The organism is Nostoc sp. JL31 (genome assembly GCF_017114965.1).
Lineage (GTDB): Bacteria > Cyanobacteriota > Cyanobacteriia > Cyanobacteriales > Nostocaceae > Nostoc > Nostoc punctiforme_A.
In genome coordinates this window covers 1-57,671 of sequence record NZ_JABXKO010000015.1, presented here as the reverse complement: position 1 = coordinate 57,671, position 57,671 = coordinate 1, and the positions used below count along the sequence as shown (strand labels likewise).

Annotated in this window: 46 protein-coding genes and 2 pseudogenes; 24 read left to right on the top strand and 24 right to left on the bottom strand. The window is 41.1% G+C overall.

What is annotated here, in order from left to right; genetic code table 11:
• Positions 1 to 254 precede the first annotated feature (254 nt).
• From HWQ43_RS02505 to HWQ43_RS02455, 11 genes are all read right to left on the bottom strand, one after another.
• Positions 255 to 1,121, bottom strand: a complete 867-nt coding sequence (locus HWQ43_RS02505; RefSeq protein WP_292729795.1) for an NAD(P)-dependent oxidoreductase — start codon at positions 1,119 to 1,121, stop codon at positions 255 to 257.
• A 412-nt stretch (positions 1,122 to 1,533) separates the two neighbouring features.
• Positions 1,534 to 2,742 (bottom strand): class I SAM-dependent methyltransferase, encoded by a 1,209-nt coding sequence (locus HWQ43_RS02500; RefSeq protein ID WP_292729792.1) that lies wholly within the window; start codon positions 2,740 to 2,742, stop codon positions 1,534 to 1,536.
• Between the two features lie 93 nt (positions 2,743 to 2,835).
• Complete coding sequence (locus HWQ43_RS02495; RefSeq protein WP_292729789.1) at positions 2,836 to 3,030, bottom strand: hypothetical protein; 195 nt, start codon at positions 3,028 to 3,030, stop codon at positions 2,836 to 2,838.
• The gene (locus tag HWQ43_RS02490) at positions 3,017 to 3,190 is read right to left on the bottom strand and encodes a hypothetical protein (RefSeq protein ID WP_292729787.1); all 174 of its coding nucleotides are present in this window, start codon (positions 3,188 to 3,190) and stop codon (positions 3,017 to 3,019) included. The genes HWQ43_RS02495 and HWQ43_RS02490 overlap by 14 nt, the downstream gene beginning before the upstream one ends.
• A 6-nt stretch (positions 3,191 to 3,196) precedes the next feature.
• Positions 3,197 to 3,529 (bottom strand): DUF433 domain-containing protein, encoded by a 333-nt coding sequence (locus HWQ43_RS02485; RefSeq protein ID WP_114085290.1) that lies wholly within the window; start codon positions 3,527 to 3,529, stop codon positions 3,197 to 3,199.
• A 231-nt stretch (positions 3,530 to 3,760) separates the two neighbouring features.
• Positions 3,761 to 4,150, bottom strand: coding sequence for a VOC family protein (locus HWQ43_RS02480; RefSeq protein ID WP_292729782.1), 390 nt, complete (start codon positions 4,148 to 4,150; stop codon positions 3,761 to 3,763).
• A 143-nt stretch (positions 4,151 to 4,293) separates the two neighbouring features.
• A complete protein-coding gene (locus HWQ43_RS02475; RefSeq protein ID WP_292729779.1) occupies positions 4,294 to 4,830 on the bottom strand; it encodes a GAF domain-containing protein in 537 nt (178 codons plus the stop codon).
• Positions 4,831 to 5,395: 565 nt separating this feature from the next.
• Positions 5,396 to 6,175, bottom strand: coding sequence for a hypothetical protein (locus HWQ43_RS02470; protein WP_292729777.1), 780 nt, complete (start codon positions 6,173 to 6,175; stop codon positions 5,396 to 5,398).
• Positions 6,150 to 6,563: a hypothetical protein gene (locus tag HWQ43_RS02465; RefSeq protein WP_292729774.1), complete on the bottom strand. Its 414-nt coding sequence runs from the start codon at positions 6,561 to 6,563 to the stop codon at positions 6,150 to 6,152. The genes HWQ43_RS02470 and HWQ43_RS02465 overlap by 26 nt, the downstream gene beginning before the upstream one ends.
• A 746-nt stretch (positions 6,564 to 7,309) precedes the next feature.
• On the bottom strand, positions 7,310 to 8,494 hold the full coding sequence (locus tag HWQ43_RS02460) for an NAD(P)H-quinone oxidoreductase subunit H (RefSeq protein ID WP_181928560.1): 1,185 nt from the start codon (positions 8,492 to 8,494) through the stop codon (positions 7,310 to 7,312).
• Positions 8,495 to 8,894: 400 nt separating this feature from the next.
• Positions 8,895 to 9,710 carry an ester cyclase gene (locus HWQ43_RS02455; RefSeq protein ID WP_292729771.1) on the bottom strand — a complete coding sequence of 272 codons (816 nt, stop codon included), beginning with the start codon at positions 9,708 to 9,710 and terminating at the stop codon, positions 8,895 to 8,897.
• 468 nt (positions 9,711 to 10,178) lie between these two features.
• Between HWQ43_RS02455 and HWQ43_RS02450 the strand changes: the two genes are divergently transcribed.
• The 3 genes from HWQ43_RS02450 to rsmH all read left to right on the top strand — a co-directional run bounded on the left by HWQ43_RS02450 (position 10,179) and on the right by rsmH (position 15,050).
• Entirely contained in the window at positions 10,179 to 10,874 is a 696-nt protein-coding gene (locus HWQ43_RS02450; RefSeq protein ID WP_292729768.1) for an NB-ARC domain-containing protein, read from the top strand.
• Positions 10,855 to 13,911, top strand: a complete 3,057-nt coding sequence (locus tag HWQ43_RS02445) for a WD40 repeat domain-containing protein (protein WP_292729765.1) — start codon at positions 10,855 to 10,857, stop codon at positions 13,909 to 13,911. Before HWQ43_RS02450 ends, HWQ43_RS02445 begins: the two co-directional genes overlap by 20 nt.
• 254 nt (positions 13,912 to 14,165) lie before the next feature.
• Complete coding sequence (gene rsmH / locus HWQ43_RS02440; protein WP_292729763.1) at positions 14,166 to 15,050, top strand: 16S rRNA (cytosine(1402)-N(4))-methyltransferase RsmH; 885 nt, start codon at positions 14,166 to 14,168, stop codon at positions 15,048 to 15,050.
• Between the two features lie 3 nt (positions 15,051 to 15,053).
• On the opposite strand, the gene HWQ43_RS02435 is transcribed toward rsmH, so the two are convergent.
• Entirely contained in the window at positions 15,054 to 15,278 is a 225-nt protein-coding gene (locus HWQ43_RS02435) for a hypothetical protein (RefSeq protein ID WP_292729760.1), read from the bottom strand.
• A 268-nt stretch (positions 15,279 to 15,546) separates the two neighbouring features.
• On the opposite strand from HWQ43_RS02435, the gene HWQ43_RS02430 reads away from it, so the two are divergent.
• The 3 genes from HWQ43_RS02430 (at position 15,547) to HWQ43_RS02420 (ending at position 17,494) form a co-directional block, all read left to right on the top strand.
• Positions 15,547 to 16,200, top strand: a complete 654-nt coding sequence (locus HWQ43_RS02430; protein ID WP_292729758.1) for a MotA/TolQ/ExbB proton channel family protein — start codon at positions 15,547 to 15,549, stop codon at positions 16,198 to 16,200.
• Positions 16,201 to 16,347: 147 nt separating this feature from the next.
• On the top strand, positions 16,348 to 16,554 hold the full coding sequence (locus HWQ43_RS02425) for a glycogen debranching protein (RefSeq protein WP_292729756.1): 207 nt from the start codon (positions 16,348 to 16,350) through the stop codon (positions 16,552 to 16,554).
• Positions 16,555 to 16,936: 382 nt separating this feature from the next.
• Entirely contained in the window at positions 16,937 to 17,494 is a 558-nt protein-coding gene (locus tag HWQ43_RS02420; protein WP_292729753.1) for a methylmalonic aciduria and homocystinuria type D protein, read from the top strand.
• A 342-nt stretch (positions 17,495 to 17,836) separates the two neighbouring features.
• Here the strand turns inward: HWQ43_RS02420 and HWQ43_RS02415 are convergent, their stop codons facing one another.
• Positions 17,837 to 18,685, bottom strand: coding sequence for a M28 family peptidase (locus HWQ43_RS02415; RefSeq protein ID WP_292729751.1), 849 nt, complete (start codon positions 18,683 to 18,685; stop codon positions 17,837 to 17,839).
• Positions 18,686 to 19,003: 318 nt separating this feature from the next.
• On the opposite strand from HWQ43_RS02415, the gene dnaK reads away from it, so the two are divergent.
• From dnaK to HWQ43_RS02395, 4 genes are all read left to right on the top strand, one after another.
• Complete coding sequence (gene dnaK, locus HWQ43_RS02410) at positions 19,004 to 21,085, top strand: molecular chaperone DnaK (RefSeq protein WP_292729748.1); 2,082 nt, start codon at positions 19,004 to 19,006, stop codon at positions 21,083 to 21,085.
• A 128-nt stretch (positions 21,086 to 21,213) separates the two neighbouring features.
• Positions 21,214 to 22,209: a J domain-containing protein gene (locus HWQ43_RS02405; RefSeq protein WP_292729745.1), complete on the top strand. Its 996-nt coding sequence runs from the start codon at positions 21,214 to 21,216 to the stop codon at positions 22,207 to 22,209.
• 376 nt (positions 22,210 to 22,585) lie between these two features.
• Positions 22,586 to 28,960, top strand: coding sequence for a PAS domain S-box protein (locus tag HWQ43_RS02400; protein WP_292729742.1), 6,375 nt, complete (start codon positions 22,586 to 22,588; stop codon positions 28,958 to 28,960).
• A gap of 1 nt (position 28,961) precedes the next feature.
• On the top strand, positions 28,962 to 29,966 hold the full coding sequence (locus HWQ43_RS02395; protein WP_292729739.1) for a response regulator: 1,005 nt from the start codon (positions 28,962 to 28,964) through the stop codon (positions 29,964 to 29,966).
• A 125-nt stretch (positions 29,967 to 30,091) separates the two neighbouring features.
• Here the strand turns inward: HWQ43_RS02395 and HWQ43_RS02390 are convergent.
• Positions 30,092 to 30,313: pseudogene (locus tag HWQ43_RS02390) on the bottom strand (type II toxin-antitoxin system prevent-host-death family antitoxin); the annotation flags it as partial.
• A 139-nt stretch (positions 30,314 to 30,452) separates the two neighbouring features.
• On the opposite strand from HWQ43_RS02390, the gene HWQ43_RS02385 reads away from it, so the two are divergent.
• Both HWQ43_RS02385 and HWQ43_RS02380 read left to right on the top strand, forming a co-directional pair.
• Positions 30,453 to 30,977, top strand: a complete 525-nt coding sequence (locus HWQ43_RS02385) for a J domain-containing protein (RefSeq protein WP_292729824.1) — start codon at positions 30,453 to 30,455, stop codon at positions 30,975 to 30,977.
• 31 nt (positions 30,978 to 31,008) lie between these two features.
• A complete protein-coding gene (locus tag HWQ43_RS02380) occupies positions 31,009 to 31,281 on the top strand; it encodes a DUF3143 domain-containing protein (protein ID WP_292729736.1) in 273 nt (90 codons plus the stop codon).
• 70 nt (positions 31,282 to 31,351) lie between these two features.
• On the opposite strand, the gene HWQ43_RS02375 is transcribed toward HWQ43_RS02380, so the two are convergent.
• The 7 genes from HWQ43_RS02375 to HWQ43_RS02345 all read right to left on the bottom strand — a co-directional run bounded on the left by HWQ43_RS02375 (position 31,352) and on the right by HWQ43_RS02345 (position 38,239).
• The gene (locus tag HWQ43_RS02375; protein WP_292729733.1) at positions 31,352 to 32,470 is read right to left on the bottom strand and encodes a glycosyltransferase; all 1,119 of its coding nucleotides are present in this window, start codon (positions 32,468 to 32,470) and stop codon (positions 31,352 to 31,354) included.
• A gap of 303 nt (positions 32,471 to 32,773) precedes the next feature.
• Positions 32,774 to 32,920: a hypothetical protein gene (locus HWQ43_RS02370; RefSeq protein WP_292729730.1), complete on the bottom strand. Its 147-nt coding sequence runs from the start codon at positions 32,918 to 32,920 to the stop codon at positions 32,774 to 32,776.
• A gap of 205 nt (positions 32,921 to 33,125) precedes the next feature.
• A complete protein-coding gene (locus HWQ43_RS02365; protein WP_292729727.1) occupies positions 33,126 to 34,022 on the bottom strand; it encodes a bestrophin family protein in 897 nt (298 codons plus the stop codon).
• Between the two features lie 90 nt (positions 34,023 to 34,112).
• The gene (locus HWQ43_RS02360) at positions 34,113 to 34,520 is read right to left on the bottom strand and encodes a VOC family protein (protein ID WP_292729724.1); all 408 of its coding nucleotides are present in this window, start codon (positions 34,518 to 34,520) and stop codon (positions 34,113 to 34,115) included.
• Positions 34,521 to 35,216: 696 nt separating this feature from the next.
• Entirely contained in the window at positions 35,217 to 36,128 is a 912-nt protein-coding gene (locus tag HWQ43_RS02355; RefSeq protein WP_292729720.1) for an SIMPL domain-containing protein, read from the bottom strand.
• Positions 36,129 to 36,268: 140 nt separating this feature from the next.
• Positions 36,269 to 36,643 carry a hypothetical protein gene (locus tag HWQ43_RS02350; protein WP_292729718.1) on the bottom strand — a complete coding sequence of 125 codons (375 nt, stop codon included), beginning with the start codon at positions 36,641 to 36,643 and terminating at the stop codon, positions 36,269 to 36,271.
• 531 nt (positions 36,644 to 37,174) lie between these two features.
• Entirely contained in the window at positions 37,175 to 38,239 is a 1,065-nt protein-coding gene (locus HWQ43_RS02345) for an NAD(P)/FAD-dependent oxidoreductase (protein ID WP_292729715.1), read from the bottom strand.
• 133 nt (positions 38,240 to 38,372) lie between these two features.
• Here HWQ43_RS02345 and HWQ43_RS02340 point away from each other — a divergent pair, with 133 nt between their 5' ends.
• From HWQ43_RS02340 to HWQ43_RS02330, 3 genes are all read left to right on the top strand, one after another.
• A complete protein-coding gene (locus HWQ43_RS02340; RefSeq protein WP_292729712.1) occupies positions 38,373 to 39,215 on the top strand; it encodes a YaaW family protein in 843 nt (280 codons plus the stop codon).
• Positions 39,197 to 40,585, top strand: coding sequence for an O-antigen ligase family protein (locus HWQ43_RS02335; protein WP_292729709.1), 1,389 nt, complete (start codon positions 39,197 to 39,199; stop codon positions 40,583 to 40,585). Before HWQ43_RS02340 ends, HWQ43_RS02335 begins: the two co-directional genes overlap by 19 nt.
• 281 nt (positions 40,586 to 40,866) lie before the next feature.
• Complete coding sequence (locus tag HWQ43_RS02330; RefSeq protein WP_366932768.1) at positions 40,867 to 41,379, top strand: hypothetical protein; 513 nt, start codon at positions 40,867 to 40,869, stop codon at positions 41,377 to 41,379.
• Positions 41,380 to 41,670: 291 nt separating this feature from the next.
• Here the strand turns inward: HWQ43_RS02330 and HWQ43_RS02325 are convergent, their stop codons facing one another.
• Complete coding sequence (locus HWQ43_RS02325; RefSeq protein ID WP_292729707.1) at positions 41,671 to 41,847, bottom strand: hypothetical protein; 177 nt, start codon at positions 41,845 to 41,847, stop codon at positions 41,671 to 41,673.
• Between the two features lie 374 nt (positions 41,848 to 42,221).
• On the opposite strand from HWQ43_RS02325, the gene HWQ43_RS02320 reads away from it, so the two are divergent.
• The 3 genes from HWQ43_RS02320 to HWQ43_RS02310 all read left to right on the top strand — a co-directional run bounded on the left by HWQ43_RS02320 (position 42,222) and on the right by HWQ43_RS02310 (position 45,872).
• Positions 42,222 to 42,743, top strand: a complete 522-nt coding sequence (locus HWQ43_RS02320) for a Ycf51 family protein (RefSeq protein WP_292729703.1) — start codon at positions 42,222 to 42,224, stop codon at positions 42,741 to 42,743.
• A gap of 709 nt (positions 42,744 to 43,452) precedes the next feature.
• Positions 43,453 to 44,643: an iron-containing alcohol dehydrogenase family protein gene (locus HWQ43_RS02315; protein WP_292729700.1), complete on the top strand. Its 1,191-nt coding sequence runs from the start codon at positions 43,453 to 43,455 to the stop codon at positions 44,641 to 44,643.
• A complete protein-coding gene (locus HWQ43_RS02310; RefSeq protein ID WP_292729698.1) occupies positions 44,640 to 45,872 on the top strand; it encodes an aspartate aminotransferase in 1,233 nt (410 codons plus the stop codon). The genes HWQ43_RS02315 and HWQ43_RS02310 overlap by 4 nt, the downstream gene beginning before the upstream one ends.
• 342 nt (positions 45,873 to 46,214) lie before the next feature.
• On the opposite strand, the gene HWQ43_RS02305 is transcribed toward HWQ43_RS02310, so the two are convergent.
• Entirely contained in the window at positions 46,215 to 46,625 is a 411-nt protein-coding gene (locus HWQ43_RS02305) for a hypothetical protein (RefSeq protein WP_292729821.1), read from the bottom strand.
• A gap of 196 nt (positions 46,626 to 46,821) precedes the next feature.
• Between HWQ43_RS02305 and ppsA the strand changes: the two genes are divergently transcribed.
• A complete protein-coding gene (gene ppsA, locus HWQ43_RS02300) occupies positions 46,822 to 49,320 on the top strand; it encodes a phosphoenolpyruvate synthase (RefSeq protein WP_292729695.1) in 2,499 nt (832 codons plus the stop codon).
• A 73-nt stretch (positions 49,321 to 49,393) separates the two neighbouring features.
• On the opposite strand, the gene HWQ43_RS02295 is transcribed toward ppsA, so the two are convergent.
• On the bottom strand, positions 49,394 to 49,519 hold the full coding sequence (locus HWQ43_RS02295) for a hypothetical protein (RefSeq protein ID WP_292729693.1): 126 nt from the start codon (positions 49,517 to 49,519) through the stop codon (positions 49,394 to 49,396).
• 5 nt (positions 49,520 to 49,524) lie between these two features.
• Here HWQ43_RS02295 and HWQ43_RS02290 point away from each other — a divergent pair, with 5 nt between their 5' ends.
• The 5 genes and pseudogenes from HWQ43_RS02290 to HWQ43_RS02270 all read left to right on the top strand — a co-directional run bounded on the left by HWQ43_RS02290 (position 49,525) and on the right by HWQ43_RS02270 (position 57,486).
• Entirely contained in the window at positions 49,525 to 51,075 is a 1,551-nt protein-coding gene (locus tag HWQ43_RS02290; protein WP_292729690.1) for a phospholipid carrier-dependent glycosyltransferase, read from the top strand.
• Positions 51,076 to 51,702: 627 nt separating this feature from the next.
• A complete protein-coding gene (locus tag HWQ43_RS02285) occupies positions 51,703 to 52,428 on the top strand; it encodes a helix-turn-helix domain-containing protein (RefSeq protein ID WP_292729686.1) in 726 nt (241 codons plus the stop codon).
• Positions 52,322 to 55,051, top strand: a complete 2,730-nt coding sequence (locus tag HWQ43_RS02280) for a peptidase domain-containing ABC transporter (RefSeq protein ID WP_292729683.1) — start codon at positions 52,322 to 52,324, stop codon at positions 55,049 to 55,051. The genes HWQ43_RS02285 and HWQ43_RS02280 overlap by 107 nt, the downstream gene beginning before the upstream one ends.
• 65 nt (positions 55,052 to 55,116) lie before the next feature.
• Positions 55,117 to 56,636 (top strand): annotated as a pseudogene (locus tag HWQ43_RS02275) (HlyD family efflux transporter periplasmic adaptor subunit).
• Between the two features lie 115 nt (positions 56,637 to 56,751).
• On the top strand, positions 56,752 to 57,486 hold the full coding sequence (locus tag HWQ43_RS02270; protein WP_292729680.1) for a peptidylprolyl isomerase: 735 nt from the start codon (positions 56,752 to 56,754) through the stop codon (positions 57,484 to 57,486).
• Positions 57,487 to 57,671: the final 185 nt, after the last annotated feature.

The following is a 57,671-nucleotide window of genomic DNA, read 5'->3' as shown; positions in this document are numbered from 1 at the left end:
ATATTAGCGAAGCCCAACATGACCAAGGTATTTGTTGGGCTTTGCTCGTCAAACGCCATTTGACGTGAGAAGAAACTGCTGTTAGAAATGCTACACGAATAAGTCGGCGAAACTAACAACAATTCCTTCTTTCCAAGGAAGACGCTGGGTGTAGCTTGCTTCTGGACAGGGGTATAAGTCAGGAAACCTGACGTTAGTGCCTAACTCCCCACTACCTTCAGATGTGAGATGAGCTTAAACTCTTTATTCCTCCATCACTCTCCCCATTCTTTAATTACAGAAAATAGTGATGAGTAATCATCATCGGCAAATGACATTTTCACGGCTGTTTGCAAGATTTGCCGCACACCTTTAATACTGCTGAGATCCAAACTTCGAGATTTCGCTTCTGAGATAAACAATTCCGTATCTTTGAGCAAGTGTTTTGTGGGGAAATTCGGATCGGCATAATTGCCATCTAACATCCGTTGTAGCTTTTTGTCAAAGGTAGGTGCGTAGAGGGGACTGTCGCGCAAGATTTGCATAAACACATCCACATCGACACCTTGACGCTGGACAAAAGCTAGACTTAGAGCAAAGCTAGTTGTTAGAGAAGCTATTAGTTGATTTAGTGCCAATTTAAGCGCCGCCGCAGATCCCACTGGCCCGATAAGTAAAGGTTCTGTGCCAAAATTTTGGAGTAACTTTAAGTGCCGTTGATATTGTTCTGGCTCGGCCCCTACCATAACACTCAACTTACCAGCTTTTGCTTCTGGGATACTCCCTAATACGGGGGCTTCTAAATACTCACCACCACCCCCAATAACTGCATCTCTAATTTCCTGGCTTTCTGTGGGCGTAATTGTTCCCATTTGAATGATTGTGCGCCCTTCCAGAGTTTGCCAAGCAGTATCTGAAAGCAACACATTATAAATAGCTGGGGCATTAGTCAACATGAGAATTACGCACTCAGCAGCACGAATGGCGTGGCGGGGATGTGTAGCAATTTCAGCCCCAGCTGCTTGTAGTGGTGCTAATTTTTCTGGGGTACGATTGTAGGCAACTAGCTGTATATCTGCGGCTAATAACCTTTGAGCCATTGGTAGTCCCATTAGTCCAGTTCCCAGAAATGCCACCTTCATTTTTTACGTTCCTTTAATACAGCGTCACCGATAGCGATCGCATAGCAACTCTTAGAGAGGCTGCGCCAACGCTTAGAGCGAGTCATTGAGCTTCATAGCCCATTATGAACATCGCATTGTTTGATTTAGATTTAGTGGGGAAGTAGTTATTTGAAATTTAAGATACAATCCTTAATCCCAGTTTTCTTACTCCCTAACTCTGGCAATCAACCACCGGCAGCAAAAGTCAACATAATTATGACTGAAAGTAAAATACCAGGGGTAAGTAGTGTTACTAGCATTAACAGGTCGTGAGTGGACATAATTATTACTTTGGTAGTGTGTTTAACTTTACAGTAATCACTGTTATGCTAGTCTAAATAAGGCTGATACTGCATTCTTAAATAGAGTTTTAACTTTTCTTTCTTTACGCTTACTCTGGCAGAATCAATCCTTTTAATGGTTGAGAAATTTCTGTATTGTCCAGACCTTTGCTCTGAATTAAGACTCCAAAGCCGCCGAGTCCTGTGGGATCTATAAGTTGGTGTAGTGCATCCCGATGCTGTAGTAACTGTGAGAGAGGTTGCTTTTGCTCGGAAAGGGCTGCAATCCGATCGCCTAACCCCAACGCCATCAAAAATAATCCCTGCTGGATAAAACCAATATTCTTTAAATTGCACCGTTCGCCCCAGCGTTCCAAAGCCGTAAAGTCAACATGGGCAGTGATATCCTGTCGCCCAATATTAATATAAGGGTTGTCATGGAAACGATGATGGTAATAACACTGTAGTGTTCCTTGCGATCGCCTGGGATTATAGTAACGGCTGGCGGGGTAGCCATAATCAATTGTTAACACATAGCCACGCTGCAAGCGGTCTGCTACTATACTCAACCAGTCTAGAGCAGCTAAATTAATTTCACTACGGTAGCCATCTGGATATGCACTTTGGGTAAAGTTCATTTCCACTAAGTCTAAATATTCAGCCAGTTGGGGCGTTGAAGGTTCTCCTGTGACTTCTACAAATGATGGGCATGGGGCATGGGGCATGGGGCATGGGGCATTGGTTTCTTTCTCATTCTTATCTGTTGTCACATAAATTTCTCGGAGTTCTCCCGTTTCTAGGATGAATTGATGTACAGAGAACGCATCTACTAACTCGTTAGAGAAAAAGCAGCCTGCGATCGCATTTGGTGGTATCTCCTCTAAATTACACCAACGCACAGGGAAATCTTCTAAGCGTTGCTGCTGTTCTTGTCTTAAAGTTGGGGACTTTTCAACAATGATGTACTCCAGCGCTGTCAAAAAATCTGGGTAGTGCTGTTGATGATATTTAAGGATATGCAAAGCTAGCAATCCTTGACCTGCTCCCATTTCTACCAGAGAAAAGGGTACAGGTTTTCCTAAAATCTCCCACATTTGCAAAAATTGTTCTGCTAGTAACTCGCCAAAGTCAGCACAGAGGTTAGGAGAGGTGAAAAAATCACCACCTTTAAAGCCAATTTTGAGGGCATCGCTGGAATAGTAGCCGTATTCAGGGTGGTATAGTGCCAAATCCATGAATTGGGCGAAAGTAATTCGTTGTTGAGGACTAGTGGTAATATGATTTGCGATCGCTGTACACAGCAAAGCATTGGAATCCATAAAATTTCAGATTTTAGATTGGGGGCTACAGAAAATAAATGCTTACCAACGACGGGCTACACCAACGTCAGTCCAATTAATCGCCTCTAATTGTTAACGCAAAGGCAAGAACCGGACTTGTCTTTCCCATTCTCCTTCTAAGCTACATTCATCTAGCAACAAAATTTCCTCGATCGCTAAACCAACTGAAACACGACGACTGATCTCAAATAAACCAGGCATTGCCAAGCCTGCTTGTAATCGTTCATAAGCAAAAGTTGTCATCGTCGCAACATTATGAGTTAGCACCACACGCCTGTTTTGCGCTGCCCATTCTAATACAGTTGGGTCGGTCTGCTTCAGTCAATCCAACATCCTGAACACGGATAATATCAACATTAATGTTACGACGCAGAACACCACAGATAATCTGATTATTAAAGTTCTCATCAGCCAAGAAACGCAGCATCGTAATTTACCCTTGTGGGTTGCGTCTTGCTAAAAGGCGATCGCGCACTCCAATAGGGTTAAAACGCTTTTCAGCTTCCTGCTGAACTTTCGTGGCAAGTCTTTGACGCTCTAGAAGGTAGGTATCAACCTCACCTTGGTGTTGTAAGTAATAACCAATCACCAAATAGATATCCCAAAGATGAAGCGATGGGTACTGTTCTCTGATCTCTTCTGCTGTAGCCCCTTCAAGGAAAGCTGTAACAACTGTATCTAAAGTGATGCGAGTTTTGCTAATTCTAACAACACCATTTGCATCAGTTACAAGGGGAATCGGGGTAACAGTAGGAATAAGTAGCATTTTAATATCTGAGCACTGCTGTTTTCCTATGGTCAGTATAAGCCAAATCTAGAAGCAATTATCTAGATTAATAGAAGGCAATTTGCTACTTAACGCGATGTGCAACTTATTCTTGAAACCCCACTTCCATTCCTCTCCCCGAAAGGTCGAGAGCCTTTGATTCTTGCTCCCCTTCCCTTGTAGGGAAGGGGTTGGGGGTTAGGTCTGAGAGAAAGTCGCACACGGCATTACTTAAACACTCACCAACGATACCAGCACACCATTGGGATCGCGGACACGAGCAATCATTTGTCCCCCAGGCTGGCTTTTAGGGGCATCTAGTGTTTTTGCACCAGCACCGATCGCTCTCATGTAAGCACTGCCAACATCGGGGGTAATAAATGATATCTGAATTAATGGCGGTGGTTGTGTGGGATCGTTGGCATGAAAGCCACCAGGAAATAATTTCTGTGCTTCGCTACTTGAAGAGAAAGCTAATGTAGTGCTGCCAGTTTCGATTTCCGCCCAGATAGATTGTCCTTTATCCTGGAGAGTGCGACGAACCAGACCAAAAGCTTTTTCGTAAAACTCAACCGTTTTAACTACATCGTCTACCCAGATGACCGTATAACCAAATTTCATAATTCTTTCTCCTTATCTAGAAAAAATTGAGAGTTTGAAACCCACGAAGGCGGTCACTGAGCCTGTCGAAGTGTGGGTAAAGCCTTGTATAGAAGCGGTTTCTAACCACCCTTTTAACTACGAATGACAAATGACGAATTATTTTAGCTCTCCAAAATATTACGATCTGTTGCTAGAGTTTGCGCCCCTGTTTGCATCATTTCTATATCTGATGGCGACCAATCATGAGGCCCTTGACAGTAATGTGCTACTAGCAATCCCCATAATCCTCTAGGGATGACAATTGGTACAACCAAGTTAGCGCGAACTTGCAAATTGCGGAGAAAATCTCGGTGACAAGGCTGGATTGGTTCTAATTCAATATCAGCGATCGCCTTTACCCGTCCTGCTAAGTATAAACCAGCATACTCGTTGTTAAAACAATCATCTGGGCCAGTGGAACCAAGTATTGAAAATTCTTTAGAACTCAAAGATTCAAAAGTCACTTGTCCTTCCCACTGACTGTAAAAATAATACAACACTACCCGATCAACCTGAAGCGATTCTCTGAGTTGATTTGTTGTTTGCCGGACTAACTCATTTTGCTCTATTGACCTGACAAGGCGATCAAGCAATTTTTGCAAACCCTGCTCGCGGCGATCGTTGCTATGGTTAAATTCGGAGTGAGGATGAATTTGCACGGTTTTAAAATTACGACTAGGTAAATGCTGCCGGATTTATATGGTAATTTATTAGACCTTATTTAAATACATTTTTGTATTTATAGCAGCAATTCAATTTTAACGAAACATAATTGTAGTCAACCTTTTTAGGAAATTTAAAATAAATTATTAAGAAACTACAATTTTTAATTCTTACCAAAAATAATTCAAAATTATAAATTTAGTATTAAGGATTTTGGAAATTTACAAATAATATGTTTTGTCTTTCCCTAGCTTGAGGCAATAAATATACTTCAAACTCTAATGTAACAATTTAGTTTGTATTCCTCGTTACAGATATTTGAGGATGTTTGAAAAATCCTTTTCATGGTAGCAAAACGTTTTAGATTCCTCTAAATCCCCCGCTTTAATTCCGGGTTCTTCCCTTTTGAAGCTACCGTGTATACACAATTCTGAAATAGCTGATTAACCAAGGTTTTACCCCACCCTAACCCTCCTCTTGCAAAGGGGAGGGAACAAGATTTTCCGGTTTCCCCCCTTTGCAAGGGGGGATTAAGGGGGGTAATTCGCGCTTCTACAGCGTCTACTTTTGCGTAAGTTCTATTTTTGAGTTTCCAAACATTGGGGCAAAGGTACGGTAAGCTGACAATGCTGCTTCTTTAACCGTTGCATTCACAATCGGAAAGGTAGTGAGGATGTAGCTAAATTCATCTTCAGTTAAGCCGTAAAGATGTGCTACCATTCCATCGAGTTCTGCGCGGAGTTTGGCGCGTTCTGCTTCGTCGGTAACGCCTTGTTGATGGGAACCTAGACCGACTTCTTGCGCGAGTTCATCAAATTCTGGTGTGGTGCAGATGAGTTTGGCGGCGCGTTGTACAATATCGTTGAAGTTGCGATCGTTTTTTGTTAAACGTAGTACGGATAACTGGTAAATGTAAAACATATTTATATTGGCAGATACCATTTGCCGAGCATAGAAATCAAGTGTAAATGAATTGAAAATAGCTTGAGCAAAAACTATTTCGCAACTTGATATCATAGTCATTCCAGAAATAACTAAAACCGAATTGCCACAAAATACATTTTTTGGTATTTCTCCTATGATAAGTGTTCTAGCATCAGTATTCCTAGCTATAGCTCTAAACCCTAAGCGGTAGCTTTGATAATCTAAATATTGACCTGTATCACTTTCATTTCGTCCTAATAAAGCTTTCCTGCCTTCTTGTTCATCCACCCAATATTTTGGTTCAGCATGTAGATGAGTGAACTGATGAATCATCTTGCCTTCATATAATGACAATCTTCCTTTAACAGGCTGTTGTTTGAATAAATGACTATCATTGCTTTTTAATATATTTCTCAAAAATATATCCTAAAACATCAGGATTTATCTCATCATCTTTACCTTCCGGCGTATCATCCAGATTCCAAGAATAACGCCCAAATAAATCTAGAACTTGCTCAAACGCCTTATCAACTATAGAAATTTGATATTTATCTTCAATATGATGCTTGAGAAATAATCCACCATTCAGGTATTTAACCTTTCCTACCAATTCTTGTACAGATAAATCGCGTTCAATCTCATGTTTAGCAAAACTTTCAAAAAACAAAGCCTTGAGAAATTCACCATAAAAATGATTTTCAGGTTTTTGTCTTGAGGGTTTAGACCAACCTAATTCTTCTATAAATAAATCACTAAATTGAAAGTTATATAGTAAATCGCGTGTTCTTTTAAAATTGAGTGACATAATTTACCATACTTGGGAAATAAAAACCAAACATGGTAAATTTGCCACTCAGAAAATAAATCTGTGGCTCTAAAAATTAAGTCCGCGCTGGCGGACTTCAAGAAACCTTGTTTATAGGAGTTAAATTTTTACCATGCTTTTTATACTTTATAAATCCTTTACATTTAATTAGGCTGAGAAATTATACGTAAAAATTATCAATTTCTCTAAACGTCGGCTTTATTTGTTTGTCCGTGATTTTTTATTGTCAAGTATATTTGCTGATTACTTTATCAAAACGCCTAATTGCTTTATAAAAAGGTCTGTTTACTTTCTCAAAACACTGAAATGCTTTCTAAAAATAAGCTTTTACTTATTCAAACCCCAGTTTGCTTTCTCATTTCAGTGTTTTCCGCAAGCAAAATGAGCTTTTACTTATTCAAATCCCAGTTTGCTTTCTCATTTTGGTGTTTTCCGCAAGCAAAATAAGCTTTTACTTATTCAAACCCCAGTTTGCTTTCTCATTTCGGTGTTTTCCGCAAGCAAAATAAACTTTTACTTTCTCAAACCCCAGTTTGCTTTCTCATTTCGGTGTTTTACGTAATATAACAAAGACGCGATGAATCGCCGTCTCTACAAAGGGCTAATTATTGTAGAGACGGCGATTCATCGCGTCTTCAAAGATTTATCGCGTCTTCAAAAATTATAAAAAAAAGAGCAGTTGCATAATACAACTCCTCTAAAAAATACTTAGATAGATATTTACTCTACCTATCCACAGACCCCATGATTACGTCAACACTACCGAGAATAACCACAATATCTGCAACCTTCATGCCGCGTAGTAAATGTGGAACAATTTGGAGGTTGTTAAAATCTGCGGCGCGAATCTTCCAACGTGCAGGGAAGACATTATCATCGCCAACCAAATAAATTCCCAATTCACCTTTGCCACTTTCGACACGGGCATAGATTTCACCTTTGGGCATCTTGAAAGTGGGGGAAACTTTTTTACCGATGAATTGGTAATCAAAAGCGTCCCACTCAGATTTTTTACCTGCGGCTAAACGTTTTGCTTCCAGATTTTCGTAAGGGCCGCCAGGAAGTCCTTTAACTGCTTGGCGAATAATCTTCACAGATTCGCGCATTTCCCGCATCCGCACTACATAACGGGCAAAGCAATCACCGGCAGTTTCCCACTGTACATCCCAGTCGAAATCGTCGTAGCATTCGTAATGGTCAACTTTCCGCAAATCCCATTGCACACCAGAAGCGCGTAACATTGGGCCAGAAAGTCCCCAGTTAATTGCTTCTTCACGAGTGATAGTCCCAATACCCTCAACACGTCGCCGGAAGATGGGGTTATCTGTTACCAAGCGTTCATACTCATCAATTTTGGGCAATAGGTATTCGCAGAATTCCAGACATTTATCTACCCAACCATAAGGTAAATCGGCTGCTACTCCACCAACGCGGAAGTAGTTGTTATTCACCATCCGATAACCTGTAGCAGCTTCCCACAAATCATAAATCATCTCCCGTTCCCGGAACTGGTAGAAGAAGGGAGTTTGAGCGCCTACGTCAGCGAGGAAGGGGCCAAACCATAGCAAGTGGTTAGCAATGCGGTTCAACTCCAGCATGATGACGCGGATATAGCTAGCGCGTTTGGGGACAGCGACACCTGCAAGCTTTTCTGGGGCGTTAACAGTGACAGCTTCGTTGAACATTCCCGCAGCGTAGTCCCAGCGACTAACGTAAGGAACGTACATTACATTAGTGCGGTTCTCAGCAATTTTTTCCATTCCCCGGTGCAAATAGCCGATGACCGGTTCACAGTCAACGACATCCTCGCCATCCAGAGTCATGATTAGCCGCAGAACCCCGTGCATTGAGGGGTGGTGTGGCCCCATATTTAGCACCATCGGTTCAGTGCGGGTTTCTAGTCTGGTCATAGATTTCGTGTTCTCCTATTGTGTTCGTGTAGCGTGCTAAAGGCAAAATTTTGAATTGAACCGCGTAGATGCCAACCAGACCCGATTTATCTAGTCTGCCAAGCCAAAGTTAAGCTTGCAGGAACAATACTTTTAAGAAAACTGCCCGTTAAGGCGTTTATAATGTATTGCCCATACAGGGGTATGTTGGAGAGGGAGTGACAGAGGAGGGACTTTACTTGATGTTTAATTTTGTTGCACTTCTTCAACTATTATATGGAAGCTTGATCTGCACTTAATTAAGGCATCGGATTTTTTTATAAGGAAGATGCGGAGAATGGGGGAGGCGGTGAAACTAGGAACCCAGCCTACCCTTGTTTACGGGAATGGGAACGGCGAAGCCAAGGCTGGGTGGTTCACATTACCTTAACAAAGCAGCAAAAGGACAAGAACTGGCTGGCAAGTTTGTAGTTGCGAGTTCTTTTCTTTTTGTGAAAATTTGCTTGATGAAAGCCCAGAACTTTTGATATAGAGAAGCAGGAGGTTGTATTCCACCTTCTGCTTGTTTTGACTGAGACAAATTTGCTAATTTGCCACCAGATGTCAATTTGTCTAGAAAGTTATTATTGTCGTAATAGTGTTCTAAAGACAAAATTTTGAGATCATCTGTGATATGAACGACACTTATGCCAATAACCTCAATCATCTGGCCAGTAGGTGCATAATCTTTATATGCACCATGAAAATATCCCCAGTGTCGCCATTTGAAAGTAATGGTTGGTGGTGTTGAATAAATTTCCACTACTTCCCACAAGAAACCATCAGGAAATGCTGTATGAAATAGATTGGTTGAGGTTTCAAAATTTTCCTCAGAAGCTCGATAATGTTGTGTATTACCAATCAACAGTTTATAAGTACCTGATTGCACTAAATCTGCAACTGTGTATTCAGTTCCACCATTGGTACTCATGCGAAACTTGTCTTGGACAATAGTCAACCATTCAGCAGGATTGGTTTTGAAATTTGCTTCAACATCAAAACTTCGCACTAAATTTTGTACAAGTGCTGCTAGTGAACCTTGAGGGTGATTGTATTTACTTTCACTGGCTAGCTTTTCATTAGAACGAGTATAATCTGGTTTTTTACCATAGCGCCATTGAACATTCTGACTATATTGCAGAACTGTATCTCTGTTCTGTACCCAAAGGGGAAGATTATTGTTGTCAATTGAACTCATAAATACCTCTGCTGAAATGTGACTGTGAAACAACTGTCAATACCGATACACACTCAGATTTCGCAGTGATAACCCCTCTAATTTGGCAGTAGTAACCTATACAGTTTTGAGTACAAGTTTAAGAAATAATCAACTGTGGTATTAGAACTGCCTGTCATTACATCTACGACAATAATTGCACTTTGAAGCCAGTCAACACCAGGGAAGTTCTGGAAGTTAACGAATTTCAAGTAAATTTTGATAAAACAATATAGTGAAAGCTTTTGTTAGCAATGCTTTCAGGATTATCAACAAACAACAGCATTGTGATTGGCGAGGTTAATTACAATCACAAAAGATCCTGAACTTCAGGATTTTTATATGCATCTCTAGCTAGTGCTTTGAGAAATAGGCAACGAATGAAACAGACATCTCGTTACTTCATAGCCGATTCTGTATTATGTGTTTCTTGCGAGTAATTACACCCTAATGAATCAGCAGCAGTCAAGAAGTAAACGTGGAGTCATACTAACAACATTAGGATGGCAGCGACTCCAAGAGGCGCAACGAAGCTGGGAGAATGAGAAAAATTTTGGTGTCGCTTATACTATTGAAGCCTTAAGCGATCGCACAGGGTTAGATCCATCCACAGTTTCTAAGGTGACGGATCGGGAAGCCGGGGTGGATAGGCGCACTTTAGAAAGGTTTTTCAGGGCTTTTGATTTGGAATTGCACAAAAATGATTATGCCAAGCCAGAAGTTGTATCGGTTAAGCAGCAAGAAATCATCACTTACTCAAATCAAAATTGGGGTGAAGCCCCTGATGTGTCAGTATTCTATGGGCGCACGCAAGAATTACAGCAACTAGAAAAATGGATAATTAGCGATCGCTGTCGTTTAATTACACTCATTGGGCTTGGTAGTATTGGTAAAACTACTTTGTCAGTCAAATTAGCTCAACAACTGCGAGAACAGTTTGATTATGTAATATGGCAAAGTCTTCTCAATGCTCCGCCACTTTTAGAAATGCTAGCAACCCTAGTACAATTTTTGTCTAATGGCGAAGAAACAGATTTACCAAAAAACATTCCCTACAGAATTAATCGCCTACTTGAATATCTGCGTTCATCACGTTGTCTTGTAGTTCTCGATAACGCCGAATCGATTGATTTTTCAAGGTGGTAATTATGCAGGTTTATATCGGGAAGACTATGAAGGCTATGGCGAACTTTTTCGCCAGATAGGAGAAGTTAATCATCAAAGTTGCTTATTACTCACTTCCCGAGAAAAGCCTCAAGAACTTGCAGCGATTGAAAGTAGCCAAGGACTTGTTCGTTCTTTACAAATTACGGGTTTGACAATCTCAGAAATCCAAGAAATTTTTAGAGGGAAAGGAGTTACAGGGGGTACAGATGCGGACTGGGAAAAATTAATTATTAACTATGCAGGAAATCCGCTTTATTTTAAAATTATTGCTACAACAGTTTTAGATTTATTTAATGGAAATATTTCTGAGTTTATATCTCAATATCCAGGAGTATTTGGAAACATTCGCCTGTTAATGGAACAGCATTTTCAGCGTTTAACTGAATTAGAACAATCATTAATATATTGGCTAGCTATCAATCGGGAGCCAGTTGGCATCACAGAATTAAAAGAAGATATTTTAGATTCAAGCACTACATCAAAGCTATTAGAAACAATAGAATCTCTCTTAAGACGCTCTCTAATTGAGAAAGCTACACCTTCGCTGATTGCAAAACATGGCAATTGCTTCACGCTACAACCAGTAGTTATGGAGTACGTAACTATGAAATTCATTGATCGAGTTTGTCAAGAGCTTGTCAAAGGAGCTGACTTTTCACGGGATCTCGAAAACCTCTCTCCTGCGAGGAGAAAGGCTTTGAATTCTCCCCCTTCCCTTGTAGGGAAGGGGGCCGGGGGGTTAGGTTCCGCGTTAGCTTTTCCACATGACGTGAAAAGTCAGGTCAAAGGAGAGGTTTCATTATTCAAAAGTTTTGCTTTAATCAAAGCAACATCACCTGATTATGTCAAAGATAGTCAAATTCGGCTGATTCTCAAACCTATTATCAATAATTTATGCTTGCTACTAGGAAATTCCAACCAAATTACAGCACAACTTACTAATATTCTCAACCAATTTCGCGGACAGTCTCCTTACATAACTGGCTACATGGCAGGTAATACGATTAATCTACTTGGTCAGTTGTCAGCAAAAATCAGTAATCAAGATTTTTCTCATCTGACGATTTGGCAAGCTGACCTCCAGAATTATATATTAAATCATGTCAATTTTGAAAATAGCAATTTCGCTAAATCAGTTTTTACTGAAACCTTTGGTATTATTTTTGGTCTAGCATTTAGTCCCGACGATGCACTTTTAGCAACGGGAAGTATTGATGGTGAAATTTGCTTGTGGCGATGGCGGGAGAATCAGCAACTTTTGAATTTTCAAGGGCATAGCAATATAGTAATGTCTCTTGCTTTTAGTCCAGATGGTCAAAAACTTGCCAGTACTAGTGTAGACAGAACTGTTAAATTGTGGGATGTTACTACGGGTGAATGTCTATTGACCTTACCCTCAAATTATGGGGTAATAGTTGGAAATATTATCTTTAGCCGAGACGGGAAAAAGCTGTTTACTTGTACAGAAAAGCAGATATTATTCTGGGATATTGAAATAGGTAACTGTGTCTTAGCTATCGAACACAGCAACCGAATTACTTCAATCACTTACGAACCTCAACGTCATATTCTCGCTTCTGCTTGTTTAGATGGTACTGTAAATATCTGGGATGTAAATACAGGTAAATGTCTAAAAACTGTTCAGGGAGAAAGTGGAGCAGTTTTGTCAATCGCCTTTACTAGTGATAGTAAGCTTTTGGCTAGTAGTGTAAAAGCTAAAGTTATCAGCATTTGGGATGTAAATACTAGCAAGCCTATTCAAACATTACAAGAGCATAGTAACTATATTTCATTGGTTGCTTTTAGCCGTGATGGTCAAACTTTAGCAAGTAGCGGCAGTGGCAATAGAACCGTAAATATTTGGGATATTAAAACGGGAAGATATTTACAAACTTTAGCAGGACATATCTCAGCAATTAACAGTCTTACTTTTAGCAATTTTGGGAATTTAGTAACTGGCAGTGTAGACCGGACAGTAAAGCTTTGGGATGTTGTAAATGGCAAATGTTTGAAAACTTGGCGGGGACGAACTGACTTTGTAAATTCAGTGGAATTTAGTAGTAATGGTGAAATTATTGTTAGTGGTAGCCAACATACTATTGCTCTTTGGAATGTGAGTACAGGCGAGTGTATCCAAGCCTTTTATGATTATCAAGATTGGCTGAATTGTGCAGCTTTAAGCCCTAATGGACAAATACTAGCTTGTGGCAATATAGGTAATGTCAATAGCATTATTAGACTTTGGCAAGTTAACCAACTGGGTAATTTTAGCCAACTTCCAGATAAAATATTACAAGGTCATACAGATAGTATTTGGTCAATTGCCTTTAGTCCAGATAGCAAAATCTTAGCGAGTGGTAGTAGCGATCGCACCGTCAAACTTTGGGATTGTCAAACTGGTCAATGTCTCTCTACCTTTGTGGGGCATACTGGTGCAGTTCTTTCTGTTGCCTTTAGTCCCGATGGACGGACAATTGCCAGTTGTAGCGGTCATTCGACAATCAAACTTTGGGATCTTGAAAGTAAAGAATGTTACCAAAATAGAAAGGAACCCGCAGGTTATATTATTGCTTTTAGTCCCAATGGTCATCTTTTGGCTAGCGCGAATACTATGGGCATCGTCAAGCTGTGGAACATCAAAACTGGTGAGTGTTGTACTACTTTTGGCAGACATGGGCAAGCTGTAATTTCAATTGCCTTTAGTGCCGATGGAGAAACCTTAGCTAGCGGCAGTAAAGATGGTACTGTCAAGCTCTGGGATATGAAAAATGATGAGTGCATCAAAACATTTTTAGCTGATATCGGTTCAGTATGGTCATTGGCTTTTAGTCCCAATGGTTTGCTAGCTTGTGGTGGCAATGCTGAAACGATCAAGCTTTATGATCCTAATACAGATAATTGCCTGAAAACATTAAAAAGCGATCGCCCCTACGAAGGCATAAATATTAAAGGGGTTACAGGTTTAAGAACTGCGATGATTGCCAATCTCAAAGCGCTGGGAGCAATAAGCCTGTGAAGTCGCTCGTACTTAGTATCTCATACCAATTCTGTATGAAGATGCGTTAAACCATGTTTAAGTACAAGAAAGGAAAACGAACCGCAAAGGACGCAAAGGACACAAAGTAAAGAAAGAAGTTAAAAGGATTTGGCGCAGCCTCACAAAGAAATGGTATTAGTGGTTTAAAAACTATTTTTAATTAGGAACACACAAAGACACAAACAAAAGAATACATAATTAAAGTTCATCTGTGGTTTTGTGCCCTAAGTCTCATGAATCGTCAGCTAGCTATTGAAGAACCGATATTTTCTCATCTACCAGTGTTACCGCAAGAAGTAATTGCAGGTCTAGCGGTATCTTCCGGAGGTCATTATCTTGATACGACGGTAGGCGGTGGAGGTCACAGCCGTTTGATTTTAGCAGCTGCACCAGATGTAAAATTAACGGCAATTGACCAAGATGAGGATGCTTTAACAGCAGCGAGGAAAGAATTGGCAGAGTTTGGCGACCGCGTACAATTTATTTACAGCAATTTTGCTGACTATGAGTTTCCCCCTAACACTTTCGATGGTATTTTAGCCGATTTAGGGGTGAGTTCTTACCATTTAGACCAAGCAGAAAGGGGTTTTAGCTTTCGCCAAGCTGCAAATTTAGATATGCGAATGGATCGAGGGCGATCGCTAACTGCTGCTGATGTGATTAATAATTGGGATGAAGCCGAATTAGCTGATATTTTCTTTAAGTACGGTGAAGAGAGATTATCGCGGCGCATTGCTCGTCGTATTGTAGAACGGCGACCGTTGCACACGACTACAGAATTAGCTGAAGCGATCGCTTCTTCTGTTCCTCCCAAATATCGTTATGGTAGAATTCACCCCGCTACCCGGGTTTTTCAAGCTCTGCGAATTGTCGTCAACGATGAGTTAAAATCCCTAGAAACCTTTTTAGATAAAGCACCAAATGCCCTTGTTCCTGGTGGCAGAATTGCAATTATTAGTTTTCACAGCCTAGAAGATCGCCCGGTGAAGCATGGTTTAAGAAATTCACCTTTATTAAAAGTTTTGACAAAAAAGCCAATTATTGCTCAAGAAGAGGAAATTAGTAAGAATCCGCGATCGCGATCGGCCAAACTGAGGATAGCAGAAAAGCTGCTGTAAGCCTTAAACTGCTCCATCTTGTGGCTCAGAACTGCTGCGAATACGCTCAATGAACTGAGGATAATTTTCTAAATCTTGTTCTGACTGTAACGGTGGCATTTCAATCCAATTACCTTCGAGATGCAGCTTATCCACATAAGCGTAGAAGGCTTCTTGATCTTCCCGGTGAGCAAGAACGTAATCATGTAGCTCTTTCTGACTCATTGCATGAAAATTAGGCTTGCTCATCCTATATATCTCCATTTCCCGTTAGGGTATATCTCTATAATATTTTCCTCACCTGCCAAGAAGAATAGATTTTTTGTCCGTTCATCCATAGGAACGATATTAATAGGCAAGTAAAGCTTAGTAAATCAAATGAATTTTCAATAACCTGCGATCGCGTTCTGCAAAACTGAGGATAGCCCAAAAGCTGCTGTCACTACAATGCAGTGTTAAACTACTCCATCTCAACGATCTGCTAATCTAGCGTTGTTGAAGAGTTAAAAAATAATAAATGGAAATTAGTAATCTGTTTACAGCAGGTGGCGTGGTTATGTGGCCTCTGCTGGCGTTCTCTTTGTTAGGGGTGGCGCTGATTATCGAGCGGATCATCTTTTGGGTAAGAATAAATAATCGGCAAAATAAGGTAGTGCGAGAGGTGTTACAGCTTTATCGCCTTGATAATGTAGTTAGTGCTTTAGATAAGTTGCAGAAAAATGCTGATTTACCCATTGCTCGAATTTTTTTAGCAGCTTTAGAATTGGAGGAGCCGACACCAGAGGAATTTCGTTTGGCATTAGAAAGCGAAGCACAAGCCGAAATTCCTTTACTCAAGCGATCGCAAAATATTTTTGAGACAATTATTGGTCTTGCGCCCCTATTAGGACTTTTAGGAACTGTATTAGGATTAATTAACTCCTTTGCTTCTCTAAATATCGGAGATGTGGGAGGTAGTAAAACAACAGGTGTAACATCTGGAATTAGTGAAGCTTTGGTATCCACAGCATCAGGGTTGGTAGTAGCAATCTTTACACTTCTATTTGCTAATACCTTCCGGGGACTCTACCAGCGACAGATTGCCTGGATTCAAGAATATGGCGGACAGTTAGAATTACTCTACCGCCGTCGCTATGAAAAAGGAGATAAATCATATCTGCCGAATAGATGAAGCAAAACTGGGTAATTGTCAATTAGTAATCGGTAGTTAGGATTAGTTCATTATTTGTTACCGATTTTGCTCTAAAACTTTTTAACTCTAATAGTATTCTAAAATGACTAATAGCTTTGTTCGCTACAGTTATTGAGGAAATATTTCATGATTATTTGGGTAAATGAGCAAATTGATCCGTCTGGGATGATTCATGCCTGTATTGCCACTTGTAATGAATCTCAAGCTAAAGAGTGTCATGATTCCTTTCAGAATAATTTGACCGAGAGGCAAAAGGCAGCAGGTTGGGTAGCGCAATTGCGGACAGTTGATTCTTGGGATGAAGTGCCGGTGAATTCTTTAAAACTCAATTAACTGAGTGCTATAGAAATTAGCCTGTATAGCTGAAGTACCTCCTGGCAGACATAATTACTTTTGTCATTTTCTGCTTACTCCAACCTGCTTTGCTTTTTTGGGATTTTGCTCGAACATATTTCATCTGCGTAGGTGTAGCCCGCCATAGGCATCGCTTGTCTACCACACGCTGTATCTATGCCAATTCCGAGAGCGATCGCAGCAAATTCTATGAGAACAGGTTAATAAAGGATAAAATTCAGATTAAATTTTTCAAATTATTATTAACTACTTCTAAAAAAAGTAACATATTATAGGGAAATGATGATTTTTCTTAACTTTTAAGAGGTATCATCTATAGCGTAGATTAAATTAAAAAATTTGTATAAGCCGAATCAATTTAGTGAACTATCCCAAAGTTTACACTTCGGAGGAAGCCTGTCCCATTAATTTAGTTGGCGAAACAGGACAAGCGGTTCAAATTTCCATTCATCCTCCCAGTCAATATATCTGTGCCAACTGCGAACGGATATTACCAGATTGGAAACGGCAGCCATTTTTACGAGTAGTGATTGTATTACAGCAATCGCGTTATCAATTAGTCGAAAAGACGGCAGAAGTAGAGTCAGAGAAAGAACGCTTACGAGAAAAGTTTATGAGATTTGGCTGTGATTTAGCATTTAATTTGCGCGATCGCGGCTATTTAACTGATCTGATTGACCCTCGTACAGGCTATCCCTTGCTTTCTCATCCCGGAGCAATTCCTCACGACGACACAGCAGTTGTCAAAGCTTTGCTCAATTATCCAGTGATTCAAAATCAATGCCGTGTGTTAGTTCATCCCGATTGGGGTGCAGCAGTTTATCCTAGTATTTTGATATCAGAAGCTCCTCCAATTGCGATCGAATGGGTTACAAAAGGTATAGCATCTATGCATGGGTGGAAAGAAATTAATTATTAGTCATTGCAGGGTAAGCGCATCTAATTTTGTAGTTAAACCTGAAGGGGCGACACGCACCTCATATTTCAAGCGCTGCAAAGGTTTGACTGAATTATGGTAAAAAAATATAGTTCAATTATTGTCAAGAAGACCAATAAGCTTGAAAATTTGACCTCCATTGGATCAAACTAAGTTAGAAAATCAACTCTTAGAGTCCAATTGTTGTTTTTAAATCTGCTGATTAATATACTAAAAGATATTAAAAAAGTCAGTATTAATATTTTTTAGCTATTTTCAAGTTTTTATTTATTCTAAATATAGTTATGATGTATTTTTTACCTATAGTTATTAACTATTAACTTTTTATAGACTCCGAATCGCAATTTCCAACCCTTCACATACACGAGTAAGAAAATCTAAATCCAAAGTAGCGATCGCATCACTTGCTTTGTGATAATGTGGATTTCGCAAGAATGCCGTATCTGTCACCATCATTGCCGGATAACCCAAATCCCAGAATGGTGCATGATCGCTAAGTCTGGTTTGAGGAACTATTAAACCTCGATTCGGCACGGGTAGCCATTGACTAGATACGCCAGCTTTGCGAATATTACGGCTCATCCCAATTAAGTCAGGCAATATCCGCAAGTTGCCAATTAAAGCAATAAAATCACCTGTATCTGGGTAAAAACGTTCTAGAGGACGAGGGTAACTTTGGGAACCAGGTGTAGAATCCTTATAGCCCAGCATTTCTAAGGATATCATTAAGCGTAGCTGTTGCTTTTGTTGATGCAACACAGCTGCATAGTCAGCACTACCCAGTAAGCCGTATTCTTCCATATCGAAAGCAACCAACCTTAAGGGATATCTGATAGGTTCAGCAGCAAACTTTCTCGCCAATTCCAGCAACACCGCCACACCTGTAGCATTATCATCAGCCGCAACTGTTCCCGGAACGCCATCATAATGAGCGCCAATTAAAATTGGTAGCAAATTCTTTTTTTGCTCTCTGGCTTGGGATGGTAAATTTAATATCAAGTTATTGCAAGCTTTACCTCTAACTTTAAAGGTGTGGATTTCCACACTCCCCCATTGAGAAAATTGCTGGCGGATGTATTCTTGGACAAAAAAATGTCCAGCCGTTGCCATGTAAGGATCGCGTTCTCGCGCGATCGCACTCAGGGAAGTCTGTAATCGCTCTGTTAAATTCAAATCTTTTAAGTAGTAGCAATAATATGAGAATTTTCAGGCACTCAAAAAAGCAAAGCAAGCATTATTAAGGTTAACTTACCAATTTGCAGATAACTTAAATAGAAGTAGGCGGATATCTAGAATTGAGGCTGCTTGGGCACACCAACCATCTCAATGCTATCCTAGTCTTGCAACTATCTCCTCTAGCTGCACTTCTTAGCTTACTGCCTTAATGATGAGTATTATACATTGAGGTGTTTTTATCTTGTAGCACAAAGCTAGAGGTAGTTCCGCCCAATCATAATAAATATATAAGACACTTTAGGAGAAGAGTAACGCATGGGCAAGGTAGTCGGCATCGACTTGGGTACAACCAACTCAGTAGTCGCCGTTATGGAGGGTGGCAAGCCGGTGGTGATTGCCAATGCAGAAGGAATGCGAACAACCCCCTCCGTAGTTGGCTTCAGCAAAGAAGGTGAAAGGGTGGTTGGGCAAATGGCACGGCGACAAACCGTCCTCAATCCCCAAAATACCTTTTTTGCAGTTAAACGCTTCATTGGGCGGAAGTATGGTGAACTTAATGCAGATTCTAAGCGTGTGCCCTACACCATCCGCAAAGACGAAGTAGGTAATATTAAAATTGCCTGTCCTCGTCTGAATAAAGATTTTGCCCCAGAAGAAATTTCGGCAATGGTGCTGAAGAAATTGGCAGACGATGCTAGTCGCTATTTGGGTGAACCAGTCACAGGGGCAGTGATTACAGTACCCGCCTATTTTAATGATTCTCAACGGCAGGCAACCCGCGATGCTGGCAGAATTGCTGGTTTAGAAGTGCTGCGGATTCTCAATGAACCGACGGCGGCATCTTTGGCTTATGGATTAGATCGGGGTGACACGGAAACTATCTTAGTCTTTGACTTGGGCGGTGGCACTTTTGACGTGTCGATTTTAGAAGTAGGCGATGGGATATTTGAAGTCAAAGCTACTAGTGGCGATACGCAACTTGGTGGGAATGACTTTGACAAAATAATAGTCGATTGGTTAGCAGAGCAATTTCTGGAAGTCGAAGGGGTAGATTTAAGACGCGAGAGACAATCTTTACAACGCCTGATGGAAGCTGCGGAAAAGGCAAAAATTGAACTTTCCTCTGTCAGCGTTACCGATATTAACTTACCTTTTATTGCTGCCGATCAGGAAGGCCCCAAACATCTGGAAACTCGTCTAACGCGTTCCCAGTTTGAAGGCTTATGTGGTGATTTAGTAGGGCGCTTACGGACACCCGTGAAACGCGCCCTCAAAGATGCCGGACTTTCACCTAGAGATATTGAAGAAGTTGTGTTAGTTGGCGGTTCTACACGAATGCCAATGGTAAAGCAGCTTGTGCGCGACTTAATTGGCACAGAACCCAACGAGAATGTCAATCCCGATGAAGTCGTGGGAGTAGGCGCAGCAATTCAAGCCGGAATTCTGGCAGGTGAACTCAAAGATGTGCTGCTTTTGGATGTTACACCCCTATCTATGGGATTGGAAACCATCGGCGGCGTGATGAAAAAACTTATTCCCCGCAATACGACAATTCCAGTCCGCCGTTCTGACATTTTTTCTACGTCTGAAAATAACCAAAACACTGTAGAAATTCACGTAGTTCAGGGCGAACGGGAAATGGCAGCAAACAACAAGTCTTTAGGGCGGTTCAAGCTCTATGGCATCCCACCAGCGCCACGAGGAATTCCTCAAGTTCAAGTGTCATTTGATATTGATGCTAATGGTATTTTACAGGTAACAGCCTTAGATAGAACCACTGGGCGAGAACAGAGTATCACCATTCAAGGCGCTTCCACCTTGAACGAGTCGGAAGTGAATCGAATGATTCAAGACGCTCAGAAATACGCCGATGTCGATCGCGAACGTAAAGAGAGAATAGAAAAGCGGACTCGTTCTGAGGCGTTGATTTTCCAAGCAGAACGACAACTTAGAGAAGTCGCACTGGAATTTGGTATGCAGTTTGCCCGCAGCCGCCGCCAAAGAATTGATAATATTTGCCGACAACTAAAAGAAAGTCTTCAGGAAAATAGCGATCGCGGTATCGATCAAGCCTACGCCGACTTGCAAGATGCTCTCTATGAGCTAAATCGGGAAGTCCGCCAGACTTATGCTGAAGATGAAGACGATGACTTGTTTGGGACTATCCGTGACATCTTTACTGGCGGTGATAAAGAACGAGAACGCGAATCTCCCAGAGATACATATCGAGAACGCGACTCATACAGTAAAGACTATGGCAAAGATTACGGTAAAGACTATGACAGAGATTATAGCCGCGATAATCGTTCTTCCTCTTATGAAAGCCGTCCTCCCCGCAAATCCCGCCCCAGCTACCAAGATAACTGGGATGATGAAGAAGACAATGATTGGTTATAAGAAAAGTTAGGAGTTAGAAGTTAGGAGTGAAAAATAAATCTTTCAACTCATAACTCCTAACTCATAACTCCTCTCTCCTAACTCATAATTAATCCAAAATCTAAAATCTAAATTTAAATAACTGAACTATGCAAAATTTGCCGAACTTTCGCGATTACTACGAGATTTTAGGAGTATCTAAAGATGCCTCTGGTGAGGAAATTAAAAAGGTTTATCGGCGGTTAGCAAGGCAATATCATCCCGATCTTAATCCGGGTAACAAAGAATCTGAGGAAAAATTTAAGGATATCGGTGAGGCTTATGAAGTTCTTTCCGATCCAGCCAAGCGATCGCAGTACGACCAGTTTAGCCGCTACTGGAAGCAAAAAGGCTTTGCAGGCAACAAACAAACGCCAAAGGCTAAAACTTGGCAGAGTAATCCTAGCGATCGCAACGGGAATCAGGATGTAGATCCCAGCCAATTCTCCGACTTTGAAAGCTTTATTAATCAAGTTATCGGCGTTAAAAATAAGAGTGCGGCAAATAACTCCAGTAATGGCAATAATAGCGATCCGTTTCGTTCCCCCAGAACAAAAGTTGCCTACACAGTTAACACTCCACCTCGGACAACGCGTCGAGATATAGAAGCCAGATTAACGCTTCCACTAGAAAAAGCTTATCAAGGTGGTAATGAACGGATTCGTTTGGAAGATGGGCGATCGCTAGAAGTTAATATGCCTCCAGGGATGGTAACAGGTCAAACTATTCGTTTACGGAATCAAGGCGTTGGTGGTGGCGATCTATACTTAAAAATTACCGTTGAACCTCATCCATTATTTAAATTAGAAGGTTTAAATATCGTCTGCCAAGTACCTGTTACTCCCAGCGAGGCAGTTTTAGGAGGACAGGTAGAAGCACCTACTCTTGATGGCCCTGTGAAAATGACCACCCCTCCCGGAGTTAGGTCTGGTCAAAAATTTCGACTAGGGAATAAAGGCTATCCCAGTGATGACGGTAAACGTGGCGATCAATTAGTAGAAATTCAAATAGTTACACCGAAAAATATTAGTCAAGAAGAACGAGAACTTTACGAAAAGTTACGGCAAGTTGAAACCTTTAAACCCCGTGCTGATTTAATCCGTTAGGGATAAAGTATGAATCTTAATAAAACGTGAGTTCGACGGAACTAATAAATACAAGAGTGAGAATGCGCCCGACAGTTGTGACAAAGATTAATTGGTGTGGAATCGATAAAGGTAGTTGAGCAAATTCATACATAGCAAGCTTTTTGTGCTTTCCTATCCGTCGAACTCACATGAGGTTAACATCGCACGGTTTTGTAGCCGAGTCAGGAGGGTGACTTCCTCGCTTAGGCATCCATCTAGCAAGTGCCAAAATATTTTCACTACTTCTCGGTAAGTTTTTTACATTTTATCTACAATGACGCTTTAATCAGCCTTTTAGGGAACACTAAACCACAGTGTAACAAAACGGTAGTGACAAAACGCTATCTTATATCGTTTGTTTAAACCTTTTAGATTCATTTTTCCACAAGCTAGACAGAGCCGTTTTTGTCAACAAAATATTGAGCGATCGCTCCCCGTTGCGATTGGCATTATCATTTCAATTGTAGTTTTGTTACTTTGGCAGAATTTACTAATATATCAGCACACTGAGATTACCCATTTAATTGCTCAGGAGGCGGCGGCTGTCAAAACTGGGTTAAGCAGCCGACTTGACGGCCGCATTCTCGCCTTAGAACGGATGGCGAAGCGGTGGGAAGCCAGTGGAGGTACTCTTCGGCCAGTATGGGAAGTTGATGCAGCCAATTATTTGAAGGATATTAAAGGATATCAGGTGATCGAGTGGGTTGATTCCACTGCTCATGTCCGTTGGATTGCTCCTCTAAAAGGGAATGAATCGGCGCTCAATCTAGACTTGAGCCAGAGTGCCCAACCACGAACTGCACTCTTAACCGCTCGCAATATAAAGCAAACAACCTTGACTCGCACCCTAGAACTGACACAAGGTGGCAAGGGCTTTTTGGTATGTGTTCCTTTGTATGTTGGGGAACGTTTCGATGGCTACCTTGTTGGAGTTTTCCAAATACAATCACTCCTTGATCGCATCCTACCAAAACAAGTTACTCAGAATTATCAGATTGCAATTTTTGATGAGGATGAACTCATCTACAGGCATGGATCTGCGTCTCTAGCAGCTTCGACTTGGGCACAGAAGGTAACTATTAATCTGCATGGCATTAGTTGGCAAGTTCAGATTATCCCTAGTTCAGCTTTCTTACAACAAAAGCGATCGCTACTTCCCATACTTGTCCTGATTGGAGGTCTTTTTATTGCGTGGACTTTAGCCTTGACTCTGTATTTTGCTCAAGCTGTGAAATCGCATAGTCGCCGTATTGAGTTCATCAACCAGGAACTCGATCTCAAAATATCTGAACTTCAGCAAACAGAGATTAATCTCCAGTCAACTATGACACTCCAGCAAGCCATCTTTGATAGTGCCAACTACACCATTATCTCCACTGACACCAATGGCACGATTTGCACCTTTAATGCGGCGGCTGAACAATGGTTAGGATATACTGCTGCTGAAGTGATTGGCAAAACAACTCCTGCCATCCTTCACAAACCAGATGAAGTTGTGCAACGAGCCGCAGAGCTATCACAAGAACTCAATCGTCAAATTGCACCAGGGTTTGAGGTTTTTGTTGCGAAAGCACATCTGGGACAAATTGATGAGCGAGAATGGACATACATTGCTAAAGATGGTTCTCGCTTTCCAGTACTGTTGTCGGTAACTGCACTGTACGACCGGACAAATAACCTGAACGGATTTCTAAGTATTGGTACTAACATCACAAGGCGTAAACAAGCTGAACAGTCGCTACAAAAAACGCTACGTGAATTGGAATTTCAGAAATTTGCCCTCGACCAGTCAGCGATCGTTGCAGTCACAGATCATCGCGGAATCATTACCTACGTCAATGATAAGTTCTGTGAACTCTCCCAATACACGAGAGAGGAATTGATTGGACAAACCCATCGATTAATTAAATCTGACTATCATCCACCCGCTTTCTTTAAGCAACTCTGGTCAACAATCGCTACTGGTAAGGTTTGGCGAGGAGAAATTCAAAACCGAGCAAAAGACGGTTCTTCTTATTGGGTTGATACGACGATTGTGCCCTGCCTAGATGATAATGGCAAATCCTTCAAGTATTTAGCAATCCGTTTTGATATCACTCCAATCAAAAAAGCAAAAGAGGAACTGCAAGAAAGCGAAGCAGCTATAAGATCGTTGCATGAAATTACATCTGCCCACTATCTTAATTTTGAGTTGCGCCTTCAAAAGCTACTCACGATGGGATGCCAAGTATTTAATCTGGAGTTTGGGATTTTGGGGCGGGTAGAAAATAGCCGCTATGAAGTGATGGCTGCTCAATCGCCCAATAATACCCTGAAGAGAGGCGATATTTTTGATATTAAACAGACTCTATGCAGTGAAGTTTTAGATACAAATGAACCTCTCACGATTGAACATACAGGAGCTTCTAGATGGCATAACCATGCCGCTTACACTGCATTTGGCATGGAGTCTTACATTGGAACGCGAGTTTTAGTCAGAGATCAAGTTTATAGTACCCTCAGTTTCTCTAGCTATGCTCCTCGTACAGAACAATTCAAATCTGGTCATAAAGAACTGCTCAAGCTAATGGCGCAGTGGATTAGGAGCGAAATCGAGCGCCAGCAGGCAGAGGAGATATTACAAAAGGAACGAGAGTTCCTCAAAGTTCTGCTGGACAATGTGGGAGCAGGGATCGTGGCTTGTAATGCTGATGGCATTTTGACGCTTTCCAACCGAACCTTACAGGAGTGGCACAATTTACCAGAACAACTCATCTCAGCAGAAGAATGGGTGCAGTGCTACGATCTTTATTTGGCTGATGGTAAAACTCCGATGCCAAAGGAGGATAGTCCACTATTTCGAGCTTTGCAAGGAGAGCAAGTCCATGATCTAGAAATGGTGATGATTCCAAAGTATGGGTCAGCACGGACCTTAATCGCAGGTGGACAAGCCATTATCGATGCTCAAGGGCGACAATTAGGTGCAATTTGTGTCCTAAATGATATTAGCGATCGCAAAGCCCTTAAGCAGGAACTAGCCCAAAAACAACAGCTACTAGACGCATTTATTGCTAGTGCGCCTGTTGGGATCACGCTGCTTGATAGCCAATTACGTTTTCTGGTGATCAATGAAGGATTGGCAGAAATTAATGGAGTCTCCGCAGCCGAGCATTTCGGCAAAACACCACGGGAAATTGTCCCTGATTTGGCACCCCAGCAGGAGCAAATATTCCAGCACGTTTTGACTACTGGGGAATCTGTTCTCGATTTTGAAGTTAGTGGAAAAACTGCCAAATTTCCAGGTGTAGAGCGAACTTGGTTAGCTTCTTACTTTCCCATTCAATCTGGAACAAGCCAGCCGATAGGAATTGGAATTATTTTTGTCGAAATTACCGATCGCAAACGAGCCGAGTCAGCCCTACGGGAAAGTGAAGAACGCTGGAAATATGCTCTCGAAGGAAATGGTGACGGGATTTGGGACTGGAATGCCCAAACTAATAAGGTATTTTTCTCTCGACGCTGGAAGGAGATGTTGGGATTTACCGACGATGAAATTGGCAATGATTTAAGCGAATGGGACAAGCGAGTTCATCCTGAAGATAAAGCCAGGGTAGACATCGAGATTGAAAAGCATTTTCGAGGGGAAGTTCCACAGTATGTCAGTGAACACCGCCTTTTGTGTAAGGACAGTACATACAAGTGGATTTTGGATCGCGGCTTGGTTATGAAGCGTAATGAAGACGGTAGTCCTTTGCGGCTACTGGGAACTCATACTGATATCAGCGATCGCAAACGAGCCGAAGCGGAATTGCAGCAAATGAGTACTGCCCTGGAAAACGCAGTCGCAGGGATGTCAAGAATTGATGCACAGGGACGTTACATCGCTGTTAACCGAGTCTACGCTACCATTGCAGGCTATCAACCTGAAGAGATGTTAGGGATGGAGTGGCAACAAACCGTTTATCCTGACGATATTGAACATATGATAGATGCCTATCATCAAATGCTCAGGGATGGCAGAGTAGAAGCTGAAGCCAGAGGAATTAAAAAAGACGGGACTATTTTTTATAAGCAGGTTGTGATGATCTCTGCTTACGATGAACAGCAGCAATTTGTTGGGCAACACTTCTTCATGAAAGATATCACCGATCGCAAGCAGACTCAAGAAGCGCTAAAACAGCAGCTTCTACAAACCGTTCTGCTCAAACAAATCACTCAGCAAATTCGTCAAAGCCTTGACACCAAAAAAATCTTTCAGACGGCTGCCATTCAAATTGGACAAGCATTTAAAGTAGATCGCTGTCTAATTCACTCTTACATTAGCGACCCCAGTCCGCGAATTCCCGCAGTGGCCGAGTATGTTGTTCCTAGTTACAGCTCCATGCTGAAATTTGAGCTTCCCATCGCTGGCAATCCTCATGCCGAGAAAATCATCGCACAGGATGAGGCGGTCGCTTCAAATGATGTGTACGCCGACCCTTTACTCCAAGGAATGCAAACAATTTGTCGAAACCTGGACTTAAAGTCCATGTTAATAGTCCGCACCTCTTATCAAGGAAAAACAAATGGGATCATCGGAATCCAACAGTGCAGCCATTTTCGCGAATGGACTCTAGAAGAAATTGAATTATTGGAAGCAGTTGCAGCGCAAGTGGGTATCGCCTTGGCACAGGCATATTTGTTAGAGCAAGAAACTATGCAACTAGAAGAACTCACCTGGAAAAACTGGGCCTTGAAGCAGGCAAAACTGGAAGCAGAAGCTGCAAATCGGGCCAAAAGTGAATTTTTGGCGATGATGAGCCACGAAATTCGCACTCCAATGAATGCCATTATCGGGATGACAGGGCTGCTGCTAGATATGGGACTCGCTCCCGAACAACACGATTTTGTAGAAATTATCCGCAGTAGCAGTGATTCCTTGCTGACTATCATCAATGATATTTTGGACTTCTCGAAGATTGAGTCCGGTAAATTAGATTTAGAGGAATATCCTTTCAACCTCCGCTATTGCATAGAAGAAGCTTTAGATTTATTAGCTCCTCAAGCTGCGGCTAAAAATCTAAATTTAGCTTACCTAATTGATGCCCAAACCCCAAGCACCATCATCAAAGATGTGACGCGAGTCCGACAAATTCTAGTCAATTTGATAGGTAATGCCATCAAATTCACCGCAGTTGGGGAAATTGTAATTTCTGTAACGGTCAAACAAGTAATCAGCAAAGACGAATACGAAATTCAATTTGCTGTTAAAGATACAGGCATTGGCATACCCCAAGAACAGATGGAGCGACTATTTAAGCCTTTTAGCCAAGTCGATGCCTCAATGACTCGCCAATATGGCGGTACTGGATTGGGTTTAGCAATTAGTAAGCGCTTATGTGAAATGATGGGTGGCAGCGTGTGGGTTGAGAGTTCTGTGGGAGTTGGCTCAACATTTTATTTCACACTACTTGCTCACTCAACTTCTAGTAGCGAAAACATTGACCTTGGGGTTGTTCAACCAAATTTAATCGGAAAACGCCTGTTAGTGGTCGATGACAATGCTACTAACCGACAATTGATTAGCCTACAAGCCGCTAATTGGGGAATGTTGGTTCACTCACTGGAGTCAGGTTTGTCAGCTTTGGAATTGATTAATTCAGGTGAACAATTTGATATCGCCGTTTTAGATATGCGGATGCCAGATATAAACGGTTTAACTCTGGCAGAACATATTCGCTCCTTAGCAAGCTGTCAAAACCTGCCTTTAGTAATGCTGAGTGACGTTGAAAGATTAATCCAGAAAGAGCATGAAGAAAAACTAGGCTTAGTTGCTATCTTAAGTAAACCAATAAAGCGATCGCAGCTTCATAACATATTCATCCATACCTTATGCAACGAAAAAATTTTTATATCACCAACGAAATCATTTCCACCAACATTTTATTCTCAGCTGAGTGAAAAGCTGCCATTACGGATTCTCTTAGTGGAAGATGTTTCTTTAAATCAGAAGGTAGCCCTACTCATGTTAGAGCGGATAGGCTATCGTGCTGACACTGCGAATAATGGATTAGAAGTGCTGTTAGCTTTACGCCAACAATCCTATGATTTAGTCTTCATGGATGTGCAAATGCCAGAAATGGACGGGTTGGAAGCTACTCGGAGAATTTGCCAGGAATGGCCAGACAACAGCCGACCTTGGATTATTGCCATGACCGCTCATGCCATGCAAGGCGACAGAGAAGAATGCCTTAGTGCCGGGATGAATGATTACATTAGCAAACCTATCCGTATGGAAGCTCTCGTCGAAGCTTTCAAAAACTATCAAATTTTGCAGCCATCAGCTAATGAAAATCAAAACTTAAAGGTTTTTGTTAAAAAGGATGAGCAAGGTTCTCAATCGGAAATAGAACAACAAGTAATCCTAGCTCCAGCGATCGATGCCGAAACCTTTCAAGCCTTAAAAGATATGGTAGGTGATACTGAAATTTTGGTGGAGTTTATTGATAACTATTTAGAAGATGCGCCACAAAGGTTATTGGCTATTCATAACGCAATTGACAAAAAAGATGCTACTGAGCTTCGTAGTGTTGCTCATTCCCTGAAATCTTTGAGTGTGACTATCGGCGCTATGGCTTTTGCCGAATTGTGCCAAGAATTAGAAACGATGGGTCGTACTGGTACTACACTCAGTGCTTCTACTTTAGTTCCAGAACTCGAAACAGAGTATCAAAGGGTAGAAGCTGCTTTATTATTACATCCTAATAGGTAAAATGATTAATTACGATTTTCAAAATAACCCACCTTTAGTTCTTGTTGTCGATGATGAGAGAGGCTTGCGATTAGTGCTGCATCGAGCTATGGAGAAAGAAGGATATCGAGTTACCGAAGCCTGTAACGGTCAACATTGTTTAGATATTTGTCAACAGCAAGTGCCAGATATAATTTTGTTAGATGCGATGATGCCAGGCTTGGACGGCTTCAGTTGTTGTGCTCAGATGCAAACGCTTCTAGGTGATAATTGTCCTCCGATTTTAATGATTACTTCTCTCGACGATCAAGAATCTGTTGACCGAGCTTTTGAAGCAGGTGCAACAGACTACATCACAAAACCAATCGATTGGAGTCTACTTAGTCAGCGAGTCAATCGCTTGCTGACATCAAGATGGGCGATGGCAGAACTGCAACAAAAGATTCAACGAGAATGCTTGCTGACAGCACAGATAGAAGTTGCAAATCGCGATTTGCAACGCCTCACTTCTATAGATAGCGTAACTAAAATTGCTAATCGTTACTACTTTGATGAATATTTAGAACGCGAATGGAAGCGCTTGCAAAAGTATAAATTATCTCTTTCTTTGATTTTGATGTGTGTTCACTTTCCCAAGGCTAATGATGAGTATCAAGCTAGAGATGGATATATGCGCCAAATTGCTGACATTCTAAGTAAATCCAAGCGGCGGGGAGCGGATTTCGTAGCCAGTTTTGATGTTGACAAATTCGCTATAGTTTTGCCAAATACTCAAGCTGAAGAAACTTTACAGATTGCAGACAATATTCTGTCTGCTGTAAAATCTATTAACATAGCCAATGATAATTCAAAAACCGACGAATTTATCAACTTCAGCTTAGGTGTGACAAGTGTTATTCCTAGCTTGGAACTATCTCTAAAGAAGGTAATTAGCATAGCAGAAAAAGCTCTTTTACAAGCAAAATTAGCTTCAGGCGATCACATTGTTATTTTAAACCCACATTCCGCACTTCAATTTGAAGTATAAAGAAATGAGAGTTAATAAAAATGCAAAATGCCAGCCCACAGAATTTTTACCCCATTTCACTAATCCTTTAAATGCAAGAGTGACAATGCGTCCGACAGTTGTGACAAACATTAATTAGTACTGCGTAACGCTTCTAACTTGAGTTTTTGCAGTTCTTCCTCAAGGCGCTGGAGTTCATCTATCATCTGCTGAAACGCTTGCGCTTCATGCACCACAATCTCAGCTTTCCCATTTACCGTTAGTACAAGCGGGGACTTTGTTGCCTTGATCTTCTCTACGTAATCTTTGGCATTGCGCTTGAAGTCGGTAAGAGTTTGAATATTTTCGAGATTAATTTTGATGTGCATCGCATCTAATTAAATGCTTTATTAAGATATCTTATCAAATGCTAGACCTGCTGTGTCTTCTCCAATTCATAAAGGATTTAAAATATAAAAAATATCTTTGAGCAAAGTGACTCAAACAGATGTGAATCAAAACGGGGCAATGCCACAAAGCAGCGAACCAACTTATTACTCCCTGCTAGGACTGCATCCCTGGGCATCGGTAATTGACATTCGTCGTGCTTATCGGCAACTGAGCAAACTCTATCATCCTGATACTACAGACTTGCCGACTGCGATCGCCACTCCTAAATTTCAGCAAATCAACGAAGCTTACGCCACCCTTAGCCATCCAGAACGCCGGTTAAGCTACGATTTCAAAATTGGCTATTCCCGTTTTGGAGTGATTCAACCACCCCCTGATTTGAATCATCCCGTCTCGTATTCTCATGACTGGTCAAAATCAGCTTACCTCGATGCGAGCGATCGCCCCTTATCATCTGGCGAAATCTTTGCTTTATTTATGCTAGTGTTAACATTTGTAGGTTGTCTGTTATTAGCAGTTGCCATTGGCTTAACTCGTGGCGAGGCTGCAATCCATTCTCATTTGCTGCAACCAACTACATCTGTACAACAGCAGATTATCTATATGTCGCAACTAATTACCTATCTGATCATTAAAAATTAAACAATTCCCTAATCCAAAATCTAAAATTCCTATGGCTCTTCTTCCCTCTGATACTCCCCTATATAATCATCCCCTGCCACAAATTGAGCAGTGGCTAAAAGACCAAGGCTGTCAACAAGACGAAACACAAAGGCATTGCTGGCGTGTACAGCGACCTAGTTGGCAAGCTGAATTATGGCTTGATGTTGAGCAAATTGTCGTGCGATATGTCCAATCTGGGGAAAATGGACAAGATATCCAACGCTCATTCAAGTATTCTCTTAGTCGGGATGATGTAGAACAAGCTGTCTTTTCTGGGCCATAAGGAAGTGCTTATGTAATATTGGTAGAGCTTCCAATGAGCCTGTTACAGGGCAGCAACCCTGTAACGAGAATTATGTATCAGAGTTTGTTACCAATGCTTTAGGAGTAAGTTCGCTACAAATTTCCAGTAGTCTATTAACAGCACGCGTAGCTGAAAAGTTTTCCGCAACGTATTGGCTGGACTGAAAACCCCGGTTAATTGCTTCCTCTGGATTATCTAAGCAGTCTCGCATACATTTGGCTAATTCTTCTGCATCTTCATTTTCAAAAAATAGGCTGTGCGGCCCTGCCACTTCTGACAAGCCTCCCATTTTTGAGACAATCGAGCAGGTTTGAACGCTAGAGGCTTCTTGCACTACGTAAGGTGCTGGATCTTGCCAACGAGATGGAGCAATTAAAGCCAAAGCATCTTGAACTTTTAGAAGTACTTCTTTTTGAGGAACTTTACCTAAAAAATTAACTTTGTTGGCAATTCCTAAATCAGACGTTAGCTGTTTTAATTCCTGAAATTGTTCGCCATCGCCAATAATAGTAATTTTAAATTCTTTATTTTCATCTTGTAAAATCCGCGCTGCTTTTAATAAAATATCTACGCCTTTGTCTGTAGCTAATCTACCGACAAAAATAAAATTATATGGCTGAGATAAATTTTCTAAAGTTTTAAGCTGGTTTTCCGACTTGATTTCAATGGGATTATATAACGTATCAACTGACCAAGGAAAAGCAGAAGATTCTCCTAAAAAGTTACTACAAGCTGTATGATAATCGGCTAAGAAGGCAGTAGAAAGCCGGGTGATTAGGCGTGCCCATTTGACAAAAGTGTGTAATTTCCACTTTAATGGATAATTAGCTTTCGGCAATGTGTGTTTAAATTCAGCTTTTAAACGTTGCGTCAACTTCATCTGCTCATAACTAGTATGAGTAGATTGATAAAAGGAATAATGGTATTTAATAATTATCTTTTTTCGCAAGGCTTTACATAATAAAGTAAACAATAAGTCATTGGAATTCATGTGTACTATATCTGCCCAAACAATATGACTAAACCATTTTGCGAGATTATCTTGTCTAGTAGAAATAGTTTTAACTTCAATTAATCTAGCTTCCAACTCAGGAATAATAGAATAAATGTAAGTTAAAACTCCACTAATTTCATTGTCGTAATGACGGTGTTGAATTAATATTTTCATACATCAGGTATGGGAAATTTTGTATTTATGGGACTTGTGGTTGAGCATAACTATGAAACAAGTATTTCACTTTGCTCAGAATCAACTTGGTGTCTAAGAGGATGTTTGAAAAGTCCTCTTGTTGGTAGCAAAACGTTCTAAATATCCCTAAATCCCCCGATAAATTGGGGGACTTTAATTCCGGTTCCCCCCTTAAAAAGCTACGGTGTATACACAAGTCGAGTTGGGAATCAAATGGACAGAAAAGAACGGATCTACTTATATGCAGAAAGTTGGGAAAAGGACTTTTCCCGATAGTTATAGTTATATAATTCCCGCAGATGCTGCTAAAGTACCATTCTCTTCGCCACGGGCTAAAAGTTTAGTTTGACAGTAGCGAGTAAAATTATCATCAATTTGAAATACCTGCCGAGCAGCCTGAGTATTACCTAAACAGGAACCAAAAGCCATTATCCCCGACTTGACTTCGTAGCGTCTACTCGCCGCTCGATTCGATTTTTGACGATTGCTCCAAATTCAATGCGTTGAGTGCAATCCGTCGCAGCAATCACAAATTTTATTGAGCATGACTAGTACCGCAAGGCAGAATTAAAAATTAAAAATGAATACTTTCAATACTAAAAATAATTTGTAATGTCTACTTTAATCATATATTTTATGTGTGCGATCGCGCATTGGGAGTCAAAGTAATTAAATCGTCAATATTGCGCTTCATTGTTTCACAAATTGCATCTAATGGTAAATCATTAGCGTCATAACCAAAGGGGTTTTCTATCTCTAAGCCAATGGCTTCAATGCCAAACAAAGTAAACCCAACCAAAGCAGAAACTAAACCTGTCCACCAACCGAGACTGTCTACTATTTGAAATGGTAGCAAAAAGCAATATAGTATCAGTAATTGCTTCAAATGAATAGCATAAGCAAGCGGCATAGGTGTTTTTAAAATACGTTCGCAAGCACCTAAATTATCCACAAGACTATTCAATAATTCTTGCAGAGATGTTAGCTGGTAGCTATTAAGACAATTACGGTCGTACTGTTGCTGTAAATAATCTCCTATCCAAAAGGCAACCTCTATAGGAGGATTATTCATAATCTTCAGTTTTATGTACTTAGTAGATGGCATTAAGTCTTTTAACTCGCTATTGACAGCTTCTCCTCGCAAATGTAGTTTAGTTGTTACAGCAAACGCTACCAATAAGTTTAATGCCGTAATTTTATTGTCTTTATCTTCTGGTGAAATTTCATCAACTGATACCCAAATTTGCCTCGCTAAATTTCGGACGTTATTTACTATAGAACCCCAGCATTTTCTCCCTTCCCAAAATCGCTCATAAGCAGTATTTGTACGAAATACAAGTAACAAACCTAAAACAATACTAGGAATCACATTTACTAAAATAGGCTGGGATACAGGTTTTTCAAAATAGTGAAGCAGAGAAATTAAAAATCCGAAAGCTCCACACCATAAAACATGTTTGAAAATTGCTTTCATTACTGAACCTTTAGGTTGTAATGCTGTGCGGAACCATTTGATTTTTTCGTTCATCATGTATTCACCCTAATAAAATATTTATTGAACCGATATGTTCAGTATTTGTTAGCTTAAAAACAAGCATTATAAAAAATGTATAGACATAACTTATTTGGTTATGTCTTTTTTATTGTCATTAGTCTCAAAACGTTGAATTTCAATCAAATAACCATCAGGATCGCGGAAAAAGCAATGGTAAATATTGTACTTTTGATTTAGTGTAGGTGAATTTTCAAATTCGACGCCACGTTCTTTGAGATATTCAAACCATTCATCCACTTGCTGTGTTACTAGAGTAAAAATAACACTTGATTGCTTATCGGTTGGAGGACTTAATTTTTCGCTTGCTTGACACAATCCTAAGTATCCAGAACCAGTAACAGTATAAATTCGGCAGGTTCCTTGGTCAAGCCATAACTTCAAACCTAGTTTTTGTTCGTAGAATTCTGTAGATACATGGAGGTTATGGGTAGAAAAGAAGGTAATTTGCTGGTCTATTTGCGGATGAGTAGACATAAAACACATTTGAGTATATACCCTAACGACATCGGGCGATCGCAGATGTAAAAATTGATTGATGTTAGAAACCTGTTACTGCTCCAGAATGCCTTAAGTGCATCTGGAGTTTCTTTTTGGAATAAACCCATTAAAATTTTCCCAATCATCCTGATATGCCAAAATATGACTGAATAAGGATGCATACTGAATTATCTATATTTAACACGGGCATCACTTATTGATGTACCCTTCCTACCAAACAACTCTCGCAAAACAGCCTCAGCTTATCTGGGGCTGTTTTGCGTTACTTCTCACAGAGAAGGTGTGTAAATGAGAATCCTCAAACACTTTTATCTGCATTTGAGTGTATACCCTGATGACGTAGGATTTTCTCAGGGTGAAAATTTGGTATAGGTAAATGCGTATCTTTCCTGACTCCAGATTTGCCACAAACACTTCTGGAGTTTTTTCATTACTGGAGTTTGAAATCAGCAGTTTCGCACCGGAAACTAGTCTAAACTCAAGTGAATATTTGATTTTTCTATAGATTGCTAGAATGAAAAAGCAAAATAGTACTTGAATAAGTAAGAAGTACAATTGATATTTTGTAAACTTAGTCATAAAAGTGAGTCTTTACAATCAAGACAAAATAGTTAAGCGATCGCACTTCCAATTTTGACTAAATCAAAGTGCAATCGCACTAAATATAAATGTTTATTTCGTTGTATACGTCACAAAAATATCCTTTTTCATTTCAACCTCTGCTGGGGCATCTGGATTATAAGCTGGTGATAATAAAAAACTAGCAAACGACGGTAAAGGAACTCCAGTTTTAGAACTACATGAGGGATAAAATAATGTGTAAAATGGCTCGGCGACAGAAGGAGTACTAAGTTTAACATCCATCGCAGTTGCTAAAGCCTGAGCGCGGCTTTGAGCATCTTTCATCGCTGATTGATAAACTGAACTCTGCAAAGCCTGACAGTCATTTACTGCATACTCAACACCCACACTCTTGACAGAAAGGTTTTCAATCTGGCTCGTGGACTTGTTCGCTGTAGCAACAATTTCTTGAACGCGATCGCGCGTTGGTTTTTCTAGTCTCACCAATATCTTGGCGTTATTTTCACTGGCATTAGGGTTAATTTGCACTTGAATTTTATCAGCCCTAATGCCTTTAGCAACTAAGCTATCCACTACAGGCTGAAGAGTTGCTTTAGTTAGGGATTTTTTGTTTGGTAAAGGTTCTGCTGCTGTTTTGTAATTAAAAACTAAAGTTGGTGAGGCAGCCCGGTCTTGTTGTTCCAACAAAGAGGGACTGCCGAACCCGGAGGGTGAGGATATGCGGCGGGTTTCGGGTAGAGATGATGGTTGCGTTTGTAACTCATCATTGCTACCTCCACTACTGAATACCAACTCAATATCCGCTGTATCTGCTGGCACTCTTACTACCCCTTGACCTATTACCATTAATGAATGGCGATCGCTTGCTGGTGGGTAAAACAACTGGGCATTAGTGACTTTAGGTGTTAATGCTCCCACCCCGACAGTCACGGAAATACTTAGCATTAGAGCAGTTATTTTTCTCATATCCTGGGAATATCCTTTTAACTTAGTAATTGTCAAATTTTACACCTCAAGAGGAATCTACTTAAAAAAATATTGAGCTAATCCCACAGCCTTTAGTCGTGGGATTAGCTCAAAAATTCAAAATTCACTGCGGGCGTTATGATATCTCAGCAGAGAGCCAAATCTCGTTAGAACTATTAACCAAACCAATGAGAAGGTTCACAAGCGGGTTGAACTGTTTCACAAACACGATGGCTAATCCAATCTGACTTTTCTTGAACAATTAGACAAATACCTTGGTGAATCAAATTCTGTAAATGTAGTTGCTGTTCTAAGGGTTTACGAGGCAATTTATAATAAGCCAAGCTTCCTGGTTCAGCCTCTGCTGGAATCTGTTCATCAGACATGACGCTGTAAAAGGAGGGAATGCGGTTGAGAACGAAAGTAATTAGCTCTTGGCGTAAATCAGGAATCGCAAAGGCTTGTTGATATGGATGGGATGGATATGTATTCAAAATACTTTCAATTTCTCCCACTATTGATTGTTTTGTTAAATTTACTACCGTTTTCATGATTTTTAAACTCCTTTTTTACTCAAGTCAATACTTGGTGGAGAAAATAACTTTTTTAGATGGCAATGTCTTAATTAAAATCAGTTAACTTACTTTTAACTGATAGATGCAATCTCCCTGAGAATAGCCTCTTATCTTGATACAATCTCAGACATTTAGCTTTGCTTATTTTAGTTAAAGTTTATACTGCTTCACAGCCTGACTTATTAAAACAGCGTCCAATCAGCTGGTAATTTACCGACATTTTATATTTATAATCCTAATTATTTAAAATTTCTGCCATTTTGGTATAAATCTACATAAAACGCAGCATTAATGCTAGGGGATCAAAATTAACAATGATCAAACAACTTGAATTAGGAACAAGTTTTTCATCAAGTTAAGCGTTTAGGGTAATTGACATCACTTTTTAGGTTTGCGACAAAACTTGCTATTTTATCTAAAAAACTTATCTGTTGCACTTTGATTTAGTCAGTTATAAAAATCCCGACTCACTATAGTGCAAAATCAGTCTAGCGACAGATGAAATGATCAGGTAAAAAAGTTTAAAAAGTTCACATTGTCAAAAGGTAAATGACGTAACTGATTATTAATTTCATCAGCCGCAGCTAATCCAGAAAGCATCGCACCTTCTACAAGATTGCCGCCACACCAATCACCGCAGCAAACTAAAGGTAAGGGAGTTTCGGTAGACAAAAAAGCTTCGTGCCAAGGACGGCTAGGAAAGGCGTAACGCCAACGATGTACTTGCATCCATTCGGGAGTATTCAGCCAAGGAAGGGACAGAGATTCAGCTGCTCGTTGCAAGATATATTGTCCGGCAGGTTGTAAATCCTGTGATTCTAGATGACGTTGGGCAAAATCAGCGCTACTTTGCACCACGAAATGTGGTTGTTGAGGGTTAGGACGCTTGCTACTGTCTAAACCAATCCATGCTAAATCAGCATCATTCACAAAAGTTAGGGCTTTCCACTGAGCGAGGGGTTGAGATGTGAGAGGATATCCAGCGATCGCACTAATCGAAGGATAAAATTCTACAGAACGCAAGTTATCAAGAAAAACTGCATCCAATCCACTTTCACTCAAAGGTTCCAACAGCATCACAGCTTGGGGTGCAGGAATGGCGACAACTATAGCTTTTGCAGTTAATTCTTCATTGCTAGATTCCAGAGTGAGACGCCAGCTATTTTCGGGAGTTGGAGTAATAGCGATAACACGCTGATTCAGTAATATTTCTAAACCTGGGGCGAGGGATTTAGCGATCGCACTCATTCCCCCAGGTGCAACATAACGCGGACTGCGGTTTTTGGGTTCAGATAAAGGAACACCTGCTGTGAGTTCGTAAACCTCCTCTGTCCAAACTTCTAGGATATGGCGCGATCGCAATATCTCCACAAAACGTCCCAACAATTCACCCTTTGGCTTCAGGTAACAAGCCCCATGATCCGCCAAAGTTCCATGCAAGCGGCGTGTAGCTAGTCTTCCTCCCAAACCACGCGACTTTTCCACCACTACCACCGAATATCCAGCTTGACTTAACTGCTGGGCGCAGACTAAACCGGCAATTCCGGCACCAATCACTGCAATATCAGTCATGAGTCAATAGTCCCTAGTTAATTATGGTCATTAGTTATTGGTTATTATCAAAGGACAAAATTACTACTAATGACTGCTGAAAGCTAATAGTAGAATAAGGTACAGAAAGCTGCACGGAAGGGAGGAAGGGAAATTGGATGAAATGAGGGCGGCGCTAGAGTTAGCGACCGAAGAAGAATTGCAAGATTTAACGGCAATTCTATTTAGTCGTAAGTTCAATCCCTTAGACTATGTACACACACCCGAACCCATCGAAGTGCAAAGCCAAGACCGCAAAGCTTGGTTAGATGCACTAGAGGGCCGCTTTCGTTTTTTGGCAGCAGATGGGATGACAGTATTACGGGGACGTACAGGCCAAGTAACTTACCGACAAGCGTTAGTTCAAGTATGTAAGTATCTAAAAATTCCCTATTCTCATCAGCTGGCAACTATTGATTTAGAAGCAGAAGTATTTTTGCATCTACTAGGACAGGTGTGGAAAAAATTACCGGAACAGGAAAAGCAAAAATTGACTGTACAGGTGCAGCGTCAGCTGCTCAAATCAGAACTAAAACAACCCCTACCACTTTTATTACAACGTGACCCATTGGGTTTACTTTTCAAAGGCGGTAGTGCAATCGCGGTTACTTCTCTTCTTCAGCCACTTGTACTGAAGCAAATTGCCCGTCAATTTGCCATCCACTTTGCTACTTATGAAGTAGCCAAACAAGCGGCGATTACAGGCACAGAAGCAGCTGCAACGCAATTTCAAAGTTATGTAACGATGCAAATGGCGCAACGGGGTATGACAGTAAGTGCAGCTCGTTATGGGGCAGCCCGCACGATGTTTGCCGTAATTGGCCCAATGATGTGGACTTGGTTTATTGCGGATTTAGGCTGGAGAGCGATCGCTACTAACTATGGTCGAATTATTCCTACCATCTTCGCCTTAGCTCAAATTCGCCTCACTCGTGAGGAATGTTGGGAGCCAGCTTGAACAAAGTTTTTAACTATTTCAAGTCTCGTTGGCAATCTTCTTGGAACTACTCTCTATGGGCACTGTTAATCTTCCCATTGAGTCCTTTAGTGGGGGCTGTGACTGTAGGTTTTGTCTCATTAATAACTTGGCTGAAACAATCCCGCAAAATTAATCGCCGCCCCCTCAACTGGGGATTTGCCCTGTTGAGTGTATTACTGATCGTGAGTGCTGGGTTTGCCCAGGACAAAACAGCAGCTTTCCTCGGCTTATTTAATTTATTACCATTCTTTTTACTTTTCGCTGCCCATAGCGCTCTGATTCAAACATTTGCCCAATTGCGGCAAATGGCTTGGGCTTTAGTGATCGGTTCCATGCCAGTAGCAATTATGGGCTTGGGACAATTATTTTTAGGCTGGAGTTTCAAGTTCCAGTTTGTGTGGGTTGTGTTTAGTTGGACAATCAGACCAGGCGGAAACCCACCAGGTCGTATCGCTTCACTTTTCTTGCACGCTAATACCTTCGCAGCTTATCTAGTAATAGTTTTCATCCTTAGTCTAGGGTTATGGATCGAACAATGGCGATTAGGGATGAGTTATTGGGGATTGAGCATCAGAGGCAGAGGGGCAGAGGGGCAGAGGGGCAGAGGGGAAAGACTTACTGCGCTCTACTCTCCAGTTCCCTTTCTCTTCCTAACCTTGGCAGTGATTACAAATTTCATTGCCTTAATTTTCACCAACTCGCGTAATGGGTGGACGATCGCTATTTTTGCCTGTTTAGCTTATGCACTCTACCAAGGTTGGCGCATTCTTGTAGGTAGCGTTGCTGCAATCGTTTCTAGTGTGTTTTTGGCAGCTTTTGCTCCCTCAACAATCGCTCACATTTTTCGCTGGGTAGTTCCTGCCTTCTTTTGGGCAAGGTTAAATGACGATATGTATCCAGATAGACCAGTCGCTTTAATGCGAAAAACTCAGTGGGAGTTTGCCTGGTCTTTAGCTCAACAACATCCTTTGACTGGTTGGGGGTTACGTAGTTTTAGTACACTTTACCAAGCAAAGATGCAGATTCCCTTGGGTCATCCCCATAACTTGTTTTTGATGTTATCTGCTGAAACTGGTTTTCCCAGTGCTTTTTTATTTTGTGGCTTACTAGCTTGGATTTTGATTATCAGTGTCCAACTACTGCAAAAGTCAAAATATATAAATGCAGGAGACAAATTGATATTTTTCAGTTATCTTTTATCCTTTGTTGGGTGGATTTTATTGAATACAGTAGATGTAACCCTCTTCGATTTCCGTTTGAATGCGCTTTCATGGCTAATTTTGGCTGCTATTTCTGGAGTAGTATATCGCGATCGCGAAAAAGACAGGCTCGCGTCTCATCAAAATTAGCTATTAGTTTTTTCAGTGTATGCACTGGGGACATTGAGAGTTTTAAGTTAATAAGATTGTTACATTCACGTCTGTGAGTGTGACTAATACCTAATTAGTCACTGTTGCTGATTGTTGGGAAGGTGTAGGGACACCCCTTTGGGGTTTTCCTGCATGACGGGCATCTCTTGTAGATGCCCTTTTGTATATTTATTATTTTTATTCAGTTAAACACTATCTTAAAAAGATTGAATTTGACGCAATATCTGAAAAATTTTATCCTTGATAAAGGAACATAAAACATGATTGCTGAAATTAAACTAGGTCTTTGTAACCCTCCAGAACCTATTTATTTATATGTGAAAAAAGGAGAATTAAGCGGGGAATCATACTTGTGGTATAACTACAATAATGATAAAACTATTCCTGTACAACAAACAGGGTTGACTGGGTATATATCCGAACTTAAATTAACGACGAAAGAATTTAAAGAAAAAGACAACAATAAGTTAGACATCGTTGTTAGAGCGGATGAAGTTTATATTATTAGGACTGGGAGAGAAACGAACTTTGCTAAAAGTTTTCTTTTAGCTGCATCACTAATCCAGGATTTTTCCAAACCCTGGATTATCGCTGCAACTGCTGGAGAAGAGAATGTGGTTTTTTGTAACCTCTACGACGCAACAACTAAAACCAGGATTCACTCTGAATGGAATAGAGATGCTGATTGGCTAGCAATAATTGATAGTATTCAAACTAGGTTGCAGACATCTAAAAATTCCCATATCATCTCTGGCGAACCAATACTGTTCTAGGAAAAATAGGGAGGCGGGGAAATTTTGTCAAGAAATTTATTTACCAGATTTATTAGCTACAACTTAACAAAATCGTATTACTCCCTAACAGAGTGATTACACGTTTTTTGCTATGGATCTAAGCCTTTGCTACGCTTTTTTTGGATGATTTGTTGTAGCTCATCTACTGAATTAAGACGTTTGCCATTAGACTGAATATGTAATGCTAAGGCGTGAATTGCTTCTGTATCGCCACGATTTTGTAAGATATAATCTCACAATTGCTTGCGTGTCATTTCTCTAAAGTTAGGCTTATTCATAATCAACCTCTCCTTCTAGATTAATTACTAAAACTGTCTCTTCACCTGCTATTACTACGATGTTATCTGTTCGCTCATCTAAGCTAACTAGGTAAACCGAGAGATACATTCGCGTTAGGCAAATCAAGACTCTGTATAACTGTTTCAATTGTTCTGAGGTTGACTCCATTCACCGCTAAACTTAGGCTAAACAGAAATTGAAACTTTATTATGACTGATAACCTTATGATAACCTTATGGTGTAGTACTAATTCTTTTAGGACTTACGCAATAACTCTCTGAAACTCTCATTCCTTTGTGTCCTTTGCGCCTTCTCTAACGAGACGCTGCGCGTAGCTTGCTTCTCCGTAGGAGTATGCGGTTCGTTTTTCCATTATTTTGCATGAGTCCTGTCTTTGTGAAACTGCACAAAAATTAGGCTTGGTGATACAAGCGACTTGAGCAAGTTGTTGTATCTATGCAACCTCACAGGTAATCGGTGTAAGCTCTCGGTAAAATGGGTGTGTCGGTAACGAAAAAAAAGACGCCTCCATAACCAACCTTATGCTCACAACAGCTAACTTTCTTCAGTACACCCAATGGTCAGGTATAGCTACCTTGGTATTTGCTGCCTTGACATTTTTGGCTTTTATTCTCAAATGGGGCATCCGCTTTCGGTTGGTGGGTACGACTGGCTTTATGCTGGTGGTGACTGCTGGTTTATTTGGACTCTCAATAGTCCCCTTGAGTCGGACTGTGATTCCTGGAGCAGCCCGGTACACTCTAGTTTATGACAATGGCTCAACACAAGCGGTGATTGCGACATCACCCCAAATTACACCCACACAATTAGAAGCAACTTTACGTCAAGCAGCTAGTAATTTGTTTTCTTATGGTCGCTCAGGTTCACGGGAAGACGGAAATTTGACAGTTCGCGCCCGTACCATTATCCACCCGGAAACAGGGATTTCTGTCCCAATTTATTTGGGTGAGGTCAAGCGATCGCTCGTTTCTCATCAAAATTCCCCGGTAACAGTCAAAATTTACACAGAAAATTTCGCCAAATTGCCAAAACCGACTGCTTAAGACGCAGGGGAACAGGGAGCAAGGGAAAAGAGTTTTCCCCTCTGTCCCCCCGCACTTCTGCCTATTTTCAATGCCCAATGCCCAAAGAACAAACAACAAACAACAAACAACAAAAATAATTTACCTGTTATCAGGATGACAAAATTTATTTTGTATTTACTGATACATTAATAGTTATATTTAGATTAAGATATTTACACTTTAGTGGTTATACTGTGAGAAAAGGTTAATCAGCGTGCGGGAAATGGGTACTGACAGTTGTGATTTGTCAGTTGTTGTCCTAATTTCCCCTGTTGCCATTTTTAAAATTCTTTACAGCAAATCAAGGGGTTATAGGGGCATATCTTTGCATACCTTTACATATATATCTGTAGCTAAGGATTGCATGAAATAGCACGATCGCCTACACGTTATCAACTATCGATTGCTTTTCTTGATAATCTTGACAATGGTAATGTTAATTAATTATACGGTTATTCAAAACTTTGATAGTTCGGAATTTCAGGTTAATGGGTATTTATAGATTCAAGCAATGTCGTCAAACTACTCAATTGGTCGGCAACAGGACTTGTCTATTGAATTGCTTGGCTCAAATCCAGATGATCTGGGTGTCAGGTTGGAGCCATCCAAAAACCAGCTTGGCAACAAGTATCCTTGAACGCCAGTCTATTTGATTAAGAAATATCAAGGTTTTGACAAACGAGATTATATGCCCAATAATTTTTCTACTCAACCTTCTTTGTCTACTCAAACCTCTAGTTCATTCTTTACGCTCACAGTTTCTCCCGCAAAAGTAATCCGTGGTTCTGGGGTGTTGCAAACAGCCGCAGCAGAGATTGCCTGTTTGGGAAGTCGCCCCTTAATTGTGGCAGGGAAGTCTACTCTCGCTATCAGCCAACAAAATTTACAACCAGTTTTAGAAGCGCAGCAGTCACATAGTGTCCAAGCTTCTTATGGTGCAGATTGCTGCGAAGCTAGCCTGAAATCTTTACAGAAGAAGGCAAAAGAACATAAAGCTGATGTCATTATCGGTATTGGTGGCGGCAAAGCCCTAGATACAGCGAAATTAGTCGCACAGCAGTTACATCTACCAGTGGTGACAATTCCTACTTCCGGCGCTACTTGTGCAGCTTGGAGTGCCTTATCAAATGTTTATTCGGAAGATGGGGCTTTTCTCTACGATGTGGGGCTATCTCGTTGTCCCAATTTATTGATACTCGATTATGACTTGATTAAAACTGCACCACAACGTACCTTAGTAGCTGGAATTGGTGATGCGATCGCTAAATGGTACGAAGCCTCAGTTAGCAGTGGACACTTGCAAGACACTTTAATTATTGCTGCGGTGCAACAAGCACGAGTTTTGCGAGATATCTTGTTGCAAAAGTCAACTGCCGCCCTCGAAGAACCAGGTAATGAGGTTTGGCGAGAAGTGGTAGATGCTACTGTTTTACTCGCTGGGGTAGTTGGGGGACTTGGAGGAGCGCAGTGTCGCACAGTTGCCGCCCATGCCGTGCATAACGGTTTAACTCATATTTCAGGACATGGCAGTATTCATGGTGAAAAAGTTGCTTTTGGGATTTTAGTGCAACTGCGTTTAGAAGAAATGCTACAAGGAAATCAACTAGCAGCATCGGCACGGCAACAGCTGTTAAAGTTCTACACAGAAATTGGACTACCCCAGAAATTAAGTGATTTGGGATTGGGCAATATTACATTAGGCGAGTTGCAAACAGCCGCCGAAATGGCTCTAGTTCCTAATTCTGACATCCATCGACTACCGTTTAAAGTCGCGCCAGAACAGTTAATGGCGGCAATGGTTTCTACCACTGCACCTATAGATAGTAGAGATACTACAAATCGAGTTTCGCCCAAGGGAATGAGTGACGAGGTTTTATGAGTTTAAATTGGATTGTCCCAGCAGAACGCATACAAAAACTACCACCTTATGTATTTGCCCGTTTAGATGAACTGAAAGCTAAAGCACGAGAACAAGGGTTAGATTTAATTGACTTGGGTATGGGAAACCCCGATGGTGCAACGCCAGCACCAGTAGTAGAAGCGGCGATCGCAGCTTTAAAAGATCCCGCCAATCACGGTTATCCACCCTTTGAGGGCACAGCTAGTTTCCGCCGTGCAATTACTAACTGGTATCGTCGCCGTTATGATGTGGTTCTCGATCCTGATAGCGAAGCCTTGCCATTGCTGGGTTCTAAAGAAGGATTAACTCATTTAGCACTCGCCTACGTTAACCCTGGTGATTTAGTTCTGGTTCCTTCCCCAGCTTATCCGGCACATTTCCGTGGCCCGGCGATCGCTGGCGGCAAAATCCACAGCTTGATTCTTAAACCCGAAAATGACTGGTTAATTGATTTAGCTGCCATTCCTGACGAAGTTGCAAGACAAGCCAAAATGCTCTATTTCAACTATCCCAGCAATCCCACCGCCGCCACCGCCCCGCGCGAATTTTTTGAAGAAATCGTCGCCTTCGCCCGCAAATATGAAATTTTGCTGGTGCATGATTTATGTTATGCCGAGTTAGCTTTTGATGGTTATCAACCCACTAGCTTGTTAGAAATTCCTGGTGCGAAAGATATTGGTGTGGAATTTCACACCTTATCTAAAACTTACAATATGGCTGGTTGGCGCGTCGGCTTTGTCGTGGGGAACCGCCATGTAATCCAAGGTTTGCGGACGCTGAAAACTAACTTGGATTACGGCATTTTTGCAGCATTACAAACAGCAGCCGAGACAGCTTTGCAACTGCCAGATGTGTATTTGCACGAGGTACAACAACGCTACCGTACCCGCCGCGATTTCCTCATTCAAGGGTTAGGAGAGTTGGGTTGGGATATTCCCAAAACCAAGGCGACGATGTATCTTTGGGTGAAGTGTCCCGTTGGCGTTGGTTCCACAGATTTTGCCCTGAACGTATTGCAGCAAACAGGAGTTGTGGTTACTCCAGGTAATGCCTTTGGGGTTGCAGGTGAGGGTTATGTCAGGATCAGTTTGATTGCAGACTGCGATCGCTTGGGTGAGGCTTTACGTCGCTTCAAGCAAGCTGGCATCCGCTATCAGCCTGAAGCTGTAGTCCCTGCTCCAGAAGCGATGGCCGATCTCGTTAGTTGATTAGAGAAAACAAAACCAATATTACATGACTAAAATTTTTGCTGACGATCTTTGAGATCGTTTGTGTAAAAAATAGGTGAATCAGTTTTAAATTTCTCTTCTTTACCCGCAAACTAGGATATTGAATGAAGACGGAGGGCAGTTCAAGCTTACGCAAGACTGCCTTCTGCTTGCTGTATTTCTTAATAAATACCTAATCTTAAATCCAATATCTAATTTTTTTGCTATGGTGATCCCAAAGGAATTGTTAAGTGCTTACGAAATGTGACATAAGTAATTAATTACTTATTCAGTATAATAAAATACGAAAAATTGTAAGTAATTTATTTGAAAAATACATCTTTATTGTTGCTTAGTGGGTTGGGCAATACGCGTTTCAATATCTTCTAATGTTTGTAACAATAAACGATTTGCCTGCAATTTCCAACCCCATTTCTGAACTCTATAAGCTAATACAGTTCCAACTACAGACGCTAACAAGCCTATGGGTTGATTTAAAGAAATTCCTAGTAGCAAACCCAATCCAGCAATTCTCCAAAATGGTAAGGCTACTGCTTGTCTTTGTTCTTCCACAACTTGGGTAATTATATTAGATTTCATCTTAGCAAGTAATACCTCTTTCACTTGCTGCTGTTCTGTTAACAATACTGTTAAACCTATTTTACGGCGCAGTTTTTCTATTTTGCGGGCATCAGTGCTGTATTCAGTTAGTTCATCTTCTGCCATTTTTAGGAGTCGTTCTAGCTGCGCCATCATGTATTACATCCGGTATTTTAATCGAGTTATTAAACTGAATAATTGTTAATTTTTATTGCTTATAATTTTGTATTTCATCGCCAAATATCAAACTCCGCGACAGAACCAAAAATCTCAAGTTGAATATGGGAAAAATAAATATAGTAGCAGTTATGCACTTACAAGTTGAGTATAAACTAAAAAGGTAATATTTATGACTACAGTATCAAAAAGCACTTTGTCTCTAGCTGCCCAAGAGCGATCGCTCATCCTCTGGTTTGATGAAATTGGGATTGCTGATATCCCAGTAGTTGGTGGTAAAAATGCCTCACTAGGGGAAATGATTCAACAGCTAACACCCAAAGGCATTAACGTTCCCACAGGATTCGCCACTACTGCTTACGCTTATCGTCATTTCATTCAATCAGCGGGGTTAGAAGCAAAGCTACGCAAACTTTTTGCTGATTTGGATGTTGAAGATGTCAAAAATTTACGAGAACGCGGCAAAAAAGCGCGATCGCTATTAATCCACACACCATTTCCTGTAGAATTGCGCGAGGCGATCGCCACAGCATACCATAGTCTCTGTGAACAGTACCATGCAGACACAGATGTGGCAGTCCGTTCTAGCGCCACTGCTGAAGACCTTCCCGATGCTAGTTTTGCTGGACAGCAGGAAACTTACCTCAACGTTGTCGGTGTCGAAGGAGTTTTAGCAGCTTGTCATAAATGCTTTGCTTCTCTATTTACCGATCGCGCTATTTCTTATCGCCACGCCAAGGGATTTGACCACTTTAGCATTGCTCTGGCTGTGGGTGTGCAAAAAATGGTGCGCTCTGACTTAGCAACCTCTGGGGTGATGTTCTCCATTGATACAGAAACAGGTTTTAAGGATGCGGCACTAATTACAGCCGCCTACGGTTTAGGTGAAAACGTTGTCCAAGGGTCTGTAAATCCCGATGAATATTATGTTTTTAAACCAACTTTAAAAGCTGGTTTCCGCCCAATTATCGACAAAAAATTGGGCAGCAAAGAACTGAAAATGATTTATGATGACGGCTCAAAATTTACGAAAAATGTTTTGGTTTCACCCAGTGAAAGAGGTAAATTCGCTCTGAGTGATGAAGAGATTTTACAACTAGCAAGTTGGGCGTGTTTAATTGAAGACCATTATTCCCAAGTCCACGGCATTTTCACTCCAATGGATATCGAGTGGGCAAAAGATGGGATTACTAACCAACTTTTTATTGTGCAAGCGCGTCCCGAAACCGTCCAGTCGCAGAAGACGGGAAATGTGTTGCGGAGTTATCGGTTGGTATTGGGGAATCGGGAATGGGGAATCGGGAATGGGGAAAATTCCCACTCCTCACTCCCTGATTCCCAATCCCCAATCCCTCTGGTTACAGGAAGTGCAATTGGAGAAGCAATTAGTCAGGGAAAAGCACGCCTAATTTTAGATGTTCAGAAACTAGAACAGTTCCAAGTCGGGGAAGTCTTGGTGACAGAGAGAACCGATCCCGATTGGGAACCAATTATGAAACGCGCTAGTGCAATTGTCACCAATTCTGGAGGCCGCACGTGTCATGCAGCAATTATTGCGCGAGAATTGGGTGTACCTGCGATCGTGGGATGCGGCAATGCTACAGAAATCTTGAAACCTGGTCAAGAGGTAACAATTTCTTGCGCTGAAGGGGAAGAAGGAAAAGTTTATCCAGGCTTATTACCTTTTGAAGTTAAAGAAGTTCCTTTAGAGAACTTACCCCGCACCCGCACTAAAATTTTAATGAATGTGGGTAATCCCCAAGAAGCATTAAGTTTATCGGCAATTCCCAACGATGGGGTAGGTTTAGCGCGGACAGAATTTATCATTGCTAACCAAATTCAAATTCATCCAATGGCGTTGATTCACTATGACTCGTTAAAAGATGAATTTGTCAAAGCTAAAATTGCTGATATTACCTCACTGTACGACGATAAACCCCAATACTTTGTCGATAAATTAGCTCAAGGCATTGGTAGAATTGCCGCAGCATTTTATCCCAAACCTGTGATTGTCCGAACCTCAGATTTCAAAAGTAATGAATATGCGAATTTATTAGGTGGACGACAGTTTGAACCCCATGAAGAAAACCCAATGCTGGGTTGGCGAGGGGCGGCGCGTTACTACGATGAAGGCTACAGAGAAGCTTTTGCTTTAGAATGTCATGCCCTCAAACGGGTACGGGAAGAAATGGGTTTGACGAATGTGATCCCAATGATTCCTTTTTGTCGCACTCCTGACGAGGGACGTTTGGTTTTAGCAGAGATGGCAAAAAATGGTTTAAAGCAAGGTGTTAACGACTTGCAGGTTTATGTGATGTGTGAGTTGCCCAGTAATGTGATTCTGGCTGAGGAATTTGCTGAGGTATTTGATGGCTTCTCCATTGGTTCTAATGATTTAACTCAATTGACACTAGGGATAGACAGGGATTCAGCGTTAGTAGCGCGATTATTTGATGAACGCAGTCCAGCTGTTAAGCGAATGGTAAAAATGGTCATAGAAACAGCGAAAAAATGCGATCGCAAAATCGGCATTTGTGGGCAAGCACCCAGCGATTATCCAGAATTTGCTCAGTTTTTGGTAGAACAAGGAATTGACTCGATTAGTCTCAATCCAGATTCGGTTTTAAAGACGATGTTGGAAGTGGCAAAAGTCGAGGGTACTAATTCGTAATTTGTAATTCGAGTAATTTATGCCAGCTAGAGACCTTGTGTTAGGGTTCCGGTCTGAAGAACTGCGGAAAAATTCAGAATTTGCGTAGCTTACCGCCGCAGGCATCGCATAACCAACAGTAGTTGAACTTCTGGATCGCTGCCTGTAATATAGCGATCGCTATATTCTGCTGATTATTAACCCATGCCCAATGCCCCATATCCCATGACCGATACCCAGTACCCAATAACCAAAAAATGGTTCCGAATTGGGCTGTTGGGTATATTTATCCTCTCACTCGCCTTGAGGTTTTGGGGATTGGAGCGATTCAATACTCTGGTATTTGATGAAGTTTACTTTGCCAAATTTGGTAATAATTATCTCACGCACACACCATTTTTTAATGCTCATCCGCCGTTAAGCCAATATATGATTGGCATCGGCATTTGGATTGGTAGTCACATTCCTTTTTGGCACGATACCGTGAATGGGCTAACGGGTTCAATGCGATCGCCTTGGACTTATCGTTGGTTCAATGCCCTCACTGGCTCATTTATTCCTGTAGTTGTGGCTGCGATCGCTTATCAATTAAGTTATCGTCGTACCTTTGCAATACTGGCAGGATTATTCACAGCTTGTGATGGTATTTTTCTAGTTGAGTCTCGGTATGCTTTAAGTAATATTTATATCGTCATTTTTGGTTTGTTAGGGCACTGGTTTTTATTATTGGCATTAGATAATCAAAATCGGCGACGTTCTTTTTGGTTAGTTTTTGCTGGTATTGGTTTTGGTGCATCAGTTGGTACTAAGTGGAATGGTTTATGGTTCTTATCAGGCGCTTATTTCATTTGGATAGCAGCTTGGCTAATTCATTTGATACATTCTTTTTCTAACTCCAAATTCTTTTTTAGATCCCCCTTATTAGAGCAGGAAGCAGGAGGTAAGAGGCAGGAGTTAGGGGTTAGTACTTATTCTCCACCACCCCCTTTATCGCCCTTATCTCAGACACCACTACAAAACTTGACTCAGCTAAATATTTTTCAGATGCTGTTTTATCTAGGAATTATCCCAGCTTTTATCTACAGCATCATCTGGATTCCCCACCTTCAACTAGATAAAACTTATGGATTTATTGCAGTACATCAGCAAATTTTGAAGTTTCACTTACATCTAGGTGGTAATAGTCCTAACGTGCATCCTTACTGCGCTGCTTGGTATAAATGGCCTTTGATGACTCGGCCAATGGCATATTATTATCAAACAGCTGAAAGTATCACCGAACCGTTACCTGTAATGGGGCCTCCTTTACCTGCTGGTGCTGGACAAGTTGTTTATGATGTCCATGCAATGGGTAATCCATTTTTATGGTGGTTTGGTGTTGCTGCCATGTTGTTTTTAATAGGGATGCTGGTGTCGCAAGCGGCAATTCCTTGGGTGAAAGAAAAGCGTTTTTCTGTGCCTGCAACTCTTAGCGTTGATACTTGGATTGCCTTGTATTTAGTTATAAATTATGCTGCTAACTTATTACCTTGGGTGAAAGTGACAAGGTGCGTTTTTATCTACCACTATATGTGTGCAGTAGTATTTGTATTTTTAGCGATCGCTTGGTTTGTCGATCGGTGTCTTTGTAGTTATTATCAACAACTCCGAGCGCTAGGTGTCACCATTACTTTTATGATTCTGGCTGCTTTTATTTTCTGGATGCCCATTTATTTGGGTTTACCCCTCTCTACTGAGGGTTACAAGCTGCGAATGTGGTTCAACTCTTGGATTTAGATTGAAGAAGAATTCAGTAGTCAGAATCAAGCTGCTTTGGTGCGATCGCATTTTCGTCATTTTTCAGCGCTTACACACGCGGGATGAATATACTGGTACAAGTGTGTCGATGCACACGGGGGCTAAATCGTAGTTAATAGTCAAGTTGGAGTCGGTACAATTTTTACCGTCACCCTTCCTTTACTAGAAGTTTAAGCGGTTACAGCAATTTTTATATATGGGGAATACAGTTCATTATTGGGGCACAATAAATATATTGTGACCTTACGTATGCGAGTTCTCAAACGAATTTTCATCCGTGGTAATGGCGAGTCCGTTATAAAATTTTCTCTTCTCAGAGGAAATTTATCTTTACAAAAAGGTTACTAAAATTTAACGACTATTTTCGGAATTTACAAATTGGATTTGTAGCCTAATATAGGCTTACAAAAAGAATACTTAAAAGCCGCTGTAAAAGATATTACTTAACGTACTTGCTTTTTGCATAAAATAAAAAATAAATAGTAATAAGTATTACAGTTGCAAAAAAATTAGCTTTTGCAATATCTCTATTTTTAGAGATATTGCAAAATTACGCATCGTTCAGAAGACATTTGTGTGTCCACAAATCTACTTAATTATACGTGTATGTCGGACTGCCAAAGTAAAATTGAAACAAGATACATAAATGTAACTAACAGTAAGTATTTAACATCATTTCAGCGGAAATTACTGTTAGCAAGTTTGGAAAAAAGTTTACCTGAATCTTACCGTCAACGAATTGAAATCATGTTGTTGGCAGATGAAGGAAAAACCCAAAGATCAATTTGTCGAATTTTGGGGTGTTGTCCAGCAACAGCAAGGCATTGGATGCACATAGCGCGGACAGGGATGGCGCACCAATGGCAAGATTGCCCCATTGGTCGCCCGAAGGCAGTAAATGACGAGTATTTAGAACGTTTGAAAGAACTGATTAAAAGTAGTCCCCGCGATCATGGCTATTCTTTTCGTCGGTGGACAACAAACTGGTTAGGGAAACATCTAGCGAAAGAATTTGGGATTGAGGTGAGCGATCGCCATATCAAGCGACTGCTCAAACAGATGGGATTATCCACACTACCAAAACCCAGCAATTCTGAAGCAAACAGCAATGAGCAGACTAAGAGTCCCAAAATTTTGATTAGCGATCTCAAATCCGCAGCTATTCCAGATGATACCGAATTTTTACCTATTAACTTTCCAAAATTAGGAAAGGATTCAGACATTTATGGCGCAAGATATATCTGCTCAGTTGATTTTTCTGGAACAGTTCAACAATACTCTGGGTTATTCTCTTTCGACAGAGGAATTTCAACACTATCTTCAACAAGTTAAATTTATCAACCCGAAAGTTGGCAAATTCTGGCAAGGAACTGATGTCCAACCAGGAATTTATATTGCGATCGCTGGTAAGGTCAGGTTGCTGGATAGCGCCGATGAGTTAATCGCTACTTTGGAAGCAGGTGACTCATTTGGGGAATTTACCTTATTTAAGGAAGGTGACTTTAAAGCTTACGCTGCAAGGGCTTCAGTAAACTTGCAACTGTGCTTTGTTTCGGGTGAAGTGTTATGGCCATTGATGGCTAAATATCCCCAAATTCGGGAGCATTTGTGGGCTAAGGCGTTATCTCGTAATCCCCAACAGGTGGACTCAGATAACCCCCCAGTACTGCCATCTGACTCAAAACCACTGCATGAAACAAAGATTTTGTCAACGCCAGCAATAGAGCCATGCCAGAAAAAGATTAGCAAAGCCTATTTTCCCAACTCCACGCAGCGAGTCGGGCATTTATTACAGCGTGTGATTCGGCGTTATCCGTTTTTTGCCCAACAGAGTGGATCGGATTGCGGTGCAGCTTGTTTAGTGATGGTGTCTCGCTATTGGGGGAAAAACTTTAGTGTAAATCGGCTGCGGGATATGGCCAATGTTGACCGCAATGGCTCGTCGCTGCGGGGGTTATCGGCGGCGGCGGAAAGTATTGGGTTTGCCACGCGGCCTGTGAAAGCGAGTCTTGACCAATTAGCGAAGCAAAAATTGCCTGCGATCGCTCACTGGGAAGGCAAGCATTACATAGTTGTCTACGAAATTACCCCCAAACACGTAATTGTCGCCGACCCCGCTATTGGTCAACGCACCCTCAGCCACGCCGAATTTAAAGCTAACTGGACTGGTTACACATTGCTGCTGCAACCGACAGCAATGCTCAAGGATACTAAAGAGACTTCTACCCCCTTTTGGCAATTCTTTGAATTAATGAAGCCTCACTCTTTAGTGATGCTGGAAGTGTTTGTCGCTTCCTTATTTATCCAGATATTTGGGCTTGTTACTCCCTTATTTACCCAGTTAATTTTAGACCGCGTAGTGGTGCAGCGTTCTGAACTAACCTTAACGGCGGTGGGGTTAGGATTACTAATTTTTAGTTTATTCCGTGTGGCGATGACAGGGTTGCGGCAATATCTGTTAGACCATACGGCGAATAAGCTTGATTTAGCACTAATTGTAGGATTTATTCGCCATACCCTGCGGCTACCCTTGAGTTACTTTGAGTCGCGTTATGTAGGAGATATTATCTCTCGTGTACAGGAAAACCGTAAAATTCAACGTTTCCTCTCCGGTGAGGCGTTGTCCATCCTGCTAGATTTAGTCACTGTCTTTATCTATTTAGGATTGATGTTTTGGTACAGCTGGAAAATGGCGTTGTTGGTGTTGGTGATTATACCGCCTTTTTTCCTGCTGGCATTGATTGCTACACCTTTTTTACAAAAGATTTCTAGAGAAATATTTAATGCTGTTGCTAATGAAAGTAGCTATCTGATTGAAGTCCTTTCTGGTGTGCGAACAGTTAAATCTACAGCAGTAGAACAGACAGTTCGTTGGCATTGGGAAGAGTTATTAAGTAAAGAAATCAAAACTAATTTTTCCGGGCAAATTATCAGCAATCGCCTGCAAATATTCAGCAACACAATTGAAGCAGTGGTAACTACCATCTTGCTGTGGTTTGGGGCATACCAAGTAATTCACAACCAGTTAACCATTGGGCAATTGGTAGCATTTAATATGTTGTTGGGAAATATTATTAGACCCTTCCAACGATTAACAGTTTTGTGGAATCAATTGCAAGAAGTGGTGATTGCGGTGGAACGTATTAATGATGTATTGGATGCAGAACCAGAAGAGGATTTGCAGCAGCAGGCGCGGCAATCTTTACCACCCATTCAAGGGAACATTCGTTTTGATAACGTGACGTTTCGGTATCACCCTGAAAGCGATATCAACGTTTTAGAAAATCTCAGTTTTGAAGTCCACAGTGGGCAAATGGTTGCCCTGGTGGGACGGAGTGGTTCGGGGAAAACCACAATTTCTAAGCTGGTTTTGGGGTTATATCCCCCCACAGATGGCAAAGTGTTGATTGATGGACAGGATATTACCAGTCTTTCGTTGCGTTCTCTACGCGAGCAAGTTGGGGTAGTTGACCAAGATACCTTTTTGTTTGGCGGAACGATTCGGGAAAATATTAGCTTGGCACATCCTGGGGCAACTTTGGCAGAGATAATTGAGGCGGCGCGATTGGCGGGTGCTGATGAGTTTATTAAAAAGTTACCTATGGGTTATGAAACCCAGATTGGTGAAGGAGGGGGGATGTTGTCTGGAGGACAGCGACAAAGAATTGCGATCGCTAAAGCGTTGTTAGGCAATCCCAAGCTGTTGATTTTGGATGAGGCGACTTCTCATCTGGATGCAGAGTCAGAAAGGATTATTCAGACGAATTTAAACACAATTCTTCAGGGTAGAACCACCTTAGTAATTGCCCATCGCCTTTCAACTGTACGAAATGCAGATTTGATTTTAGTGCTGGATCGCGGCGTGTTGATTGAGAGTGGGACTCACCGAGAGTTGATGGCCAAGCGAGGACATTATTTTTATCTCAATCATCAGCAGATGGATGTTGCGGGGTGAAAAAAGAAGATAAGCAGGAAACTTTTGTTATCTCCCAAAATCCAAAATTGATATCAGGAAAAATTATGCCAAACACATTAAATGGAAGAGTTCAAACCCAAATTTATGAGGTAGAACAGTACGACGAAGTTTTAAGGGAGCAAACACCAGCTAGCTCAACTGATGATTGGGCTTACGCAACCAAAGATTTACTTGATAGTTTGCCCCAGGTTTGGACAAGGGGATTGCTGTATTTTTTGGTGGTGTTTGTGTCGATTATTTTACCTTGGGCGATGCTATCTAAGGTGGATGAAACGGGTACAGCACGAGGGCGACTTGAGCCAAAGGGAAAGACAGTTAGACTGGATGCTGCTGTGGCAGGTACTGTTGCCGAAATTCGAGTCAAGGAAGGTGATTTAGTTAAAGCTGGGCAGACTTTATTGGTGTTGGAATCGGAGTTAGTTAAAGCAGAATTGCGGCAGGCACAGGATAAATTGGAGGGACAATTAAATCGCCTTTCTCAGTTAAATTCATCTAAAAGTCAGTTAGTTGTATCTTTGACAACTCAACAGCAACAAAACCAATCTCAACAGTTAGAAAAGCAGGCTCAAATTGATCAAGCGCGACAGAATATGAATGCTCTGAGGAATTCCTATGATTTACAAAAAGACGAAAAATTAGCTCAAGTCAATCAGGCACGGCAAACTCTTGAGCATAGTCAAACTGCTAATAAGTTAGTAAACAGTAGTTTAGCAAGTACCGAGCGGGAAGTTGAACGCTATCGCAGTCTTTGGCAGTCAGGAGTTGTTCCAGAAATTAACGTTGTGGAAAAGCAAGATATAGCTAAAGACAAGCAACAGTTATACGAACAAAATCAGTCAGATATTCAGCAGGCTAAACTACGTTTGGTAGAACAACAGAGTAGTTATGAGCGGACTATTCGGCAAGCGCAGATATTGAACAGGCACAGTTGCGACTGAAAGAGCAGGAAAGGAGTTATCAGACCTTAACTCGTTCCAGCAAGCTAGCTCTGCTCAAAATCGACGAACAACAGAATAATTTAGAGACAGAAATTACTACACTTCAGGCAGAAATTGCTCAAAGTAAGAGTCAGATTGTCTCATTAAAATTTCAGTTAGGACAACGAGAGTTAAGAGCCACCGTGAATGGTAGAGTGTTTCAGCTACCAATACAACGGGCTGGGTCTGTAGTGCAGCCTGGAACAATGATTGCGGAGATTGCACCGCAAGGTTCGCCTTTAGTAATTCGGGCGCAAATGGCGACAACTGAGAGTGGTTCTTTGCGAAGAGGATTGCCAGTCAAGTTAAAGTTTGATGCTTATCCGTTTCAGGATTATGGAATAGTGGAAGGAGAATTGTTAGAGATTTCTCCTACTACTATAGAGGTGGAAACACTTAATGGAAAGGTAGCAGCTTATGATTTGGAAATTGCCCTAAAACAAAATTGTATTCCCTCAGCTAATAAATGTATTGCCTTGCATCCTGGGGATACGGCGACGGCAGAGGTAATTGTGCGTCAGCGTCGGGTTATTGATTTTCTGCTTGACCCGTTTAAGAAGTTACAGCAGGGGGGAGTGAAATTGTAGAGAACCCAACCCCCTTCCCTACGTCCAAAGGACATGGGAATTAGGAATGTAGAGACGTTACATGTAACGTCTCTACATCCAGCTAATAAGTCAAACCAAATTTAGGAGGAATATCATGTCACAACCTATCACCATTACCAAGGAAGACATTCTTCACCAAGTTAAGGTATCTTGTAAAATTCCTGAGATAGTTGAGCAGATTGTTACCCGCAAGGTGATTATAGCGGCTGCTGAAGAAGCTGGTATAAAAGTGGAGGTTGAGGAACTTCAGAAAGCAGCAGACCAAATACGATTAGCGAATAAACTCGATAGTGCTGATGATACCTGGAATTGGTTAGAGAAACATGGTTTGTCTATAGATGATTTTGAAGAAATTGCTGACATCAGTCTCATCTCTGGGAAGTTAGCTAATCATCTTTTCGCTGATAAAGTTGAACCCTCTTTCTTTGAGAACCAACTAGATTATGTTGGCGTGGTGATGTATGAAGTTGTTCTGGATGATGAAGATTTAGCCATAGAACTCTTCTATGCGATTAAGGAAGGTGAGATGAGTTTCTATGATGTTGCTCACAAATACATTCAAGATACAGAATTACGCCGCAAAGGTGGATATTTGGGGATAGTGCGTCGCCAAGATTTAAAACCAGAGATTTCTACTGCTGTTTTTACTGCTAAACCACCACAGGTTATTAAACCGATAGTGACTTCTAAGGGAGTACACTTAATTTTAGTAGAGGAACTAATTCAACCAGACCTAAATGAAAAACTCCGCACAAATATAATTTTAAACTTATTCACTCAGTGGCTTAACCAACAAATTGAACAGTCTAAAATAAATAAGTTAACCTAATTACACATAAATTGCTTTGATGTTTGTAGTAGCGCTTTTAGCACTATAGACGCAGACTGGGTTTTCCCAGAGTAGCGCTACTACAAACGTTTTTTTAGGTTTAACTAAGAACCTATCCCACTAATAATATTTTGTTAATCCAGATATGAATTGTAGCAAGGTCAATGAATGCGTCAAAGTAAACT

What these genes read in the sequence shown, in the direction of transcription:
- HWQ43_RS02505 (WP_292729795.1), bottom strand. Translation starts at nt 1,121, where the DNA reads ATGAAGGTGGCATTTCTGGGAACTGGACTAATGGGACTACCAATGGCT.
- HWQ43_RS02500 (WP_292729792.1), bottom strand. Translation starts at nt 2,742, where the DNA reads ATGGATTCCAATGCTTTGCTGTGTACAGCGATCGCAAATCATATTACC.
- HWQ43_RS02490 (WP_292729787.1), bottom strand. Translation starts at nt 3,190, where the DNA reads ATGCTGCGTTTCTTGGCTGATGAGAACTTTAATAATCAGATTATCTGT.
- HWQ43_RS02485 (WP_114085290.1), bottom strand. Translation starts at nt 3,529, where the DNA reads ATGCTACTTATTCCTACTGTTACCCCGATTCCCCTTGTAACTGATGCA.
- HWQ43_RS02480 (WP_292729782.1), bottom strand. Translation starts at nt 4,150, where the DNA reads ATGAAATTTGGTTATACGGTCATCTGGGTAGACGATGTAGTTAAAACG.
- HWQ43_RS02465 (WP_292729774.1), bottom strand. Translation starts at nt 6,563, where the DNA reads ATGTCACTCAATTTTAAAAGAACACGCGATTTACTATATAACTTTCAA.
- HWQ43_RS02460 (WP_181928560.1), bottom strand. Translation starts at nt 8,494, where the DNA reads ATGACCAGACTAGAAACCCGCACTGAACCGATGGTGCTAAATATGGGG.
- HWQ43_RS02455 (WP_292729771.1), bottom strand. Translation starts at nt 9,710, where the DNA reads ATGAGTTCAATTGACAACAATAATCTTCCCCTTTGGGTACAGAACAGA.
- HWQ43_RS02450 (WP_292729768.1), top strand. Translation starts at nt 10,179, where the DNA reads ATGAATCAGCAGCAGTCAAGAAGTAAACGTGGAGTCATACTAACAACA.
- rsmH (WP_292729763.1), top strand. Translation starts at nt 14,166, where the DNA reads ATGAATCGTCAGCTAGCTATTGAAGAACCGATATTTTCTCATCTACCA.
- HWQ43_RS02435 (WP_292729760.1), bottom strand. Translation starts at nt 15,278, where the DNA reads ATGAGCAAGCCTAATTTTCATGCAATGAGTCAGAAAGAGCTACATGAT.
- HWQ43_RS02430 (WP_292729758.1), top strand. Translation starts at nt 15,547, where the DNA reads ATGGAAATTAGTAATCTGTTTACAGCAGGTGGCGTGGTTATGTGGCCT.
- HWQ43_RS02425 (WP_292729756.1), top strand. Translation starts at nt 16,348, where the DNA reads ATGATTATTTGGGTAAATGAGCAAATTGATCCGTCTGGGATGATTCAT.
- dnaK (WP_292729748.1), top strand. Translation starts at nt 19,004, where the DNA reads ATGGGCAAGGTAGTCGGCATCGACTTGGGTACAACCAACTCAGTAGTC.
- HWQ43_RS02405 (WP_292729745.1), top strand. Translation starts at nt 21,214, where the DNA reads ATGCAAAATTTGCCGAACTTTCGCGATTACTACGAGATTTTAGGAGTA.
- HWQ43_RS02395 (WP_292729739.1), top strand. Translation starts at nt 28,962, where the DNA reads ATGATTAATTACGATTTTCAAAATAACCCACCTTTAGTTCTTGTTGTC.
- HWQ43_RS02385 (WP_292729824.1), top strand. Translation starts at nt 30,453, where the DNA reads ATGCCACAAAGCAGCGAACCAACTTATTACTCCCTGCTAGGACTGCAT.
- HWQ43_RS02380 (WP_292729736.1), top strand. Translation starts at nt 31,009, where the DNA reads ATGGCTCTTCTTCCCTCTGATACTCCCCTATATAATCATCCCCTGCCA.
- HWQ43_RS02375 (WP_292729733.1), bottom strand. Translation starts at nt 32,470, where the DNA reads ATGAAAATATTAATTCAACACCGTCATTACGACAATGAAATTAGTGGA.
- HWQ43_RS02370 (WP_292729730.1), bottom strand. Translation starts at nt 32,920, where the DNA reads ATGGCTTTTGGTTCCTGTTTAGGTAATACTCAGGCTGCTCGGCAGGTA.
- HWQ43_RS02365 (WP_292729727.1), bottom strand. Translation starts at nt 34,022, where the DNA reads ATGATGAACGAAAAAATCAAATGGTTCCGCACAGCATTACAACCTAAA.
- HWQ43_RS02360 (WP_292729724.1), bottom strand. Translation starts at nt 34,520, where the DNA reads ATGTCTACTCATCCGCAAATAGACCAGCAAATTACCTTCTTTTCTACC.
- HWQ43_RS02350 (WP_292729718.1), bottom strand. Translation starts at nt 36,643, where the DNA reads ATGAAAACGGTAGTAAATTTAACAAAACAATCAATAGTGGGAGAAATT.
- HWQ43_RS02345 (WP_292729715.1), bottom strand. Translation starts at nt 38,239, where the DNA reads ATGACTGATATTGCAGTGATTGGTGCCGGAATTGCCGGTTTAGTCTGC.
- HWQ43_RS02335 (WP_292729709.1), top strand. Translation starts at nt 39,197, where the DNA reads ATGTTGGGAGCCAGCTTGAACAAAGTTTTTAACTATTTCAAGTCTCGT.
- HWQ43_RS02330 (WP_366932768.1), top strand. Translation starts at nt 40,867, where the DNA reads ATGATTGCTGAAATTAAACTAGGTCTTTGTAACCCTCCAGAACCTATT.
- HWQ43_RS02325 (WP_292729707.1), bottom strand. Translation starts at nt 41,847, where the DNA reads ATGGAGTCAACCTCAGAACAATTGAAACAGTTATACAGAGTCTTGATT.
- HWQ43_RS02320 (WP_292729703.1), top strand. Translation starts at nt 42,222, where the DNA reads ATGCTCACAACAGCTAACTTTCTTCAGTACACCCAATGGTCAGGTATA.
- HWQ43_RS02315 (WP_292729700.1), top strand. Translation starts at nt 43,453, where the DNA reads ATGCCCAATAATTTTTCTACTCAACCTTCTTTGTCTACTCAAACCTCT.
- HWQ43_RS02310 (WP_292729698.1), top strand. Translation starts at nt 44,640, where the DNA reads ATGAGTTTAAATTGGATTGTCCCAGCAGAACGCATACAAAAACTACCA.
- HWQ43_RS02305 (WP_292729821.1), bottom strand. Translation starts at nt 46,625, where the DNA reads ATGGCGCAGCTAGAACGACTCCTAAAAATGGCAGAAGATGAACTAACT.
- ppsA (WP_292729695.1), top strand. Translation starts at nt 46,822, where the DNA reads ATGACTACAGTATCAAAAAGCACTTTGTCTCTAGCTGCCCAAGAGCGA.
- HWQ43_RS02295 (WP_292729693.1), bottom strand. Translation starts at nt 49,519, where the DNA reads ATGGGGCATTGGGCATGGGTTAATAATCAGCAGAATATAGCGATCGCT.
- HWQ43_RS02290 (WP_292729690.1), top strand. Translation starts at nt 49,525, where the DNA reads ATGACCGATACCCAGTACCCAATAACCAAAAAATGGTTCCGAATTGGG.
- HWQ43_RS02285 (WP_292729686.1), top strand. Translation starts at nt 51,703, where the DNA reads ATGTCGGACTGCCAAAGTAAAATTGAAACAAGATACATAAATGTAACT.
- HWQ43_RS02280 (WP_292729683.1), top strand. Translation starts at nt 52,322, where the DNA reads ATGGCGCAAGATATATCTGCTCAGTTGATTTTTCTGGAACAGTTCAAC.
- HWQ43_RS02270 (WP_292729680.1), top strand. Translation starts at nt 56,752, where the DNA reads ATGTCACAACCTATCACCATTACCAAGGAAGACATTCTTCACCAAGTT.